General features: G+C 74.2%; 43 protein-coding genes and 1 tRNA gene. 19 read left to right on the top strand and 25 right to left on the bottom strand.

Annotated features, from left to right (window positions below; all coding sequences use genetic code 11):
• Window positions 1–137: 137 nt before the first annotated feature.
• Entirely contained in the window at window positions 138–1,433 is a 1,296-nt protein-coding gene (locus tag EJK16_RS08680) for an FAD-dependent oxidoreductase (RefSeq protein ID WP_240645890.1), read from the bottom strand.
• A gap of 342 nt (window positions 1,434–1,775) precedes the next feature.
• Here EJK16_RS08680 and EJK16_RS08675 point away from each other — a divergent pair, with 342 nt between their 5' ends.
• On the top strand, window positions 1,776–2,138 hold the full coding sequence (locus EJK16_RS08675; RefSeq protein WP_127128377.1) for a DUF488 domain-containing protein: 363 nt from the start codon (window positions 1,776–1,778) through the stop codon (window positions 2,136–2,138).
• A gap of 160 nt (window positions 2,139–2,298) precedes the next feature.
• On the opposite strand, the gene EJK16_RS08670 is transcribed toward EJK16_RS08675, so the two are convergent.
• Window positions 2,299–2,994, bottom strand: a complete 696-nt coding sequence (locus tag EJK16_RS08670) for an ABC transporter ATP-binding protein (protein ID WP_127128375.1) — start codon at window positions 2,992–2,994, stop codon at window positions 2,299–2,301.
• A 268-nt stretch (window positions 2,995–3,262) separates the two neighbouring features.
• On the opposite strand from EJK16_RS08670, the gene EJK16_RS08665 reads away from it, so the two are divergent.
• Window positions 3,263–4,195, top strand: coding sequence for a slipin family protein (locus EJK16_RS08665; RefSeq protein WP_127128373.1), 933 nt, complete (start codon window positions 3,263–3,265; stop codon window positions 4,193–4,195).
• A gap of 109 nt (window positions 4,196–4,304) precedes the next feature.
• On the opposite strand, the gene EJK16_RS08660 is transcribed toward EJK16_RS08665, so the two are convergent.
• The 9 genes from EJK16_RS08660 to EJK16_RS08620 form a co-directional block, all read right to left on the bottom strand.
• Window positions 4,305–5,480, bottom strand: coding sequence for an ABC transporter ATP-binding protein (locus tag EJK16_RS08660; protein ID WP_240645889.1), 1,176 nt, complete (start codon window positions 5,478–5,480; stop codon window positions 4,305–4,307).
• Window positions 5,481–5,644: 164 nt separating this feature from the next.
• Complete coding sequence (locus EJK16_RS08655) at window positions 5,645–6,499, bottom strand: ABC transporter permease (protein WP_240645888.1); 855 nt, start codon at window positions 6,497–6,499, stop codon at window positions 5,645–5,647.
• A gap of 89 nt (window positions 6,500–6,588) precedes the next feature.
• Entirely contained in the window at window positions 6,589–7,446 is an 858-nt protein-coding gene (gene modA / locus EJK16_RS08650) for a molybdate ABC transporter substrate-binding protein (RefSeq protein WP_127128369.1), read from the bottom strand.
• Window positions 7,446–7,856, bottom strand: a complete 411-nt coding sequence (locus EJK16_RS08645; RefSeq protein ID WP_127128367.1) for a molybdopterin-binding protein — start codon at window positions 7,854–7,856, stop codon at window positions 7,446–7,448. Before EJK16_RS08645 ends, modA begins: the two co-directional genes overlap by 1 nt.
• Before the next feature lie 201 nt (window positions 7,857–8,057).
• Window positions 8,058–8,840 (bottom strand): respiratory nitrate reductase subunit gamma, encoded by a 783-nt coding sequence (gene narI, locus EJK16_RS08640; RefSeq protein WP_127128365.1) that lies wholly within the window; start codon window positions 8,838–8,840, stop codon window positions 8,058–8,060.
• Complete coding sequence (narJ, locus tag EJK16_RS08635) at window positions 8,837–9,535, bottom strand: nitrate reductase molybdenum cofactor assembly chaperone (protein WP_127128363.1); 699 nt, start codon at window positions 9,533–9,535, stop codon at window positions 8,837–8,839. Before narJ ends, narI begins: the two co-directional genes overlap by 4 nt.
• Complete coding sequence (narH, locus tag EJK16_RS08630; protein ID WP_240645893.1) at window positions 9,532–11,397, bottom strand: nitrate reductase subunit beta; 1,866 nt, start codon at window positions 11,395–11,397, stop codon at window positions 9,532–9,534. Before narH ends, narJ begins: the two co-directional genes overlap by 4 nt.
• A gap of 54 nt (window positions 11,398–11,451) precedes the next feature.
• The gene (locus EJK16_RS08625; RefSeq protein ID WP_127128361.1) at window positions 11,452–15,231 is read right to left on the bottom strand and encodes a nitrate reductase subunit alpha; all 3,780 of its coding nucleotides are present in this window, start codon (window positions 15,229–15,231) and stop codon (window positions 11,452–11,454) included.
• 94 nt (window positions 15,232–15,325) lie between these two features.
• Entirely contained in the window at window positions 15,326–16,582 is a 1,257-nt protein-coding gene (locus EJK16_RS08620) for a nitrate/nitrite transporter (RefSeq protein WP_240645887.1), read from the bottom strand.
• Window positions 16,583–17,164: 582 nt separating this feature from the next.
• On the opposite strand from EJK16_RS08620, the gene EJK16_RS20155 reads away from it, so the two are divergent.
• A complete protein-coding gene (locus tag EJK16_RS20155; protein ID WP_370275994.1) occupies window positions 17,165–17,800 on the top strand; it encodes a molybdenum cofactor biosynthesis protein B in 636 nt (211 codons plus the stop codon).
• On the opposite strand, the gene EJK16_RS08610 is transcribed toward EJK16_RS20155, so the two are convergent.
• The 4 genes from EJK16_RS08610 to moeB are packed head-to-tail and all read right to left on the bottom strand — an operon-like array spanning window position 17,797 to window position 21,703.
• The gene (locus EJK16_RS08610) at window positions 17,797–18,510 is read right to left on the bottom strand and encodes a molybdenum cofactor guanylyltransferase (protein ID WP_127128357.1); all 714 of its coding nucleotides are present in this window, start codon (window positions 18,508–18,510) and stop codon (window positions 17,797–17,799) included. The genes EJK16_RS20155 and EJK16_RS08610 overlap by 4 nt on opposite strands.
• Before the next feature lie 36 nt (window positions 18,511–18,546).
• Complete coding sequence (gene moaC, locus EJK16_RS08605; protein ID WP_127128355.1) at window positions 18,547–19,050, bottom strand: cyclic pyranopterin monophosphate synthase MoaC; 504 nt, start codon at window positions 19,048–19,050, stop codon at window positions 18,547–18,549.
• Entirely contained in the window at window positions 19,047–20,408 is a 1,362-nt protein-coding gene (gene glp / locus EJK16_RS08600) for a gephyrin-like molybdotransferase Glp (protein WP_127128353.1), read from the bottom strand. Before glp ends, moaC begins: the two co-directional genes overlap by 4 nt.
• A gap of 44 nt (window positions 20,409–20,452) precedes the next feature.
• A complete protein-coding gene (gene moeB / locus EJK16_RS08595) occupies window positions 20,453–21,703 on the bottom strand; it encodes a molybdopterin-synthase adenylyltransferase MoeB (RefSeq protein WP_127128351.1) in 1,251 nt (416 codons plus the stop codon).
• 312 nt (window positions 21,704–22,015) lie between these two features.
• Here moeB and EJK16_RS08590 point away from each other — a divergent pair, with 312 nt between their 5' ends.
• The 6 genes from EJK16_RS08590 (at window position 22,016) to EJK16_RS08565 (ending at window position 28,628) form a co-directional block, all read left to right on the top strand.
• On the top strand, window positions 22,016–22,336 hold the full coding sequence (locus EJK16_RS08590) for a hypothetical protein (protein WP_127128349.1): 321 nt from the start codon (window positions 22,016–22,018) through the stop codon (window positions 22,334–22,336).
• Window positions 22,337–22,770: 434 nt separating this feature from the next.
• A complete protein-coding gene (gene aspA, locus EJK16_RS08585) occupies window positions 22,771–24,261 on the top strand; it encodes an aspartate ammonia-lyase (protein ID WP_240645886.1) in 1,491 nt (496 codons plus the stop codon).
• Window positions 24,258–25,574, top strand: coding sequence for an anaerobic C4-dicarboxylate transporter (locus EJK16_RS08580; protein ID WP_127128347.1), 1,317 nt, complete (start codon window positions 24,258–24,260; stop codon window positions 25,572–25,574). Before aspA ends, EJK16_RS08580 begins: the two co-directional genes overlap by 4 nt.
• Before the next feature lie 122 nt (window positions 25,575–25,696).
• Window positions 25,697–26,215, top strand: coding sequence for a DinB family protein (locus tag EJK16_RS08575; protein ID WP_127128345.1), 519 nt, complete (start codon window positions 25,697–25,699; stop codon window positions 26,213–26,215).
• Between the two features lie 122 nt (window positions 26,216–26,337).
• Window positions 26,338–26,841, top strand: coding sequence for a MarR family winged helix-turn-helix transcriptional regulator (locus tag EJK16_RS08570; protein WP_164737247.1), 504 nt, complete (start codon window positions 26,338–26,340; stop codon window positions 26,839–26,841).
• Complete coding sequence (locus EJK16_RS08565) at window positions 26,838–28,628, top strand: MDR family MFS transporter (protein WP_240645885.1); 1,791 nt, start codon at window positions 26,838–26,840, stop codon at window positions 28,626–28,628. The genes EJK16_RS08570 and EJK16_RS08565 overlap by 4 nt, the downstream gene beginning before the upstream one ends.
• A 147-nt stretch (window positions 28,629–28,775) precedes the next feature.
• Here the strand turns inward: EJK16_RS08565 and EJK16_RS08560 are convergent, their stop codons facing one another.
• Complete coding sequence (locus EJK16_RS08560; protein WP_127128341.1) at window positions 28,776–29,837, bottom strand: alpha/beta hydrolase; 1,062 nt, start codon at window positions 29,835–29,837, stop codon at window positions 28,776–28,778.
• 465 nt (window positions 29,838–30,302) lie between these two features.
• On the opposite strand from EJK16_RS08560, the gene EJK16_RS08555 reads away from it, so the two are divergent.
• Complete coding sequence (locus EJK16_RS08555; protein ID WP_127128339.1) at window positions 30,303–30,827, top strand: glutathione binding-like protein; 525 nt, start codon at window positions 30,303–30,305, stop codon at window positions 30,825–30,827.
• On the opposite strand, the gene upp is transcribed toward EJK16_RS08555, so the two are convergent.
• Window positions 30,812–31,447, bottom strand: coding sequence for a uracil phosphoribosyltransferase (gene upp / locus EJK16_RS08550; protein ID WP_127128337.1), 636 nt, complete (start codon window positions 31,445–31,447; stop codon window positions 30,812–30,814). The genes EJK16_RS08555 and upp overlap by 16 nt on opposite strands.
• Window positions 31,448–31,674: 227 nt before the next feature.
• Here upp and tadA point away from each other — a divergent pair, with 227 nt between their 5' ends.
• Window positions 31,675–32,106 (top strand): tRNA adenosine(34) deaminase TadA, encoded by a 432-nt coding sequence (tadA, locus tag EJK16_RS08545; protein WP_127128385.1) that lies wholly within the window; start codon window positions 31,675–31,677, stop codon window positions 32,104–32,106.
• Between the two features lie 73 nt (window positions 32,107–32,179).
• The gene (locus EJK16_RS08540) at window positions 32,180–32,446 is read left to right on the top strand and encodes an acylphosphatase (protein ID WP_205739674.1); all 267 of its coding nucleotides are present in this window, start codon (window positions 32,180–32,182) and stop codon (window positions 32,444–32,446) included.
• Window positions 32,447–32,599: 153 nt separating this feature from the next.
• Here the strand turns inward: EJK16_RS08540 and EJK16_RS08535 are convergent, their stop codons facing one another.
• Window positions 32,600–33,442, bottom strand: a complete 843-nt coding sequence (locus tag EJK16_RS08535; protein WP_240645884.1) for an NAD-dependent protein deacetylase — start codon at window positions 33,440–33,442, stop codon at window positions 32,600–32,602.
• Window positions 33,443–33,549: 107 nt separating this feature from the next.
• Between EJK16_RS08535 and EJK16_RS08530 the strand changes: the two genes are divergently transcribed.
• A complete protein-coding gene (locus EJK16_RS08530; RefSeq protein ID WP_127128333.1) occupies window positions 33,550–34,689 on the top strand; it encodes an FAD-dependent oxidoreductase in 1,140 nt (379 codons plus the stop codon).
• 91 nt (window positions 34,690–34,780) lie between these two features.
• Here the strand turns inward: EJK16_RS08530 and EJK16_RS08525 are convergent, their stop codons facing one another.
• Complete coding sequence (locus tag EJK16_RS08525) at window positions 34,781–35,362, bottom strand: protoglobin domain-containing protein (RefSeq protein ID WP_127128331.1); 582 nt, start codon at window positions 35,360–35,362, stop codon at window positions 34,781–34,783.
• A gap of 135 nt (window positions 35,363–35,497) precedes the next feature.
• On the opposite strand from EJK16_RS08525, the gene EJK16_RS08520 reads away from it, so the two are divergent.
• Window positions 35,498–35,586: transfer RNA gene (locus EJK16_RS08520), tRNA-Ser, on the top strand.
• Window positions 35,587–35,740: 154 nt separating this feature from the next.
• Window positions 35,741–36,658, top strand: coding sequence for a TIGR03560 family F420-dependent LLM class oxidoreductase (locus EJK16_RS08515; RefSeq protein ID WP_127128329.1), 918 nt, complete (start codon window positions 35,741–35,743; stop codon window positions 36,656–36,658).
• A 13-nt stretch (window positions 36,659–36,671) separates the two neighbouring features.
• Here EJK16_RS08515 and EJK16_RS08510 read toward each other — a convergent pair whose 3' ends face one another.
• On the bottom strand, window positions 36,672–37,556 hold the full coding sequence (locus EJK16_RS08510) for an HAD family hydrolase (protein WP_164737246.1): 885 nt from the start codon (window positions 37,554–37,556) through the stop codon (window positions 36,672–36,674).
• 118 nt (window positions 37,557–37,674) lie between these two features.
• Between EJK16_RS08510 and EJK16_RS08505 the strand changes: the two genes are divergently transcribed.
• Genes EJK16_RS08505 through EJK16_RS08495 form a run of 3 tightly spaced genes read left to right on the top strand, consistent with a single transcriptional unit; the run spans window position 37,675 to window position 40,110 of the window.
• Entirely contained in the window at window positions 37,675–38,637 is a 963-nt protein-coding gene (locus EJK16_RS08505) for a zinc-binding alcohol dehydrogenase (protein WP_127128325.1), read from the top strand.
• 23 nt (window positions 38,638–38,660) lie between these two features.
• Entirely contained in the window at window positions 38,661–39,041 is a 381-nt protein-coding gene (locus tag EJK16_RS08500) for a 6-carboxytetrahydropterin synthase (RefSeq protein ID WP_127128323.1), read from the top strand.
• Between the two features lie 7 nt (window positions 39,042–39,048).
• Window positions 39,049–40,110, top strand: coding sequence for a glycosyltransferase family 4 protein (locus tag EJK16_RS08495; protein WP_240645883.1), 1,062 nt, complete (start codon window positions 39,049–39,051; stop codon window positions 40,108–40,110).
• A gap of 27 nt (window positions 40,111–40,137) precedes the next feature.
• Here EJK16_RS08495 and ribA read toward each other — a convergent pair whose 3' ends face one another.
• Both ribA and EJK16_RS08485 read right to left on the bottom strand, forming a co-directional pair.
• Window positions 40,138–41,505 (bottom strand): GTP cyclohydrolase II, encoded by a 1,368-nt coding sequence (gene ribA / locus EJK16_RS20615; protein WP_127128321.1) that lies wholly within the window; start codon window positions 41,503–41,505, stop codon window positions 40,138–40,140.
• Between the two features lie 546 nt (window positions 41,506–42,051).
• The gene (locus EJK16_RS08485) at window positions 42,052–42,786 is read right to left on the bottom strand and encodes a glutamine amidotransferase (protein WP_127128319.1); all 735 of its coding nucleotides are present in this window, start codon (window positions 42,784–42,786) and stop codon (window positions 42,052–42,054) included.
• 118 nt (window positions 42,787–42,904) lie between these two features.
• Here EJK16_RS08485 and EJK16_RS08480 point away from each other — a divergent pair, with 118 nt between their 5' ends.
• Complete coding sequence (locus tag EJK16_RS08480; RefSeq protein WP_127128317.1) at window positions 42,905–44,248, top strand: uracil-xanthine permease family protein; 1,344 nt, start codon at window positions 42,905–42,907, stop codon at window positions 44,246–44,248.
• A gap of 60 nt (window positions 44,249–44,308) precedes the next feature.
• Here EJK16_RS08480 and EJK16_RS08475 read toward each other — a convergent pair whose 3' ends face one another.
• From EJK16_RS08475 to EJK16_RS20140, 3 genes are all read right to left on the bottom strand, one after another.
• Window positions 44,309–44,932, bottom strand: coding sequence for a LytR C-terminal domain-containing protein (locus EJK16_RS08475; RefSeq protein ID WP_127128315.1), 624 nt, complete (start codon window positions 44,930–44,932; stop codon window positions 44,309–44,311).
• Window positions 44,933–45,043: 111 nt separating this feature from the next.
• A complete protein-coding gene (locus tag EJK16_RS08470; protein WP_127128313.1) occupies window positions 45,044–45,367 on the bottom strand; it encodes a type II toxin-antitoxin system VapB family antitoxin in 324 nt (107 codons plus the stop codon).
• Between the two features lie 112 nt (window positions 45,368–45,479).
• Window positions 45,480–45,797, bottom strand: coding sequence for a C40 family peptidase (locus EJK16_RS20140; RefSeq protein ID WP_240645882.1), 318 nt, complete (start codon window positions 45,795–45,797; stop codon window positions 45,480–45,482).
• Window positions 45,798–46,035: the final 238 nt, after the last annotated feature.

The following is a 46,035-nucleotide window of genomic DNA, read 5'->3' as shown; positions in this document are numbered from 1 at the left end:
CGAACCCGGAAGCTAAGCCCCTCAGCGCCGATGGTACTGCACGGGAGACTGTGTGGGAGAGTAGGACACCGCCGAACACCCATCAACAGAAAGGCCCCCACCACCGGTGGGGGCCTTTCTGCATCCCAGCACCCGAATTACCGGCGCCATGACGGCCCGATGATCGGCCGGCTTTTTGGCGCGTGTGGCGAGGCGGCGTGGCGAATGTCCCTCACGTGCTCGGCGCGGAATCCGATCCCGATCAGTCGGGAGAGAAGTCGTCGGAGGAGGCTCACCCGAAGCGCGGCACGCGCCGCGGTGGGCAACTGTGCGGCGTGTCTTGCCTCCAGCGCCGGCGAGATCATGGCGCGTTGCATGATGCGCTGCATGCGCTGGGTCATCCGGGTTGGGAACTCGCGCCGGCGCTGGACTGCCCGGAGGTCGTCCTCAGTCAGCTGCCCCGCCAGCAGCGGCCCGATGAGCGCATTCGCCGCGGCGACCGCGTCCTGGACGGCCATGTTGATCCCCACTCCGCCGACGGGGGACATGGCATGGGCGGCATCGCCGATGCACAGGAAACCGGGGCGGTGCCATCGCCGCAGGCGGTTCATCCGCACCTCGAGGAAGCCGACGTCGTCCCAGTCGGTGATGCTCTCGACCCGGTCGGCCATGAACGGTAGCCACTGGCGGAGGTCCTGGTGGAGGGCGTCGATCCCGCGAGCCTTGAGCTCGGCGAAGCTTCCCTTCGGCATCGTGTATGCGCCCTGCCAATAGGTGCCGCGGTCTAGCATCGGAAGGATCCGGCCGGGTGTGAGCCGTGCGAAGGATCCAGGCGGGTCGGACGCCGTCTTGGGCAGCCGGTACCAGAGCACGTCCATGGGCGCACCGAGCTCGATGACGGGTAGGCCCGCGGCCCGCCGGAGCACGGAGCTCCGGCCGTCGGCCGCCACCGTGAGCAGGGCTCGGAGCTCGTGGGTGCCCCGGGCGTCCCGATACCGGACGCCACGGACGGCGCCGTCCTGCGTGATGAGCCCGTAGGCCTCCGCGTTACGCAGTAGCCGGAACGACGGGTAGCGCGATGCCTCCCCGGTCACGAAGTCGAGGAAGTCCCACTGGGGGACCATCGTGATGTACGGGTACTTCCCTGGAAGGCCGGTGAAGTCGGCCATCGTCGTAGTCCCGTCGTCGGTCATCACCGCAATGGCGGTGGTCCGTTGCTGGGGAACCCGTGCGAAGCGGTCGATCAGGCCGAGCTCATCGAGCACGGTGAGCGTGGAGGCGTGGACGGTGTCGCCGCGGAAGTCGCGGAAGAAGTCCGCGTGCTTTTCGAGCACGACGACGTCGACGCCGGCCCGGGCGAGCATGAGCCCGAGCATCGCGCCTGCCGGTCCACAGCCCACGATGCAGCAGGTGGTGGTGTCGGGAACGACCGAGTCGTCGGTGCTGGTGCCCACACGGGAAGCCTCTCCAATTCCACGGCCGCCCGCATCCGAGAATTCCACGGCCGCCCGCATCCGAGAATGTCCAGCGCGTCGAGTCCGTCAGTGCCGTGCCCGGTGCCGCCTGTGGCCGGGCAGTCCGATGGTGCGTGGGGGAGGCGCACCCCGGGATCGGCCTGCCGAGTGGGCGGCGCTTGCTGCTGCCGCGTCGCACGGGCACGATCGTCGCAGCGGCAGCGGCAGCGGCAGCGGCAGCGGCAGCGGCAAGCCGCCCCGCGAGTAGTGCGCTTCCCATGTGTTACGGACAGTCGTTGGCCGGTTTCACGTGAAACCGGCCCGGCCCTGAAAGGACGTGACATGGCAATCTCCATCGCTCGCATCTACGACGACCGGCAGGGCGATGCCGACGGCGCCCGGGTTCTCGTGGACCGCCTGTGGCCCCGCGGGCTTGCCAAGGCCGACGTTCATCTTGACCTCTGGCTGAAGGAGGTCGCGCCGTCGGACGAGCTGCGCACCTGGTTCGGCCACGCCCCGGCGCGCTTCGCCGAGTTCGCCAGCCGCTACCGCGCCGAGCTCGAGGCGAACCCCGCGGTCGAGACGCTGCGCCGGCTCGAGCGTGAGCGTGGCTCCCTGACGTTGCTGTACGGCGCCAAGGACACCGAGCACAACCAGGCCGTGGTGCTGGCCGAGTACCTTCGGGGCGCCGGCGTGCCGGGATGAGGAACGGGCAGGATCTCGCTGCACCACCACACCCGCTCGCAGCCTTGCCGCACACGTCCCAGGTCAGGCGAGTTCTGCGGCCCCGACCAGGGAACGCGAACTGCCGCACCGACTGGGTTGGGCGTAGACCCGCGCAGGGCCCTGCGACTTCGGACGCCCCTCAGGCAGCCCGGGACATGGGGGCGGCCTCGAGGACCGTGCCGCGGTCGAGGAGGAGCAGCCGCTCGGCACGGGCGGCGACGGCAGGGTCACGGGTGGCGACGACGACTGTCACCCCGTGCTCGGGCTCGCGCCGCACGCCGTCGATGACCGCAAGGATCGCCTCCCGGCCGGCCTCGTCGAGGCCGCCGGTTGGCTCGTCCGCGAGCAGCACCTGGGGACTTCGCACCATCGCCCGCGCGATGGCCACACGCTGCCGCTCGACGCCGGTCAGCCGTGCCGCGAGTTCACGCGCGTGATCGGCCATTCCCACGGCCACCAGCGCCGCGTGCGCCGCGCCGCGGCGGGCAGGCGCGGCGATGCCGAGCCGCACGAGCGTGAGCTCGACATTCTCCTCCGCGGTGAGTGTGGGGAACAGGCGGGGCGACCCACTGACGACCCCGATGTCACCGGCACGCAACAGGTCCAGGCGCTTGTCCGTGGCCTCGGCCAGGTCCTCCTGACCGAGGAGCACGGAGCCCGACGTGGGCCGGTCCGCCGCGCCGAGGATGCGGACCAGCGCGGACTTGCCCGCGCCGGCCCGTCCCTGGATCGTGACCATCTGGCCGTCACCGATCTCAAGGTCGACCGCCCGCAGCGCGTGGACGGTCTCCCCGCTGTTCCGGAAGATTTTGCTGACGCCGGTGAGGGTGTACATGGCTCACTCCGTCGGGTCGAGGGACCAAGCCGGCGGGACCTGGAGGTGTGGCGCCGGCCGGGGGAAGGTCGGGACACATTCTGCGGGACCCCACGCGCCGGCGCATAGGGGCCGACGCCCAAGACCCGGGCCGCGGTGGAGATCGGGTGCCCGACACCGCGGCGCCGGGGTCGCCGGGCCGTGGTTGCCCCACCGGGGCCGGGCCCCTTAAGGAGGCGTAAAATTGAGGCGATGATCGTCTCAGGCTCGTCCTGCGGAAAGAACCGTCATGAGTGCAGCAGCCGTCATCACCGTCGTCGTCATCGTCGCCGTGATCCTCGTACTCGCGGCGCTGTCCGTGCGGATCGTCAAGCAGTACGAGCGAGGGGTGTTGTTCCGGTTCGGCCGGGTGGTAGGCGTCCGAGCCCCCGGCTTCCGGCTCATCATCCCGATCGTTGACGTCCTGCGGCGGGTCTCGCTCCGGATCATCACGCTGCCGATCCAGTCCCAGGGCATCATCACGCGGGACAACGTCAGCGTCGGCGTCTCTGCGGTGGCCTACTTCCGCGTGGTCGACGCCGTGAAGTCGGTCATCGCGATCGAGAACGTGTACTCCGCGATCGACCAGATCGCCCAGACGACCCTTCGCAAGGTCGTCGGTCAGCACACCCTCGACGAGACGCTCTCGGAGACCGACCGCATCAACCAGGTCATCCGCAAGATCCTCGACGTCACCACGGTGGAGTGGGGCGTGGAGGTGACGCTGGTGGAGCTGAAGGACATCCAGCTGCCCGAGAGCATGAAGCGCGCGATGGCGAAGCAGGCGGAGGCGGAGCGGGAGAAGCGCGCGAAGATCATCAACGCCGAGGGTGAGTCCCTGGCTGCCGCGGCGCTCGGTGACGCGTCGGACACGATGATGGCCCACCCGCTCGCGCTGCAGCTGCGGAACCTGCAGAGCCTGATCGAGATCGGCGTGGACAAGAACACCACGGTCGTGTTCCCGGCTCCCCTGATGAGCACCATCGGCGAGCTCGGCTCCTTCATCGCCCGCGAGGCCGACGCCGCCGTCGCCCATGGCGCGGTAGGTGCGGCCCCAAGCGGCGACGGCGGCGGCGCGGCTCCGGTGGCGCAGCCAGCAGCCGGCGAGCCGGCTCACCACGCAGCATCGAACGGGGCTCCGGACCCCGCCGGTCGTCCGGCCCGCGCCCAGACCGCGGCGTGACGGGACCGTTCCTGCGGCACGGTGTGACCGGGACGCTCCCTGCCCGGGCTGCGCGGTGACCGGGAGCAGTACCCGCCCGTGCCGTGGCGCGTCGCGACCCGCGGCGCGCTCACGCCGGGTAGATCGCCACCTCGGCAGCCTTGACCGAGAAGATGGCCGACGCGCCAGGGGCGAGCCCGAGGGAGGCGACGGATGCCGGCGTGATGTCGGCGGCGAGCAGGTGCCCGCTCGGCACGGTGCCGCGGATCCGCACCAGCTCGCCCTGGTGCTCGAGCGTGGCGACCGTGACGGTCACCGTGTTGCGCGGGCTGCCGCCCGGGGGCGTGAGGTGGACCGCGACGGCCCGGGGGCTGAAGGTGGCGGCCACCGCCGTGCCGGGACGGCAGGCCGGGTCCACGAGGCCGTGGAGCACCAGGGCGCCGTCGGGGGCGGTCGTGTCGGAGGGTGCCACGGCACCCGCGGGGGCGGTCGTGTCGGCGGCGTCCGTGGCGTCCGTGGCGTCGGTGGTGCCCGCGCGCGGCCCGCCGACCGCGGGAGCCACCAGCTCCCCGCCGACCGCGGGAGCCACCAGCTCCCCGCCGGGCGTGAGGGTGCCGCCCACGAGGTTCACGCCGGCCAGGCTCGCCGTGAACGACGAGCGGGGGCGCGTGAGCACGTCGAGCGTCGAGCCGCTCTCGACGACGCGGCCGCCGTCCAGGACGACGACCACGTCGGCGACGGCGAGGACGTCGAGCAGGTCGTGGGTGACCAGCACGGCCGTGCGCCCGGCGTCGCGCAGCACGGCGCGCAGCAGCTGGCGCATGGCCGCGGCGGCGTCGACGTCGAGGGCGGAGAGCGGCTCGTCGAGCAGCACGACCTCGGGGTCGGGCGCGAGAGCGCGTGCCAGGGCCACGCGCTGCGCCTGCCCGCCGGAGAGCTCGTGCGGGCGGCGGCCGGCCAGGTCGGCGGCGCCCACCTGGTCCAGGCGCTCGCGCGCCACCCGCTCCGCCGCGGCCCGCGGGACGCCCGCGGCGCGCGGCCCGAACGCCACGTTGGCCAGGGCGTCCAGGTGCGGGAAGAGCAGCGGCTCCTGCGCAAGCAGCGCGACGCGGCGCGCGTGCGGCGGCACCCACGTGCCGGCGTCGGCCACCGTGCGGCCGTGGATCCGGACCGCGCCCGAGGCGGGTCGCACGAGCCCGGCCACCAGACCCAGGAGGGTGGACTTGCCCGCGCCGTTGGCGCCGAGCACCCCGAGGACCTGGCCGGCGACCAGGTCGAGGTCGAGGCGCACGTCCCGGTCGGGCACCGCGGCATGGACCGATAGGCCCGGTGGGGCTACCGGTGAGGATTCGACGCCTGATGACCGTCGAATCCTCACCGATCCGAGCCCGAAACCCGGCGCTGGCGCGGGATGGGGCGCGGGCGCGGGGCCGGGCGCGGGATGGGGCGCGGGCGCGGGACCGGGCGCGCTCATCGGGCCAGCCCCTGCTCGGCGGCGTCGGCCATGGCCGGCCGCGGCCGGCGTGCGCGCCGCCCGACGACCTCGCCCTGGGTGAGCACCACGATCACCGCGGCCACGGCGATGAGGACCACCGACAGCGCGAGGGCCGCGTCGGGGTCGGTCTCGCGCTGGAGGTAGATCTCCAGCGGCAGGGTTCGGGTGACGCCCTGCAGGGACCCGGCGAAGGTGAGCGTGGCGCCGAACTCGCCCAGCGACCGGGCGAAGGCCAGCGCGGTGCCCGAGCCCAGCGCCGGGAGCAGCAGCGGCAGGGTCACCCGGCGCAGCACGGTGGTGGGCCGCGCCCCGAGGGTGGCGGCGACGTCCTCGTACCGGCGCCCCGCCGTGCGGACCGCCCCCTCGAGGGAGATGACCAGGAACGGGAGCGAGACGAAGGTCTGCGCGACCACGACGGCGGCGGTGGAGAAGGCCAGCTGGACGCCGAGCGTCTCGAGGTGCGCGCCAAGCAGCCCCCGCCGGCCGAGCGTGGTCAGCAGCGCGAGCCCGGAGACGACCGGCGGGAGCACGAGGGGGAGCAGGACAAGCGTGCGCAGCGCGCGGCGTCCCGGTAGGCGCGCGCGGGCCAGCACGAGGGCGAGCGGCACGCCGAGCACCACGCACGCCGCCGTGGCGGCCACCGAGGTGCGCAGGCTCAGCGCGAGGGCGGCCACCGACGCCTCGGAGGAGACCAGCTCCGGGAACCGCGACCACGGCACCCGCAGCAGCATGCCGAGCACCGGCACCGCGACGAGCGCCACCGCGGCGGCGGCCGGCACGAAGACCCAGCGGGGGAAGCCGCCGTCGCCCGCGGACCCCCGCGCTGCCACGGAGGAGGCCCGGCCCCCGGCGCCCGCGGCGACGCCCGGCGCCGGTCCACCGCCGCTCGCCGGGTTCCGCGGCCGCTCCCCCGTGCCGGTCACGGAAGCGTGAAGCCCGCGTCCGAGAGGATGTGGCGGGCGAGCTCGCCGGTGAGGGTCTCGATCCACAGGTCGGCGAGCGCGGGGTTCGCGCTGTCGGCGAGCGCGGCAACGGGGTAGCTGTTGACCACCTGGTCGGCGCCGGGCACCTCGACCACCTCGACGGCGCCGCCCGCGCCGACCGCGTCGGTGGTGTAGACGAGGCCGGCGTCGGCCTGGCCGGAGGTGACCTTGCCGAGCACGTCGGTCACGGCGGACTCCTCGCTCACGGGCCTCAGCGTGACGCCGAGCTTCCCGGCCAGCTCCTGGGAGGCCGCGCCGCACGGGACCTGCGGGGCGCACACGACGAGCGCCTTGCCGTCGAGGCTGGCGTCCAGCCCGGTGATCCCCGCGGGGTTGCCCGGCGGGACGACCAGCGTCAGGACGTTCTCGGCGAAGACGGTCGGCCGGCCAGTGAGGGCGCCGCCCGCGATGGCGTCGTCCATGGTGGACTCGTTCGCGGTGGCCAGGACGTCGGCGGGGGCGCCGGCGAGGACCTGCGTGACCAGGTCCGAGGAGCCGGCGAAGGAGAAGGTGACGGACACCCCCGGGTGCTCCCGCTCGACGGACTCGCCGATCTGCTCGAACACCCCGTGCAGCGACGCCGCCGCGAAGACGGTGAGGTCGCCGCTCGGCCCGGCCGCGGCGGGCGCCGTCGCCGCGGCCGAGGAGGTCCCGGCCGGGGAGGTCTCGGCCCGCGTGTCCGCCGAGCCGGCGCAGGCGGCCAGCGCCAGGGCGGGCAGCAGCAGGGCGGGCAGGGCGGCGGCGCGGGCGCGGCGGGTGCGGGCGGCGCGCGCGCGGCGCGTGGCGAGGTTCATCAGGGCCTCTCGCGCGGTGTCTCGATGATGACGGTCGTGGCCTTGACGACGGCGGTCGCCAAGGACCCGGGCACGAGCCCGAGCTCGCGGGCCGCCTCGCTGCTGATCAGCGAGACCACCCGGTAGGGACCGCACTGCAGGTCCACCTGCGCCATGACGCCGTCGGCGACGACCCGGGTGACCAGCCCGGTGAAGCGGTTGCGCGCCGAGCGGCCCACGCCGTCGGCGCCCGGGCCGCTGACGGCGGTGGCGTGCTCGACGGCACGGCGGGCGAGGTCGGCGCCGTCGACGACCTTGCGGCCGGCGTCGTCCACGCCGGCGCTCAGGCGTCCGTCGTCGACCCAGCGGCGCACGGTGTCATCGCTGACGCCGAGCAGCCCCGCGGCCTCACTGATCCGGTACTGCGGCATGGGACGCAGTATAGACACGCATGTGCGTACCAATAAGTGCCTGGAATCCGAAACTGCGGAGCGCGAGGTGGTGTCGCCCGGGCGCCACCAACCGCGGCCGCCGCGCGCCCGGGCGCCGAAAAACCCCGGGTGCCCGTCTTCCGACGGGCACCCGGGGCAGGTCGTGCCAGTGGCCAGCACCTGGCCGGCGTGGCCGGCCGGTCAGGTGCTGGTGCTGGACGGGCGGTCCCGGCGGGTCTTCGGCGCCACCGACGGCTCCCAGCCGCGGCGCGGCTCCCGCGCCCCCGTGCCGTGGCCGGCGTCGCGTGAGCGGTAGACGATGTACGGCCGGGTCGAGTACTGCACCGGCGCGGAGAACGCGTGCACCAGGCGGGTGAACGGCCACACGGCGAACAGGAGGAACGCCGCGGCGATGTGCAGCTTGAAGGCCAGCGGGACGCCGGCCATGAGCTCCGGCTTCGGGCTGAGGTAGAACAGCGAGCGCAGCCACGGCGAGATGGTCTCGCGGTAGTCGTACCCGTGCTCCCCGCCGAGCAGCTGCGTCTGGACGGTCGCCCAGCTCCCCAGCAGGATCGGCACCGCGAGGAGGACGTACATGAGCTTGTCCACCCGGGTGGTGGCCAGGAACACGGGCCCCGTCACCCGCCGGCGGTAGATGAGCAGCGCGAGGCCCACGATGGTCGCCAGGGCCGCGACCGAGCCCATGTACGTGGCGATGGCGTGGTAGAAGGTGGGGCCGATCCCGACGGCCTCGGTCCAGCTCTTGGGGACGAGCAGGCCCATGAAGTGCCCGAGCGCGACGAAGATGATCCCGAAGTGGAACAGCGGGGAGCCCAGCCGCAGCACGTTCTTCTCGTACAGCTCGGAGGAGCGGGTGGTCCACCCGAACTTGTCGTACCGGTACCGCCAGAACGTCCCGACGACGAAGACCGCCATGGCGACGTACGGGAACACGACCCACAGCAGGGTGCTTGCGGCGCTCACTGCCTCACCTCCGAGCTTGCCGCCCCGGCGGGGGCGAAGGGTTCCAACGGTCCGAGCGCGCTCAGCCCGACCATCTCCGTCGGCGGACCGGCGGTGATCAGCTGGAGCAGCCGGTCCTCGACGTCGGGCGTGGGCCGGGGCAGCACCAGGGACACCGCCTCGACGACGCCGGCGTACGGGCTGCGCATCGCCAGCAGCGCGGAGCGCAGCACCTCGATCCCCTCGCGGTGGGCGGCCAGCAGCGCCGTGCCCAGCTCGGCGTCGCCGGTGGCGGTGAACTCCAGCACGATCGGGAGGAAGTCGGGCAGCTCGTCGCGCCCCACCTCCCAGCCCGCGGCCCGGTAGGCCTCGACGAAGCGGACCAGCGCCGTGCCGCGGCGGCGGGTGTCTCCCGTGGAGAAGTACGAGAGGTACATCGAGCACTTGCGCTTCAGGTCGAACGTGTCGACATAGGTCCGGGCCAGGTCCTGTGGGTCGTGCGCGCGGGCGTGGTCGGTGAACGCCACCAGCCGGTCGCGGACGGGCTCGGGCAGGTTCGCGACGCCGTCGCGCACGGTGGCGAGGCGGGCGAGCTGCTCAGGCGTGGGGTAGTCCAGCAGCACGGAGGCGGCCATGCAGGTCAGCGCGCGCTCGCGGGCGGTGACCGGCACGGGCCGCAGGGTGCCCGGCGAGGCGACGCGCACGAAGCCGCTCATCGCGCGCCGCCGTCCGCGACGTCCGGGCCGGGGCCCTCGCCGGGCCCCGGGCGGCCCTCGCCCGTGTAGAGGATCCCCTCGCCGCTGCCCAGGTCCGCGGCGTTGCTCGTCCCGCCGGCCGACGGGCCCGGGTCCCCGCCCGGGTGGGGGTCGTTCCGGTAGGTGCCCGGCGCGGCGTCGGGGCCGGTCGCCTCGAGCGCGGCGGGGTCCGGCGCGGTGCCGGACCCGGGCGGGAAGAGCCCCTCCGTGCTGCCGCGCCCGTCCCAGTTGAGCAGGTTGACGCGGCTGGGCCCCGACGGCGTGTGCGGCGAGTCGGCGGTCTGGCGCTCCTTGAGCGCGTGGAAGGTCTCCACGCTGGCCGGCGCCGGCTGGCCCGAGGAGGAGCCGAAGGGCCCCGCGCCGCCCATGCCGGGGCCGCCCTCGAAGTCCAGGGAGCAGGCCATCTCCTCGAGCCCGCGCGCGGTCTCGGCGTGCGCTGCGGGGATGACGTACCGGTCCTCGTACTTCGCGATGGCCAGGAGCCGGTACATCTCCTGCACGGCGGCACCGGTCATGCCCACGGCCGCGGCGATCTCCTCGCGGGGCTCCTCGCCGAGGTTGAGGTCGCGCATGTACGAGCGCATGGCGGCCAGGCGGCGCAGCGTCTTCTCCACCGGGGCGGTGTCCCCGGCGCTGAACAGCCCGGCCAGGTACTCGAGCGGGATCCGCATGGTCGAGATCGCGGTGTACAGGGTCTTGTGGTCCTCGCCGTCGTTGCCCGAGGCGGTGACGACGTCGACGACGGGGCTCAGCGGCGGGATGTACCAGACCATCGGCAGGGTGCGGTACTCGGGGTGCAGCGGCAGGGCCACCTCGTACTCGGTGATGAGCCGCCAGATGGGGCTGGCCTGGGCGGCGTCGATCCAGTCCGCCGGGATCCCCTCGCGCTCGGCCGCCTCGATGACGTCGGGGTCGAAGGGGTCGAGGAACACCGAGCGCTGCGAGGCGAGGAGGTCCTTCTCGTCCTCCACTGCGGCGGCCTCGCCCACGCGGTCCGCGTCGTAGAGGACGAGCCCGAGGTAGCGCAGGCGCCCCACGCACGTCTCGGAGCACACGGTCGGGAGGCCGACCTCGATGCGCGGGTAGCACATCGTGCACTTCTCGGCCTTGCCGGTCTTGTGGTTGAAGTAGACCTTCTTGTACGGGCACCCGGTCACGCACATGCGCCAGCCGCGGCACTGCTCCTGGTCCACCAGGACGATGCCGTCCTCGGCGCGCTTGTACATCGCCCCGGAGGGGCAGGAGGCCACGCAGGAGGGGTTGAGGCAGTGCTCGCAGATGCGCGGCAGGTAGAACATGAAGGTGTTCTCGAAGTCCATCTTGACGTGCTCGCTCATCTGCTGGAGCACGGGGTCCTTCACGGCGATCTCCTGGGACCCGCCGAGGTCGTCGTCCCAGTTCGCCGACCACTCGATCGTCGTCGGCTCGCCCGTCAGCAGCGACTTCGGCCGGGCCACCGGGGTGTGGCGCGTGTTGGCCGGCGCCGAGAGCAGCATGTCGTACTCGTAGGTCCACGGCTCGTAGTAGTCGTGGATGGTGGGCATCTTGGGGTTGGAGAAGATGGTCGCCAGCTTCTTCGCGCGCCCGCCCGCGCGGAGCTTGAGGCGGCCCCGCTTCGTGCGCACCCAGCCGCCGGCCCACCGGTCCTGGTCCTCGTAGGTGCGCGGGTAACCCAGCCCGGGCCGGGTCTCGACGTTGTTGAACCAGACGTACTCCATACCCGTCCGGTTCGTCCACGCCTGCTTGCACGTGACCGAGCACGTGTGGCACCCGATGCACTTGTCGAGGTTCATCACCATCGACATCTGCGCCATGACCTTCATATGGTCACGCACCCCCTTCGCTCGTGCCTGGCTGCGGAGCTCGCCGTTCCGTCATCAGTACTGCACCTCCTGGCTGCGGCGGCGGATGACCGTGACCTCGTCGCGCTGGTTACCGGTCGGGCCGATGTAGTTGAACCCGTAGGACAGCTGGGCGTACCCGCCGATGAGGTGGCTGGGCTTGAGCAGCACCCGCGTCAGCGAGTTGTGGATGCCGCCGCGCAGGCCCGACGTCTCCGTCCGGGGCACGTCGATGACCCGGTCGGTGGCGTGGTGCATGTACACCGTGCCCTCCGGCATGCGGTGCGAGACAACCGCGCGGGCCACGACCACGCCGTTGCGGTTGTAGGACTCGATCCACTCGTTGTCCTTGACGCCGATCTTCGCCGCGTCCTGCGGGGACATCCACACGTTCGGCCCGCCGCGGGACAGGGAGAGCATGAAGAGGTTGTCCTGGTACTCCGAGTGGATCGACCACTTCGAGTGCGGCGTCAGGTAGCGCACGGCCACCTCCGCGTACCCGGCCGAGCCGGCGGCGCCGGTGGCCGATGTGTCACCGGGCACGGCGTCGCCGAAGAGGCGGTGCATGTCCAGCGGGGGCCGGAACACCGGCAGGGTCTCCCCGATCTCGCTCATCCAGTCGTGGTCGAGGTAGAAGTGCTGGCGCCCGGTGAGGGTGTGCCAGGGCTTGAGCCGCTCGACGTTGATGACGAAGGCGGAGTAGCGGCGGCCGCCGTGCTCGGAGCCCGACCACTCCGGGGACGTGACGACGGCGGCCGGGCGGGCCTGGGTGTCGGCGAAGGTGATGCGCGTGCCGGCGGCGTCGCGCGAGAGGTCCGCCAGCGCCGTGCCTGTGCGCTTCTCCATGTTCTCGAAGCCCTGCGTGGCCAGGCGCCCGTTCGTGGTGCCGGAGAAGGCGAGGATCATCTCGCAGGCCTTGACGTCCTTGTCCAGCAGCGGCCGGCCCGCGGCGACGCCGGAGCCCGCGCGGCCGTTCTTCTCGCCCAGGGCGTGGATCTCCTCGGTGGGGTCGAAGGCCACCCCCTTGGTCGCCATGCCGACCGTGCCCGGCAGCGGCCCCAGCGCGTTGAACTTCGCGAGCAGGTTCGGGTAGTCGCGCTCGACGACGGTGAGACGGGGCATCGTCACGCCCGGCGTGGGCGGGAGGGCGTCCATGGCGGCGACCGCGCCGTGCGGGGTGGCCAGCTCGTCCGGGCTGTCGTGCAGGAGGGGCGTCGCGACGACGTCGCGGCGCACCCCCAGGTGCACGGCGCCCAGTTCGCCGACCTTGCGGGCCAGGGCCTGGAAGATGGCGTAGTCCGAGCGCGTCTGCCAGGGCGGGTTGATGGCCGGGGTGAAGGCGTGCACGAACGGGTGCATGTCCGTGCTGGACAGGTCGAACTTCTCGTACCAGGTGGCTGCCGGCAGGACGATGTCGGAGAACAGCGTCGTGGAGGTCATCCGGAAGTCGATCGACGTGAGCAGGTCGACCTTGCCCTCCGGGGCCTGGTCCCGCCAGACCATGTCCCGGGGCCGCCGCTCCGGCGGGGACTCGGCCGCCCGCACGGAGGCCTCCGTGCCCAGGAGGTGCTTGAGGAAGTACTCGTTGCCCTTGGAGGAGGAGCCCAGGAGGTTCGAGCGCCACACGGTGAGCACCCTGGGGAAGTTCTCCGGGGCGTCCGGGTCCTCGACGGCGTAGCGCAGCCGCCCGGCCCCGAGCTCGTCGACGATGTGGTCGGGCACCTCCTTGCCCGCCGCGGTCGCCTCGTCGGTCAGGTCCAGCGGGTTGCGGTTGAACGTGGGGAAGCTGGGCATCCAGCCGCGCTTGGTGGACTCCACGAGCGTGTCGGCCGTGGTGCGCCCCGCGAACGTGCCCGTGGCCAGGGGCGAGGCGAGGGCGTCGGCGGGCAGCCCGTCGTAGCGCCACTGGTCGGTGGCGAGGTACCAGAAGGCGGTCGCGATCATCTGCCGGGCTGGGCGGTGCCAGTCCAGGCCGAACGCGTACTGCTGGAAGCCGGTGATGGGGCGGACCTTCTCCTGGCCCACGTAGTGCGCCCACCCGCCGCCGTTGACGCCCTGGCAGCCGGTCATCGTCACGAGGGCCAGGAACGTGCGGTAGATGGTGTCGGAGTGGAACCAGTGGTTCGCCCCGGCGCCCATGACGATCATCGACCGGCCCTTCGAGCGCACCGCGTTGTCGGCGAACTCCCGGCCGATGCGGATCGCGGCCGCGGCGGGCACGCCGGTCAGCTCCTCCTGCCAGGCCGGGGTGCCCGGCGTCGTCGGGTCCTCGTAGCCGGCGGGCCACGCGCCCGGCAGGCCGGGGCGGGCGACGCCGTACTGGGCGAGGAGGAGGTCGTAGACCGTCGTGACGAGCCGGCCCGCGACGCGGCGCACCGGCACGCCGCGGCGCACGACGCCGGAGCCGCCGGTGTGCGCGCCGAGGTCGGACCCGTCGGGCGGGGTGACGTCGAAGCGCGGCAGGTCGATCTCGACCGCCTCGGTGGCGCCGTCCGTGACGTCGAGCAGGCTCAGCGCGGGCGTGACGTCGCCGAGGTCGAGGTTCCACTTCCCGGCGCCCTCGGGCCCGAACCGGTCCCCGAGGGTGCCGTTCGGGACCACCGGGGCGCCGTCGGTGCCCAGGAGGACCGTCTTGAAGGCGGCGTTCGCGGTCTCGGCCATGGCGCGGTGGCCGGGTTCCTCGACGAAGTCCGCGGCGGTGAGGAACTTCCCGGGCACGTGCGCGTCGCCGCGCTCCTCCAGGCTCACGAGGAACGGGGAGTCGGTGTAGCGCGCCATGTACTCCAGGAAGCGGGGGGTGCGCTCGCGGACGTGGAACTCGCTGAGGATGACGTGGCCCATGGCCATGGCGAGCGCGCCGTCCGTGCCGGGGTGCACGGCGAGCCACTCGTCCGCGAACTTCGTGTTGTCGGCGTAGTCCGGGGAGATGGCCACGACCTTCTGCCCGTGGTAGCGCGCCTCCGTCATGAAGTGCGCGTCCGGGGTGCGGGTGACCGGGATGTTCGAGCCCCACATGATCAGGTACCCGGCGTTGAACCAGTCGGCCGACTCCGGCACGTCCGTCTGGTCGCCGAAGACCTGCGGCGACGCCACCGGCAGGTCCGCGTACCAGTCGTAGAAGGAGAGCATCTGCCCGCCCATGAGCGAGTAGAACCGCGAGCCGGCGCCGTAGGAGACCATCGACATCGCGGGGATCACCGAGAAGCCCGCCAGCCGGTCGGGCCCGTACGCCTTGGTGGTGTAGACGTGCGCGGCGGCTATGATCTCCTCGACCTCGTCCCACGTGGCGCGCACCAGGCCGCCCTTGCCGCGGGCCGACTTGTACCGGCGGGAGAGCTCCGGGTCCTCGACGATCGACTCCCACGCGAGCACGGGGTCGCCCAGGCGGGCCCTGGCCTCGCGGAACAGGTTCAGCAGGGTCGCGCGCACGTAGGGATAGCGCACCCGGGTGGGGGAGTAGGTGTACCAGGAGAACGCGGCGCCGCGCGGGCAGCCGCGGGGCTCGTACTCGGGGGAGTTCGGCCCCACCGTGGGGTAGTCGGTCTGCTGCGACTCCCAGGTGATGATCCCGTCCTTGACGTAGACCTTCCACGAGCACGAGCCGGTGCAGTTCACGCCGTGCGTCGAGCGCACGACCTTGTCGTGGCTCCACCGGTCCCGGTAGAACGCGTCCCCCTCCCGCCCGCCCGTGAGGAAGAGCTGGCGCAGGTCCTCTGACGCCTCGCCGCGGCGCAGGAACGTGCCGAGCCGGAGCAGCGCCTCCTCCGGGGCGGCCTCGTGGGCCCGGTGTCCGCGTTCGGGCTTCGTCGACGTCATCGGTGTGTGTCCTTCCGGTGCGGGGGGCGGTGCGGGCGGGCAGCGGCGGGACGGCTCGGTGCCGGCCTCGCGGCGGTGGTCGTGGCGGGGCCCATCAGGCGGCCCGGGCCGCGCGGCGCACGGGCCACCACGTGAACGCCGCGGTCCCGAGCGCGGCGATCGCCAGGAGGACCAGACCCAGGCTGTAGTCGCCGGTCCGCCCGTAGACCAGGCCCATCACCAGCGGGGGGAAGAAGCCACCGAGGCCGCCGGCGGCGCCGACGATCCCGGTGACCGACCCGACCTTGTCGGCCGGCGCCACCTTGGAGACGAGCGCGAAGCAGGCGCCCGACGCGGCGCCGAGCGTGGCGGCCAGCACGAGGAACGCCACCGTGCCCGCGGGGAGCAGCTGCAGCTCGGCCGCGGCCAGGGCGGCCGCGGCGCCGGCGACGACGAAGCAGACCGTGAGCACCGGGATGGGGTGCCACCGGTCCGAGAGCCACCCGCCCACCGGGCGGGCCACCACCGCCAGGACCACGAACCCGGCGGTGCGCAGCGCCGCGTCACCGCGGGTGAGGTCGTACGCGTTGATCAGGTAGGTGGGCAGGTAGACGCTGAACGCGACGAACCCGCCGAAGCCCATGGCGTAGATCAGCGAGAGCTGTCCCGTCGCGGGGATCTTCAGGGTGGCCAGGGTGCGGGCCGCCAACGAGCCGGCCGGCGCCTGGCGGCCCGCGGCGTCGCGGAGCGCCGCCCGCGCTAGGGCGGCATAGGCGGCGAGCAGCACCGCGACCAGGACGAAGGGCGCCGGGCGGCCGAAGGCATCGACGATGTGCACCGTGGTGAACGCGGACACCGCGGTGCCGGCGGTCCCCATGCCGAAGATCCCGAGCGCGGTCCCGCGGCGCTGGGGGGCGAACCAGGCGTTGACGAAGGGGACGCCGACGGCGAAGGCCGTCCCGCCCAGCCCGAGGAAGAACCCGCCGAGGAGCAGCATGGGGAAGCTGTTCGCCACGAGGCCGACGAACAGGGTCGGGACGATGGTCGCGACGGACACCGCGGGGAACATCACGCGGGCCCCGAACCTGTCGGTGAGCGCGCCGATCGGGATGCGGCCCAGGGAACCGACGATGACCGGGACCGCCACGGCCACGGAGACCTGGAACGCCGTGAGGCCGAGCGCCTCGCCGTAGAGGTTGCCGAGCGGGCCGATCAGCGACCACGCCCAGAAGTTCAGGAGGAAGCCCAGCGTCGCGAGGGCGAGCATGCGGGTCTGCGGGCCCTGCGGCGCCTGGGTGCCGGTGGCCTCCGGCGCCGGCCGGCCGGAGGTGCCGGCTCCGCCGTCGCCGCCGGGCGACGGGACGGCGCTCATCGGGTCACCGGCCCGGCCGGGCGGACGCGCGCCGTCGAGGGCCGCGGTACGGGCGCCCGGCTCGGCGCGGTCGGACGCATGAGGCCCGTGAGGGCAGTTCCAGCGGGCATCAACCTGGTCCCCTGCTCGCGATTGGCGTTCGGCCGCGGCGGCGGCCTCGTGAGCGATTATGCACGGGGGTGATCGTTGTTTCTAGCCACGCGTGGTTTTTCGTCGTTTCGAATTACGTCACACGAATGTTTTGTTGAACGTTTTTCTATATCTCGGCCTTCCGTTGCGGCAGTGTCCCGCGCCACCAAGCTGCTCGCGGACCTGCGCAATCGAGGGGCCGGGTCCGCCGTCTTCCGCGTGCTCCGGCCTTCCGGTTGCGCCCCGGCGGCCCGTGCGAGACGCTGAGTCGGTAGTCGTCCGGAATTGCCGGCCCCCGCTTCTGGACGAATGGTGCTGCCATTGCGCGCCGCGGGTTCCCGGGCGGGCGGAATGCCGCGCCGGAAGTGTTCCGCAGGCATTTTCACGGAATTCATCCGGCGGTCACGACGGGACGTCCGGGCCGGTGCCGCCCCTGGCCGCTACCGTGGGGCGGTGACCCGCGAAGCCGTCCCCCCGCCGCCCATCGGGGGCCCGGGCCGCACTGCGCCCGTCGATGCCGTCCCGCACGTCGGCGACTCAGCGCCCGGCGATCCCGTCGACCCCGCCCCGCGCCCCGCCGCCGGCGGCGCGTCGGCGGACGCGGCCGGCGTCCGGGGCGCCGTCATCACCGTCTCCGACCGCTGCTCCCGGGGCGAGGCCGAGGACCGCTCCGGCCCGCTGGCCGCCGCCCTCCTCGCCGAGGTCGGGGTGGCCGCGGCCGTCGTCGTCGTCCCGGACGGCGCGGAGAGCGTGCGCGCGGCCGTCCGCGGCGCCCTCGACGACGGCGCCCGCCTGGTGCTGACCACCGGCGGCACCGGCGTCGGGCCGCGCGACGCCACGCCCGAGGGCACCCGGCCGCTGCTTGCGCGCGAGCTCCCCGGCGTGGCCGAGGCCATCCGCGCCCGCGGCGCCGCGGCGGTGCCCTTTGCGGTGCTCTCCCGCGGCCTTGCCGGGATCGCGGCGGGTGCCGCGGGGGAGGCGCTCGTGGTCAACGTCCCCGGGTCCCCCGGTGCCGTGCGCGACGCCGTCGCCGTCCTGGCCCCGCTCGTGCCCCACGTCCTCGACCAGCTCGGCGGCGGCGCGCACTAGGGCCCGGACCCTCCCGGCCGCTCCGGCGCGTCCAGGGCGGCGAGGTCCGCCCAGGTGTCGACGTCCGCCGACTCCAGGCCCGTGGCGGGGACGGCGGCGAGCGTCAGCGGGGTGGTCAACGCCCGCACGGAGGCGCCGCGGACGTCGGCACCGAGCTCGTCCAGCCGCCGGCGCAGCGACGCGGTGCGGTAGGCGCCGACGAGCCACTGCAGGTGCCCGGAGCCGTCGGCGAGGCAGGCGCCGTCCCCGCCGGACGTGCTCGCGGCGGCCAGCAGCCGCGGCACCGCACCGGCGGCGCGGGGGACGTCGCACGAGAGGACCAGGAGCAGCGGCGCCACGGCCCGCCGCGGCCCGCCAAGCGGCGCGGCGGTGGCGCCGCCGTCGCCGGCCGCACCCGCCGGGCCGCGGTCGCCATCCAGGCGTGCCATCGCGGCCAGGGCCGCCAGCCCCGCGGCGATGCCCGCGACCGGGCCGCCGTGCGGCGGGTCCTCCAGCGTGCGCGCGACGCCGGCGGGGACCTCCACCGACGGCGGGGCGACGACGACGACGCGGCCGGCGCCCGTCGTCGCGGCCAGGGCGTGGTCGAGCAGGCGGCGGCCGGCGAGGAGCACGTCGGGCTTGGAGACCCCGCCGAGGCGGCGGGCGGTCCCGCCGGCCAGCACGATGGCGTCGAAGGCGGGCACGGTGGTGGGTGTCCGGGCCGTCGTCATGGGCTGCTCCCGTCTGGGCGGTGCCGGGCTCGCGGGTCAGCCGACGGGGCGGTGCCAGTCGCCGGAGCGCCCGCCCGACTTGGCGACGACCTTCACGGCGGTGATCTCGGCGGAGCGGTCCACGCCCTTGACCATGTCCACCACCGCAAGCGCCGCCACGGACACGGCCGTGAGGGCCTCCATCTCCACGCCCGTGCGGTCCGCGGTGCGCACCGTGGCGGTGATGAGGACCCGGTCCTCGGCGAGCTCGAGGTCCACGCTCGCGCCGTGCACGCCGATCACGTGCGCCAGCGGCAGCAGGTCGGGGGTCTTCTTCGCCGCGGCGATGCCGGCGATGCGGGCGACGGCGAGCACGTCGCCCTTGGGGACGGTGCCCTCGCGCAGGGCGGTCATGACGGTGCGGCTGCAGCGCACCTCCCCGGTGGCCACCGCCTCCCGCACGGAGGGCTGCTTGGCGGTCACGTCGACCATCCGGGCGTGCCCGGCTTCGTCGAGGTGGGTCAGGCGCAGGCCGGCCGGGGCCGCGGTGGTGTCGTTCATGGCACCATCATGACGCGCACGACGTCCCCCTCCGTCACCGCGTCGACGTCGGCGTCGACCACCGCGAGGGCGTCCGCCCGGCCCAGCGAGGCGACGAGGTGGGAGCCCGAGCCGCCGGCCGTCGCGGGCCGCACCCGCACGACGTCCCCCTCCGTCCCGCCGTCGTCGAGGACCACCGGCATGTACTGGCGCCGGCCCGGCGGCGTGCGCCAGCCGGTGGCCGCCACGGCCTCGTGGGTGCGGCGGGGCGCGGCGTCGGCGAGCAGGGCGCGCAGGCGCTGCAGGGCGGGGTGGACGAAGACCTCGAAGCTGACGAAGACGCTGACCGGGTTACCGGGCAGGCAGAAGATGGGCACGCCGGCGTCGGCCGGCCCGTGGGACGGGCCCGGCGCGGCGCCAAGCTCCCGCCCGGCAGAGGCGCCGGGCGCGGCGCCCGGGTCCGGCGCGGCGGCCGGGTCCGGCATGGTGCGGGCGAGCACGCCGAACCCCTGAGGCTTGCCCGGCTGCATCGCCACCTGCTCGAAGGTCACGTCGCCGAGCGGTGCGAGGACCTCCTTGACGACGTCGTACGCCCCGGCGCTGACGCCGCCGGTGGTGACGACGGCATCGACCCGGCCCAGGTTCTGGGCGAGCCGGCGGCGCAGCGTCTCCGGCTCGTCGTCGACGGCCCCCAGCGGCACTGGCACGGCCCCGGACTCGCGGACCAGGCCGGCGACCAGCGTGGAGTTGGAGTCGGGGATCTGCCCGTACGCGGGCTCCTCACCGGGGGCCACGAGCTCCGCACCGGTCGAGAGCACCCCGACCCGGACCGGCGGGTGCACGAGCAGCGCGCCGTGGCCGGTCGACGCCGCGGCCGAGAGGTCCCGGGCCCGCAGGTGCGTGCCGGCCCGCAGTACCCGGTCTCCCGGACGCAGGTCGTCGCCCCGGCGGCGCACGTGCGCGCCTTCCCGGGCCGCCCGGCGGATCTCGACCGTCTCGGGCAGCGCGCTGCCCTCGCCCGGGCCGGCCACCTGGTCGGTGTGCTCCACGGGGACGACGGCGTCCGCGCCGGGCGGGACGGGGGCGCCCGTCATGATGCGCACCGCGGTCCCGGGCAGCACCTGGGGGCGGTCCCCGGAGCCGGCGGGCAGGTCGGCGACCACGCGGAGCCGCACCGGCGACTCGTCGGCGCCGGCGACGTCCGCGGCGCGCACCGCGTAGCCGTCCATCGCCGAGTTGTCGAAGGGCGGGACGGCCAGGACGGCGGTGACGTCCTGGGCCAGGACGCAGCCCTGGGCCTCGGCCAGGGGCAGGCGGCGCGGCGGCAGCGGCGCGACCGCCGCCAGGATCCGAGCCAGGTGGTCCTCGACGGTGATCATGGCACTCCTTTGGCGCGGCCCGGGGGCCGCTCTCACGGGCTCGGTCAGTAGGTCGGCAGGGACGGGTCGACGTCGGCGACCCACGCCAGCACGCCGCCCTCGATGTTGACGGCGCGGGCGCCGGCGTCGGTCAGGGCGCGCGCTGCCTCGGCGGAGCGCTGCCCGCTGCGGCAGTGCACGAGGAGGTCGCGCCCCACCCCGCCGGGGCGCCCGAGGGCCAGGCGGTGCACGGCGGCCTCGGGATCGGCCAGGACCTCTCCGAGCGGGATGCCCACCGCACCGGGGATGGCGACGATGCCCCGCTCGGTGGGCTCGCGAACGTCCAGCAGCACGAAGTCGTCGGCGCCGCGCTCGCGGGCGGCCAGCCGCTCCGCGAGCGTGCGCGCCGTGATCGCCGGCAGCGGTCCGGACCGCTCCCGGGGTGCGGGCGCCGGCAGGGCGCACAGTGGCGCGCCGAGGGAGCCGGCGGGGCTGCCGGCCGGGTCATAGCCGAGCTCGGCCACGCTGGCGGGCGGGCGCCGCGCGGGGCGCGGCCGCACGGGCAGCTCCGCCCAGCGTGCGGCCAGGGCGTCTAGGACCAGGACACGACCGAGCAGCGCCTCGCCAGTCCCCGTGACGACCTTGACCGCCTCGGTCGCCATGACCGAGCCGACCTGCCCGCACATCGCCCCGAGGACCCCGGCCTGCCCGCACGAGGGTGTGGTCCCGGCCGGGGGCGGCGAGGGGAACAGGTCACGCAGGGTGACGCCCGCGACCCCGCCCGGCGGACGGGACCAGAACAGGGAGACCTGGGCGTCGAACCGCAGGATGGAGCCCCACACCAGCGGGACGCCGAGCTCGGCGCAGACGTCGCTCACCAGGTAGCGGGTGGGGAAGTTGTCGGTGCCGTCCAGGACGATGTCGTAGCCGGCGATGACCTCGCGGGCGTTGCTCGCGTCCAGGCGGAGGTGATGACGCGTCACGGCGACGTCGGGGTTGAGCGCGGCGACCTTCTCGGCGGCGGAGTCGACCTTCGGCCGGCCCACGTCGCCCGTCGTGTGGATGACCTGGCGCTGGAGGTTCGACGCGTCGACGACGTCGTCGTCGACGATGCCGAGGTGGCCCACGCCCGCGGCGGCGAGGTAGAGCAGCGCGGGCGCGCCGAGCCCACCGGCGCCGACGACCAGGACGCGGGCGGCGATCAGCCGCCGCTGACCCAGCTCGCCGAGCTGGCCGAGGAGCAGGTGGCGCGAGTAGCGCTCGACCTGCGCCTTTGTCAGCGGCGGGCCGGGCTCGACCAGGGGCGCTAGCGGCATGACCTCACTGTAGGCGCCCCGACGGGGCCGGGACCGCGGCCCTAGGTCACGGCCCGGGACCGGTCACGCTCGCCAGGCACGCCACTGCGGGAGGGCGATCTCACACCGCTCAAGCTTCGTCTCACCGCTCGCGCGCGATTACCGTCATGTGTAGCGGTTCCTCCGATCAGGGACACCTGCGGCCCACCGGCCCCGGTCCCGCCCGGCACCGCATCCCCGGTGTGACGACGCACCGCCCCACCTGACCATCCGGGTGCCGCGCGGACACTCCTCGGCCGCCGGCAGCGCCCCCGGGCCACTGCAAGGAGCACCATGACCGCCACCGCCACCGCCACCGCCACCGCCACCTCGACCGTCACCGCCGCCGCCGCGCGCACTGACGTTGCCGTCCCGGGAGTCGTCGACCTGATCCGGGCCGACGGTCTGGGGTTCGCCGCGCCCACCGCGACGCCGGCCCCTCACGTACCGGACCTCACCATCGCCGACGGCCTCGGCGCCAACGCGGCGACCGCCGTGGCGGCGGCACCGCTCGCCGAGCTCATCAAGGCCGACGGCCTCGGCGGGGCCACCGCTTACGCCGTCGCCCCGGCGCCCGTGCTGGCGGATGCCCTCCGGGCGGACGGGCTCAACTGAGCGCCTGACGCACGGCCCGGGCCGGCGCACGGCGGATGCTGTGCGCCGGCCCGGCTTGTCCGGGCTCGCGAGCGGCGGAGTGGTCGTTGGCGACGGCCGGAATGAGGGCGCGGCGGGTCGAGCGTGGCCACACCGGGCGCCCCGAGCCACCCACTACGGCGAACTGGGCCGCACGTCCCACGTGCGGTGATTTTCCAGGCCCTACGTTTCTGAATATCGACGGGGCGTCAAGATCCCGTCATCGGAGCCGTGGACCTCCCAGGAGTCGCCGATGTGCCGCCACCACCTGCGCGGACCCAGCCGGCTGTCCCGTGCCGCGACAACGACGTCGAACCGGCCAGGGGGCGGGTGAGTGCCCGCGAACTCGTCGCTCCGCACTCGCGCCCGCCGGGGCCGCAACGGCCCCGCTCCCACCGCTTTCCAGGAGAATTATCGTGAGAACCACTCCGGCCACCACGGCCGCCGCCGCGAGCGACGCGGCCGGCGGCGCCACCCGCACCGAGGAGGACCTTCTCGGCGCCCGCGAGGTCCCCGCCCAGGCGTACTACGGGATCCACACCCTGCGAGCCATGGAGAACTTCCGGCTCAGCCGCGCCACGATCAGCGACACCCCGGAGCTCGTCCGGGCGATGGTCATGGTCAAGAAGGCCTCGGCGCTGGCCAACAAGGAGCTGCGCACCATGCCCGCCGACATGGCCGACGCGATCGTCGCCGCCTGCGACGAGGTCCTCGTCGCGGGGCGCTGCCTCGACCAGTTCCCGGTCGACGTCTTCCAGGGCGGCGCCGGCACCTCGGTGAACATGAACACGAACGAGGTGATCGCCAACCTCGCGCTGGAGCACCTCGGCCTGCCCAAGGGCCGTTACGACGTCGTCAACCCCAACGACCACGTCAACAAGTGCCAGTCCACCAACGACGCCTACCCGACCGGCTTCCGCATCGCGGTCTTCGCCGTCGTCGAGGGCCTGAAGGCCGAGCTCGGCCGCCTCGCCGCGGCCTTCGACGCCAAGGCGACCCAGTTCGAGGACGTCCTCACCATGGGCCGCACCCAGCTCCAGGACGCCGTGCCGATGGCCCTCGGGCAGGAGTTCGCCGCCTTCGCGGTCAACGTCCGCGAGGAGATCGGCCACCTCGCCAAGCAGGGTGCGCTCCTGCTGGAGGTCAACCTCGGGGCGACGGCGATCGGCACCGGCCTGAACACCCCGGACGGGTACTCCGCGGTGGCCGTGGCCAAGCTGGCCGAGGTCACCGGGCTCCCCGTGGTCGGCGCGGAGCACCTCATCGAGGCCACGTCCGACGCCGGCGCGTACGTCTCCCTGCACGCCGCGCTCAAGCGCGTCGCGGTCAAGCTCGGCAAGATCTGCAACGACCTGCGCCTGCTCTCCTCGGGCCCGCGCGCCGGGCTGGGCGAGATCAACCTGCCCGAGCTGCAGGCCGGGTCCTCGATCATGCCCGCCAAGGTCAACCCCGTCCTGCCCGAGGTCGTCAACCAGGTCTGCTTCAAGGTCATCGGCAACGACGTCACGGTGACCATGGCCGCAGAGGCCGGGCAGCTCCAGCTCAACGTCATGGAGCCGGTCATCGCCCAGGCGATCTTCGAGTCCGTCAGCCTGCTGCGCAACGCCGCCGAGAGCCTGCGCGTGCGGTGCGTCGACGGCATCACCGCCAACCCCGAGACCTGCAAGGGCTACGTGCTGAACTCCATCGGCATCATCACCTTCCTCAACGAGATCATCGGCCACCAGGGCGGCGACCTCGTCGGCAAGGAGTGCGCGCGCAGCGGCCGCACCGTCCGCGAGGTCGTCCTCGAGATGGGCCTCGTCGACGAGGCCACGCTCGACGTCGTCCTGTCGACCGAGAACCTCCTGCGCCCGCAGTACAACGGCCGCCGCTACGGCGCGACCGAGGCGGGGGTGACCCGATGATCGTCGTCGAGCTCGCCGTCGTCCTCGCCGCGATCTTCCTCGGCGCGCGCCTGGGCGGCATCGCCATCGGCTTCGCCGGCGGCCTCGGCGTCCTGGTCCTGGCCCTGCTCGGGGTGACCCCGGGCGCCATGCCGCTCGACGTCATCTCCATCATCATGAGCGTCATCACCGCCATCGCGGCGATGCAGGTGGCCGGCGGCATGGAGTACCTGGTCGACCTCGCCGATCGCGTGCTGCGCAAGAACCCCCGGTTCCTGACGTTCCTGGCGCCGATGATCACCTACTTGATGACCCTCATGGCCGGCACCGGGCACACCGCCTTCTCCACCATGCCGGTGATCACCGAGGTGGCGAAGGAGAACGACATCCGGCCCTCCCGGCCGCTGTCCATCGCGGTCGTCGCCTCGCAGATGGCCATCACCGCCTCGCCCATCTCGGCCGCGGTCGTCTTCTTCTCCTCCCTCCTCGAGGAAAAGGCGGGCGTGGACTACCTCCAGCTGCTCGCCGTCGCCATCCCCTCGACCTTCCTGGCCTGCATGGGCACCGCCGCCATCATGATGCTCGTGGACAAGGTCCGCGGCACGGGCGCCCTGCACACCCACCCCGAGTACCTCCGGCGCTGGGCCGACGGCAAGGTCAGCACCACCGGGCGCCTCGAGCGGCAGATCCCGCCGCGCGCCAAGCTCTCGGTGGTCATCTTCCTCATCGGCCTGGTCGCGGTCATGGGCTACGCCACCGCGATCAGCGAGCAGGTGGGCCTCATCGCGGAGCCGGTGATGGCGCGCGACCAGGCGATCATCACGTTCATGCTCGCGATCGCCGCGGTCATCGTCCTGGCGTGCAAGGTGCCGACGGCGGAGATCCTCTCGGCGCCGACCTTCAAGTCGGGCATGAGCGCGGCCATCTGCGTCCTCGGCGTGGCCTGGCTCGGCGCGACCTTCGTCGCCGCGCACGAGGAGGAGATCATGACCGCGGCCGAGGGCGTGCTGACCAGCCAGCCCTGGCTGCTCGCCGTCGTGCTGTTCTTCGCGGCGATGCTGCTGTACTCGCAGGCGGCGACGACGAAGGCGCTCATGCCCACCGCGCTCGCCCTCGGCGTCGCCCCGGTGGCGGCGGTGGCCGCCTTCCCCGCGGTCTCCGCCCTGTTCGTGCTGCCGACCTACCCCACGCTGCTCGCGGCGGTGCAGATGGACGACACGGGGACCACCCGGATCGGGAAGTACGTCTTCAACCACTCCTTCCTGGTCCCCGGGATGGTCAACATCGTCCTGGCGGTGGGGTTCGGCTTCCTCTTCGGGTCCGTCGTGATCTGACGTTCGCCCGCCCGGCGGCGGTGGTGGAGGGAGCCCGCCTCGCCCCCTCCACCGCCGCCGCGGTGTCCCGCCGTACAGTGCGTCCCGGGCGGACGGGCCGCGCACGGACGAAGGGCAGCGCCATGGAGATCGAGCCGGACACCAAGGACTGGACCTGGGTGCTGCGGCGCCGCTGCGACGAGTGCGGCGTCGAGGCGGGCGCCGAGGACCCGAGCACCGTGCCCGCCCTGGTGCGGGACGCCGTCGGGCGCTGGGAGGCGGTGCTGCGCCGGCCCGATGTGGCCGTGCGGCCCGACCCCGCCACCTGGTCGCCGCTGGAGTACGCCGCGCACGTGCGCGACGTCTTCCGGATCTTCGACCAGCGCCTGCGGCTCATGCTCGACGAGGACGAGCCGACGTTCCCCAACTGGGACCAGGACGCCGCGGCCGTGGCGCAGGCGTACGGCGAGCAGGACCCGGCCGTGGTGGGGGAGGAGCTCGCGGCGGCTGGCGCCGCGGTGGCCGGTGCCTTCGCCGCCGTGCCCCGGGACCGCTGGCAGCGGCGCGGCCTGCGCGGCAACGGCGCGGAGTTCACCGTCCTGACGCTGGCGCAGTACTTCGTCCACGACGTCCTCCACCACCTCCACGACGTGCGCGGCTGACCTCGCGCCCGGGCGCGCGGGCCGGGACCAAGGTCCCTCGACCGGCGTCGCCCCGGCGCCTATGAGCAAGCGCACACGCGTTCAGATAGATGCATGGTGCATGTAGGCGTACTGTGCGTTGGGTGCCCGAACTACCCGAAACCCGCCGCGACGCCTCGGCGCGCGTCCTCGACCAGATGTCCAGCCTGAGCCGGCGCTCGCGGACCTTCGCGACGATGGTCGCGCACCGCGCCGACCTCCAGCCGGCGCAGGTCCAGGTGCTCTTCAGCCTCTACCGGGCGACCGAGTGCCGCGTGGCGGCCCTGGCGGACCAGCAGCTGGTGGACCCGTCGGTGGCCAGCCGGCAGATCACCGCCCTCGTGAAGGACGGCCTGCTCGCGCGCCGGCCGGACCCCGCGGACGGCCGCGCCGCCCTGGTCTCCCTCACGGACGCCGGCCTGGCCAAGGTGAAGCAGGTGCGGGCCCTGCACGTCCAGGCCGTCGCGGAGTCCCTGCGGGACTGGCCCGTCGAGCGGATGGACCGCCTGGCGGCCGACCTCGAGGAGCTGGTCGGGGCGGCGGAGCAGGCATACGAAAGATTCACCGGCGCCGAGCCGGCTATGGAACTCGTGAAGGAGCTCGTTTGAGCAAGAAGGACCCGGCGACCAAGAAGGTCTATGCCGGGATGAGTGCCGCGCAGGCGGCGGCCGCGCACCACGAGCACCGGAGCATCCTCAAGGTGCTCACCGGCCTGCTCATGGCGATGTTCGTCGGAAACCTCTCCGGCACGATCGTCGGCAACGCGCTGCCGGTGATCGTCGGCGAGGTCGGCGGCACGCAGCAGCAGTACACCTGGATCATCACCTCGATGATCCTGGCCTCCACGGCGGTCACGCCGATCGCCGGCAAGCTCGCGGACCTCTTCGACAAGAAGAAGCTCCTGATCGCCTCGATGGTGGTCTTCATCGCCGGCTCGGTCCTCGCCGGGCTGTCGACCTCGGCGGGGATGCTCATCGCCGTCCGCGTGCTCCAGGGGCTCGGGATGGGGGCCAACATGGTCCTCACCCAGATCATCATCGCGACGATCATCCCGCCGCGTCAGCGCGGCCGGTACAACGGCTACATGGGTGCCGTCATCGCGGTGGCCACCGTCTCCGGCCCCCTCGCCGGCGGCCTGATCGTCGACACGCCGTGGCTGGGCTGGCGCTGGTGCTTCTGGGCGACCGTGCCGTTCATGCTCGCCGCCATCGCCGTGGTGGTCAAGAACCTCCATATCCCGGGCGCGGGGCGGCCCGGCGCCAAGGTCGACTACCTGGGCGCCATCCTCATCTCGGTGTCCGCGGCCGTGCTGCTCGTCTGGGTCTCCTTCGCGAACCACGAGTTCGCGTGGCTCTCCTGGCAGACCGCCGCGATGCTCGCCGTGGTGGTCGTGACCGCCGTCGCGTTCGTGCTCGTCGAACGGCGGGTGAGCGAGCCGGTGGTCCCGCTGAACATCCTCACCGAGCGCACCACGGCGCTGGCGATCGTCGCCAGCCTCGCGGTGGGCACGGTGATGTTCGGCGCGAACGTCTTCCTCGGCCAGTACTTCCAGATCGGCCGCGGCTACTCGCCGACGGTGGCGGGCTGGCTCGGCCTGCCCCTCATGGTCGGCCTCCTGGTCTCCTCCACCGTCGCCGGCCGCTGGGTGACCGCGAGCGGGAAGTGGAAGCCGTACGTCGTCGGCGGCGTCGGGCTGCTGGCGCTCGGCATGGGGATGATGGCCACGGTCGGCGGCGACACCAACCTCGGCCTGATCAGCCTGTACCTGCTGGTGGCCGGCGTGGGCCTCGGCGCCTCGATGCAGAACCTCGTGCTCGCGGTGCAGAACACCGTGTCCGTGGACGACGTCGGGGCGGCGACCTCGTCGGTGACGTTCTTCCGCACGCTGGGCGGCGCGATCGGCATCCAGGTGCTCGGGGCCGTCTACGCCCAGCGGGTCACCGGACTGACGAACGAGGGGCTCGGCGACCTGGGGGCCGGCTCCGCCGGCGTGGACGCGTCGACGTCGTCCCTGGACCTGTCGCAGGTGCCCCCGGCGGTCGCCGAGGTCGTGCGCGGCGCGTACGGGGACGGGATCGGCCTCGTCTTCGGCGTCGCGGCACTGATCGCGGTCCTCGGCTTCGTCGCCGCGTTCTTCATGCGGGGCACCGAGCTGCGCAACACGTGGGCCGTGCCGGCTGAGAGCCGCGACGCCGTCGCGGAGATCACCGGGTCGCTCGCCGCCGTGGACGCGAGCGGGGTCCCGGGTGCGACGGCGATCGTGCCGGACGCCGTGCCCAGGGCCTCGGCGCCCTCCCCGGACGCCGTGGGGACGCCGGCGCGTGACGCGAGCTCCCCGGAGGCCGACGGCGCGGCCACCCGGCCCGTCGGTGCCCGGCAGCGCGGCAGGGTCTGACGTTCCCGCCTGACGCGCCGAGGCCCCGTTCGTCCGCTCACGCGGTCGGGCGGGGCCTCGCTGGTTTCGGGGGTGCGGCTCGGCCGGCCTCGCCGGTTCCCGGGCGCGGCCGCTCTCGTTTCCGCGCGCGGCGTCCGCCGCGGCCGTTCAGCCCGCCCGGACCTCCTCGTCGAGCCGCGACCCGGCCCACTCGATGGCGCCGCGCGTGTAGTACTCCCGCGCGGTGCTCGGCGCGAGCGCGAGGTCGTGGGTGCCGCCGGGCACCTGCATGATCGTCACGTCCGGGCCGATCATGGGCGCCCGCGCGAGCATCTGCTGAACGTCGAGCACCACGTCGGTGGTGGAGAGCTGGGCCGGCCCGGGGTGCTTGCGGTCTCCCGACCGCGTCGAGCAGCACAGCAGCACCGGGACATCGACGTCCAGGCCCCGGCCGATCTCCGCCTGTGCGCGCCGGACCGCCCGGATGAACCCCGCCCGCACCGGGAAGCCGGCGTGGGGCTTGAGGCCGAGGTCGAAGTCCCACTCCCCGCCGGTGGACGCGTGCAGGTGCCGCCCGTACGCCTCCCCGAGGGCCCCGACCTGCACGCTCGGCAGCCACGCGCCCAGCCGGTCGAGGGCCGCGGTCAGCGGTACCCGTTGGAGCCAGCCGGCGTTGAGGTCCAGCCACGGGGAGTTCAGGACGACGGCGTCGACCGTGCGGGGGTGGCCGGCCGCCCACAGGACCGCCTGCAGGCCGCCGGTGGAGTGCCCGAGCAGCACCACCTGGCGCGCGCCCGCGGCGCGCACGAGGTCCAGCGCGGCCGAGATCTCCTCGTCGTGCACGCGCAGGTCCCGGACGTCGTCGGGGCGGGGGTGGCCGTTCGTGGAACGCCCCGCGCGGCGCATGTCGAGGGCGTAGAAGTCGTACCCGGCGTCGATCCACGCCTGCGCGTGGTCTGCCTGGAAGAAGTAGTCGGTGAACCCCGGCAGGTACAGCACGGCCCGGGCGCGGCCGCCGGCGTCGTCGTGGTGCACCAGCGTGGCGACGTCCGGCGCCGACGGCTCCTCGCCGCCGTCGGTGAGGCGGCCGAGCCGGAGCGTGCGGGCCACCCAGGGCGGGCCCAGGAGGTCCTGGACCACGTCGGGGGAGTCGGGGGCCTGGCCGGGATCGGGCGGGGCCGTGGGAGTGGTCGGGGCGGAGCGGTCCACGTCGGCGTCGGACAGACTCATGGACCGATCATGTCAGGGCGCGTGCGTGCTGCCAACGACCTGGGCCCTGGCCTGTGGCTGGTCCAGATGGTGGTCATCCCCGTCCGCGCGCGCCGCGGCGGCGCCGCCCCGGCTAGCGTCGGTGCCAGCACGAGCACCAGTACCAGCACCAGCACCCGCCTCGGCGGGGACCCACCCAGGAGAGCGACCATGACGGAGCAGCCGGTCCGCAGCCGTACCGACTCGCTCTCGCGCGCCTACGCGCTCCCACAGGCGTACGCGCTCTCACGTGCCTATTCGCTCACGTGTGTCTACGCGCTCCCGCCGGCCCACTCGCTCCCGCGCCGCCGTGCGGGGCAGTCCTGCACGTGCATGCCCGGGGGCGCCGCGCCGGCCGGCCGCTGAGCGCGCGCCCGCCCCGCCTCCGTCCAGGAGGGCACACCAGGCACCCGCCGGGCGTCCCCGGCAGCATCGAGGAGCACCACCATGCCCGTTCCCGTCCGCGACCGCCGCGGCAAAGCCGCCGCCCGACCCGACGCCGGTCCCGCCGTCGCCCGACGCGCAGCCGGTCCGACCGCGACAGGACCGTCCGCCACGGCGTCGCTGCTGCGCGCGGGACTCGCCCGGCTCGCCCCGCTGACCAGCGTCGACCTCCTGCCCGGCCACCTCGAGTGCGCCGTCGTGGAGGCGATCGAGCGTCTCTCGCCCGTCGTCGGGCCGCCGGGGGAGAGCGTGGTCGCCCCCCGCGGGGAGCACCGGGACGTCCTGGAGCGCCTCGACCACCACCTGGAACGTCACCGGTACCTCGTCGGCGACCGGCTCACGATCGCCGACCTGCACCTGTGGTCCGTCCTGGTCCGCGTCAGCGAAGTGCCCGGCGGGGTGACGCTCGTCGAGGATTTGCGCCGCCTGAAGGCGTGGTCGCTGCGGTTGTGCCGCGCGCACCCCGACCTGACCGGTGCCGTCGTCGCCGACGTGCTGGCGGCCCGCCCCGGTCAGACGACGCCGTAGAGGCGGTCGCCCGCGTCGCCCAGCCCGGGGACGATGTACTTGTTCTCGTCGAGCCGCTCGTCCACGGCCGCGGTCACGATCGTCACCTCGCCGCGGTCCCCGATGGCCTCGTCCAGCGTCCGCAGCCCCTCGGGCGCGGCGAGCAGGCAGATCGCGGTGACGTCCCGCGCGCCCTTCTCGAGCAGGTAGTTGATGGCGGCGATGAGGGTGTGGCCGGTGGCGAGCATGGGGTCCAGGACGTAGCACTGGCGCCCCGACAGGTCTTCCGGCAGCCGGTTCGCGTACGTGATCGTCTCGAAGGTCCGCTCGTCGCGCTGCATCCCGAGGAAGCCCACCTCGGCCGTGGGCAGCAGCCGCGTCATCCCCTCGAGCATGCCGAGGCCCGCGCGCAGGATCGGCACCACGATGGGGCGCGGCGCGGCGAGGTGCGTGCCGACGGTGGCGGCGACCGGCGTCGTGATCTCCACCGGCTGCACGCGCACGTCCCGGGTGGCCTCGTAGGCCAGGAGGGTCACGAGCTCGTCGACCAGGAGCCGGAAGGTGGGGGACTCGGTGTCCCGGTCACGGAGGACGGTGAGCTTGTGGGCGATGAGCGGGTGGTCCGCGACGTGCAGGCGCATGGGGTGAATCTATCTTCTGCCGCGACCGGCTGGTGCGTGGCCGGTCGGCCGCCGCTGGCGATGCGCGAGCCCGCGAGGATGCCTGACCCCGCCGCTGGGCCATGATGGGGCGCGTGGACGTCGCCCCCATCCCGGCCCGGCCCGGTAACGCGACGGGTGACGCCGTGGCCGACGGCCGGGCCGCTGCCGACCAGGCCGCCCCCGACCGGTCCGCCGTCGACGCGGCGATGGCCCTGGCCCTGGACCTCGCGCGTGACGCGCTGGGCACCGACGACGTCCCCGTGGGCGCCGTCGTCCTGGGCCCGGCGGGGCAGGTGCTCGGGCGGGGCCGCAACCGGCGCGAGGCCGACGCCGATCCCACGGCCCACGCCGAGCTGCTGGCCCTGCGGGAGGCCGCGGCCGCGCTGGGCACGTGGCGCCTGGAGGGCTGCACCCTGGTCGTCACCCTCGAGCCGTGCACGATGTGCGCGGGTGCCGTGGTCCTCTCCCGGCTCGACCGCGTGGTGCTGGGCGCGTGGGACCCCAAGGCCGGCGCGACCGGGTCCGTGCGGGACGTGGTGCGCGACGCCCGGCTCAACCACCGGGTGGAGGTGGTCGGCGGGGTGCGCGAGGCCGAGTGCGCCGCGCTGCTCCGGGACTTCTTCGCGGGGCGCCGGTAGCCGGGTCGGGGCGACGGCGTCGCGGCTCCAGCTGCGGGCGCGCGGCGGGTCCCGCCCGGGCACACTGGGACACGTGATCCGCCGCCGACTCACCATCCACGGGCTCGTCCAGGGCGTGGGGTACCGGTTCTCGTGCCAGAACGAGGCCGAGCGTCTCGGCGTGCACGGCTGGGTCGGGAACCGCTACGACGGCACGGTCGAGGCGGTCCTCGAGGGCGACGAGGCCGCGGTGGACGCGCTCATCGCCTGGACGCGCCGCGGGCCCCGGCACGCCGACGTGACGCGGGTCGACGTGGTCGAGGAGCGGCCGGAGGGACTCGTCGGCTTCGACACGCGCTGACCAACCGCGCCCGGCGCTCGCCAGCCGCGCTGCCGGCCTCTCAGCGGTGAGGACTTGCCGGTCATAGACCAGCGAACCCTCACCGTTCGCAGCCCGACGGCGGAGCGGGCCGGGTGGGACCGCGCGCCGGCGGAGCGGCCGGCCCGCCCAGGGTCAACCGGCGAGGGCGGCCGCGAGGACGGTCAGCGTCTCGGACGTTCCGGCGTCGACCTTGAGCGTCGCCAGCTCATCTCCGCGCGTGGCACCGCGGTTCACGATCACCACCGGCTTGCCCGTCTTGGCCGCGTGGCGCACGAACCGCAGCCCGCTCATGACGGTCAGCGACGAACCCGCGACGAGCAGCGCGTCGCTGTCGTCGACGATCGCGTACGCAGCGGCCACCCGTGGCTTGGGAACGTTCTCGCCGAAGTAGACGATGTTGGGCTTGAGCATCCCGCCGCAGCGCTCGCAGTCGGCCACCCGGAAGGACTGGGTGCTCTCGATGACGGCGTCGGCATCGGGGGCGATCTCGACGTCGGCCACCGCCCCGACGCTCTCGAGGAACCCGGGGTTGAGCGCCGTGAGGCGACCGTGCAGCTCAGCGCGCGAGATGACCGCGCCGCAGCGCAGGCAGACGACCTCGTTGTAGTGGCCGTGCAGGTCGATCACGTTGCGGGAGCCGGCGGCCTGGTGCAGCCGGTCGACGTTCTGCGTGATGACGCCGAGGACGACGCCCCCGGCCTCCAGGGCTGCCAGGGCACGGTGGCCGGCGTTGGGGTCCCTGCGCCGCATGTGCCCCCAGCCGACGTGGTTGCGCGCCCAGTAGTGGCGGCGGAACCGTTCGTCGCCGACGAACTGCTGGTAGGTCATCGGGTTCCGCGGCGGCGAGTCCGGCCCGCGGTAGTCAGGGATCCCCGAGTCGGTGGAGATCCCCGCACCGGTCAGCACGCTCAGCCGCCTGCCGGCGAGCAACCGGTGGGCGTCGTCGACCGTGCTCTGCTGCGTCGCCTCGACCACGCCCACGAGCGTAACCGGCCCCCGGCGCGCCCGGCGCCCGGTGTGCCGCCCGCCGCGCCAGCCGTCGTCCGCCGTCGCCTGCCCGCCGCCTCTGCCAGGATCGGCTCATGCGTTGCGTGGTGGTGGGTGCAGGAGCATGGGGGCTGCCGGCGGCGGCCGAGCTGGCCGGCCGGGGGCACGACGTCGTGCTCGTGGATCGGTACGGGGTGGGCAACCCGCTCGCCTCGTCCTCCGGGCCGACGCGGCTGTGGCGGCTGACGCACCCGGACGCCGTGCGGGTGCGCCTCGCCCGGCGCAGCCTCGAGGCCATGGAACGCCTCGCGAACCGCGCCTCGGCAGAGGTGTTCCTGCGCCGCGGCCTCCTGTGGCGCGACGACGTGACCGTCCCGGCGGTGCTGGATGCCCTGGGCTCCGAGGGGGTCGCCCACGAGGTCGTCGAGCCCGACGACGTGGCGCGGTTCTTCCCCGGCCTGCGCCCCGATGGCCGCCCCGCCGTGTGGCAGGAGGACGCCGGGCCCGTGCTCGCCGCGGCGTCCCTGCGCGCGCAGGCGGCCCTGTTCGAGGCGGCCGGCGGGGAGCTCGTCATCGGTCCGGACGTCCGCGACGTGCGCACGACGAGCCACGGGGTGACCGTGCGCTGCGCGGACGGCGAGGTCTTCGAGGGCGACGTCGTCGTGCTGGCGCCCGGGCCCGGCGCGGGCCCGCTGCTCACCGGCCTCGGCGTCGACCTGCCGCTGCGCCCGCGCCTGGAGCAGGTGGTGCACGTGGGGGACCCGGCGTCCCCCGGCGCGGCCGACGACTTCCCGTGCCTGTTCGACGGCCCGCGGGAGGGCGAACCGGGTCTGTACTCGATGCCGACGCCCGGCGTGGGCTACAAGTTGGGCCTGGACCGGCCCGTGCGTGACCTCGCCCCGGGGGACACCGACCGCAGCCCGGACCGGCCGCTGGTCGACGAGACGGTCGAGCGGGTCCGGCGCGACCTCACCGCGCTCGTGCCGCGGGCCATCGACGCCCAGGTGTGCTCGTGGACGCTGTCCCCGGACGGCCGGTTCGTCGTCGACCGCCTGCCCGGCGGCGTGGTGGTGGCCTGCGGGGACTCGGGCGAGGGCTTCAAGTTCTCCGCCCTGATGGGGCTGGTGCTCGCCGACCTCGCCGAGGGCGGCACGGCCGACGCCGACGTCGCGACCTTCTCCCTTGCGCGGTTCGCGGAAGGGGCCGAGGTCACCGAGCACGTGCTGGGGCGGTGAGCGTGCGCGCCGAGGGGAGCGGTCGCTGAGGGGAGGGGACGCGGCGCGCGCCCGCGACGACGGTGCGGCGCTGCCAGACGACGGTGCGGCGCTACCAGGTGTCGGGCGCGTACGGCCGGGACCAGAGCGCGACCTGCATGATCACCGACTTGCGCCAGGCCTCGTGCATCGCGTCGACCTCTTCGGCGGGCCGGTCGCCGCGGGCGAGGAAGTCCCGGACCGTGGCAGTGATCGGGTAGATCAGGGCGATGAGGTAGCGCAGCGGCACGTACGGCACGGAGGCGACGCCGTCGGCCGTGTTCTTCTTCGCCGGGGTGTGCCGCTCGGCGATCTCCTCCTGGTAGGCGAGCCACGCCTCGTCGTAGGGCCGGGTGCAGGTGTCCCGGATCCACTGGCCGAACCGGGCGCGGACGCGCTCGAGGTACGGGGTGATCGGCTTGCCGTCGGGCGTGGAGAACTCCGCCAGCAGCTGGGGGTTGGCGCCCACGAAGGCGTACCAGACGTCCAGGATCTCCTCGACCTGGTCGGCGAGCACCTCGCCCGCCCGGCGCAACGCGGCCTCGTCCTCGGGCCCGAACAGCACGGACGCCTTGAGGAGACCCAGCTCCTCGACGCTCACCGGCGACGGCGCGGCATTGCCGTAGCCGTATCCCGGGATGGTGGTCTCACCCATGGCGCGCTCCCCGGTCGGGTCTCCTTGGTGCGGCCGAGGCTACCGGCGCGCCGTGCCCGGTGGAAGGGGCGTGAGGCGTGCCACTGGCGTCCGGTTTGGGGCACCGCCTCTTCCGCGGGTAACATCACTCGGCGAGGTAGCGTGTCCGAGCGGCCTAAGGAGCACGCCTCGAAAGCGTGTGAGGTTAACAGCCTCCGTGGGTTCAAATCCCACCGCTACCGCCACACGATGTCGCGAGACATCCCGGACAGCCCGGGCCCTCGGTCGAGGGCCCGGGCTTTTCTGTCTCCTGTGGTGGTGGTCGTCGACGGCGGGGCCGAGGATGGGCTCGCGAAGCGTCAGCCGTGCGTGTCGGAGCGCTACAGAGCGAGGCGTCCTGTGCAAGTCAGCGTCAGCGTCACGGACTACACCTGGCCCGCGGGCCCGGCCGGGATCCCGGCCGGCCTCCGGCAGGTGGTCGAGGCCGCCGACGAGGCCGGTATCAACACGGTCTGGGTGGCCGACCACCTCATCCAGGCCGACCCCACCGTGCCCGCGGACACGGACATGCTGGAGGCGTTTACCACCCTCGGCTATCTCGCGGCGCGTACCACCCGTGTGCGGCTGGGCACTCTGGTCGCCGCAGCGACCTTCCGCCCGCCGGCCCTGCTCGTCAAGGCGGTCACCACGCTGGACGTGCTGTCCGGCGGCCGGGCGTGGCTCGGCGTCGGCGCCGGCTACCAGGAGGACGAGGCGCGGGCCATGGGGCTGCCGTTGCCGCCGGTGGCTGAGCGCTTCGAACACCTCGAGGACCTCCTGCGCATCGCGCACCACCTGTGGGCCGGGGACACGTCGCCGTTCGTCGGCACGCACCATCGGCTGGAGGCGCCGGCCTCCGCCCCGGCGCCCGCGTCCGTGCCGCACCCGCCGATCCTGGTCGGGGGTACCGGCGAGCGCCGCACCCTGGCGCTGGTGGCCCGCTACGCGGATGCGTGCAACCTCTTCGACATCCCCGACGACGGCGCCACCGTCCGGCACAAGCTGGCCGTCCTGGCCCGGCACTGCGACGCGGCAGGTCGCCCCACCGGGCAGGTCGAGACCACCCTGAGCACGCGGGTCATGCCCGGGCAGCCGCCGGGCGCCTTCACCCGCCACTGCGCCGATCTCGCCGGCCTCGGGATCGACCATGTCGTCGTCCTGGCGGCCGGCGCGTGGACCGGCGACGCGGTGCGGGCGCTCGCCCCCACGGTCGCCGAGCTCGCGGCGGTGAGGACCACGCCGTGGGGCGAGCTGTACGGACCCGGGCGCGGGGAGTGAGGCGCGCCGTCGCTTACACCGGTCCGGGCACCCGTCTGGGCACCCGCTGGGACACCTGACCGGGCACCTGCCGGGCCCGGGCGTCGAGGAGCTCCTCGACGAAGGCCGCGACGGCGTCGTCGCCGTGGTGGCCGATCTGCAGGCGCGCGATCGCCTTGACCGGCTCCCGGGCGTTCTCCATGGCGACCGGCCACCCCACGCGCGCGAGCCACGGGAGGTCGTTCTCGCCGTCGCCGACGCCGGCCGCCTCGCCCGGGTCGATGCCGAGGCGGTCCAGGATGGCGCCGAGGGCCTGCCACTTGTCGGCGCCCGCGGGGCCGAGCTCGAAGACGTAGTCCATCGAGCGCACCGCCCGCGGGAAGGCCGCGCGGATCTCGGCGTCCAGCTCGTCGAGGCGGTCCGCGGCGCCGAAGAGCATCGCCTTGGTGATGCCCGCCAGCGGGAGGTCGACCCTCGGGACCACGCGGGTGACGGCGGTGGGGTTCGCGGCCACGAGGTAGGCGTGGGCGACGCTGCCGTCCATGACCACCATCTCCCGGTCGGTGAACACGAGCGGCTCGACCTCGCGGGCGAGCCCGAACTCGACGAGGGCCTCGACGTCGCGAGTGTCCATCGTCGCGGTGTGCAGGGGCGCGGCCGTGCGCGTGTCGACGGCGACCGCGCCGTTGGAGGCGACGGCGTACCCGTCGATCCCGGCGCGCTGGAGGATGTCGACCGCGGCGTCGACGATGCGGCCGGTGACGATGATCGGCTCGATGCCCGCCGGGCGCAGCGCCGCCAGGGCACGCAGGGACCGCGGGCTCACGTGGTGGTCGCTGCCCGCGAGGGTGCCGTCCACGTCGAACGCGATCGCGCGGATGCCGAGCAGATCGGCGGGCAGATCGGCGGGCAGGTCCATGCTGGGGTACTCCTCGGGTGGCGGCCCTCCACGGTAACCGGCGCGCGGCGTACGGTCGCCCCGGCGGCCTGCCCGCCGTTCTGGTGGCGAGATCCCCCGGGACCGAGAGAATCGGAACATGTGGACCGCCTACTGGACGACGTCGCCGGGCCGGGGAGAGCTCCGGCCCGAGCGCGCCCGTGACCCCGGCCCCGGCGAGGCTCTGGTGCGCACGCTGGCCTCCGGCATCAGCCGGGGGACCGAGCTGCTCGTGCACCGCGGCGACGTCCCCGCCGAGGTCGCCGCCGTGATGCGGGCCCCGTTCCAGGCCGGCGAGCTCCCCGGCCCGGTCAAGTACGGCTACCTCTCGGTCGGCGTCGTCGAGGCCGGGCCGCCCGGGCTGGCCGGCCGGCGCGTGTTCTGCCTGTACCCCCACCAGGACCGCTACGTCGTGCCCGCCGCGGTGCTCACCCCCGTCCCCGACGACGTGCCCACCGACCGTGCCGTCCTCGCGGGCACCGTGGAGACCGGCGTCAACGCCCTGTGGGACGCCGCGCCCCGGCTCGGTGACCGGATCGCCGTCGTGGGCGCGGGGATGGTCGGCGGCGTGGTGGCTGCCCTGCTGCGCGCCTTCCCGCTCGACCGCCTCGAGCTCCTCGACGTCAACCCCGCCCGCGCCGAGCTGGCCGCTGCCCTGGGCGTGACGTGGCGCCACCCGGACGACGCCGCCGACGGGTGCGACGTCGTCATCCACTGCTCGGCCTCCGAGGAGGGCCTGGCCCGCGGCCTCCAGCTCCTGGGCGACGAGGGCGAGCTCGTCGAGATGTCCTGGTACGGCACGCGCGCGCCGCGGGTGCCGCTCGGGGCGGGCTTCCACGCCCGGCGGCTGAGCATTCGGGCCAGCCAGGTCGGCGCCGTCGCGGCCGCCCGCCGGGCCCGGCGCACGACGGCGGACCGACTCGACCTGGCGCTGCGCCGGCTCGGCGACCCGGCCTTCGACGCCCTCCTCACCGGGCGGTCCGCATTCGCCGACCTGCCGGCGACCATGACGGCGCTGGCCGCCGACCCGGACGCGCTGTGCCACGTCGTCGAGTACCCGTGACCCGATCTCCCAGGAGGAGCCCCATGTACAGCCTGACCGTGCGCGACCACATGATGATCGCCCACAGCCTGCCGCACCCCGCGTTCGGGCCCGCGCAGCAGCTCCACGGCGCCACCTTCGTCGTCGAGCTGACCATCCGGCGCGCCGAGCTTGGCCCCGAGGCGATCGTCATCGACATCGGCGAGGCCACCACCCTGCTGGGCGACGCCCTGGCCGACCTGACGTACACCAACCTGGACGACCACCCCGAGCTCGGCGGGACGCTGACGACGACGGAGGCGCTCGCCCGCGTCGTCGCCGACCGGGTGGCGGCCCGCCTGGCTCCGGGGACCTACGCCGGGCTCGACGTCACGCTGCGCGAGCACCCCGACGCCTGGGCGACGTACTCGCGCGACCTGGGCTGAGGACGGCGTGGCCGGCGCGCGGCTGGGGTTCGTCACGTGGGCCAGCCACGTCCCCAGCGGCGGCAACACCTACAACCAGGAGCTCGTCACCGCGCTGCGGGCCGCCGGTGCCGCCGTCGACGTGCACGAGTTGCCGGGGGACTGGCCGGACCCCTCGGCGCGGGACGTGGCCCGCCTCGCCGGCGTGCTCCGCGGGCACGAGGTGTCGCTGGTGGACGGCATCGTGGCCAGCGCCGCCCCGGCCGCCGTGCGGGGCGCGGTCGACGCCGGGTGCGCCGTGGCCGTGCTCGGGCACATGCCCATCGGTGACGAGGTCGGGCCGGGCGCCGCCCGGCGTGCGGAGCGCGGGGCCCGCGAGCGGGACGCGCTCCGCGGCGCCTCCGTGGTGATCTGCACGAGCCACGGCGCGGCCGCCGAGGTCGCCCGCCGCTACTCCCTGGAGGACGTGCGGGTGGCGCTGCCCGGTGTGCGCCCCGCTCCGCAGGCGACCGGGACCCGGCCCCCGGACCCGCCCGGGCTGCTGGCGCTCGCGGCCCTGACGCCCACCAAGGATCAGGTCGCCCTCGTGCGGGCGCTCGCGCGTGTGCAAGGCCTCCCGTGGAGCGCGCGGCTCGTCGGCCCCGAGGGCGACCCGGCCTACGCCCGCCGGGTCCGGGCGCAGATCGAGGAGGCGGGCCTCACGGCGCGGGTGCACCTCACCGGCGCGCAGACGGGCGCGGACCTCGAGGCGCAGTGGGCCGCGACGGACCTCCTGGTGCTGACGTCACGGACCGAGACCTATGGGCTGGTGGTCACCGAGGCGCTGTCCCGCGGGATCCCCGCGATCGTCCCCGCCGGCACCGGCGCGGTGGAGGCGCTGCAGGCTGGGTCGGCGGGTGGTCCCGGCGAGCGGGCGCAGGGCCGAGCCGTGGCAGCCCGCGACACCGGCGCGCTCGCCGGCGCCCTGCGGGAGTGGCTGACCGACGCGGGGCTGCGCGAGGCATGGCGCGCCGCGGCCCGCGAGCGGCGCGGCCGGCTGCCGGGGTGGGACGTCACCGCGGAGCAGGTCCTGGCGCACCTCGCCGGCTAGGCCGGCCGGTGGGCGCCGGCCGCCCCGTCAGGCTCGTGCGGAGAGGTCGAACTCCGTGCAGATGTCGGCGCCGAGCACGAAGCGCCGCACGGGCGCGGACAGCGCACCCGCGAGCCGGTCGGAGCCGGTGAAGCGGATCCCGGGGACGCCGTCGCCGATGAGCAGCGGCGCGGTGGTGAGGAACAGGCGGTCCAGGAGCCCCGCGGCGAGGAACGCGGAGACCGTCCGCCCGCCGCCCTCGACCAGCACCCGCGCCAGGCCGCGGCGGTGCAGGGCACCCAGCACGGCGTCGGGCGCGAAGCCGGCCTGGCCGCGCGGCAGGTGCAGCACCTCCACGTGCGGCGGCAGGGACGCGGGCACGACGGCCTCCGGCGCGACGCACCACAACGTGGGGCTCTCGGGCTCGGCCAGCACGCGGCTGCCGGCCGGGATCCGGGCGCTCGGGTCCAGGACGACCCGCACCGGCGAGGTGCCCGGTACGGCCCGCACCGTCAGGCGCGGGTCGTCCGCCACGACCGTCGAGGCCCCCACGACGACGGCGTCGACCAGGGCCCGTAGCCGGTGCAGGTGCTCGCGGTCCTCCCCGCCCGTGACGAACTCGGCGTCACCGGTGCGCGCGGCGATGAACCCGTCGGCGCTCTGCCCGAGCTGGCCGATCGTCACGGGTCCGGTGGCGACGAGGGAGCCGTAGCGGTCGAGGAGCACGGAGTCCAGGCCGGCGGCGGCGCTGCGGGGCACCCGTCCCTCGGTGAGCTCGTGCCACACGTCCGGCACGGCGCCGACGCTGTCGTGGCCCATGCGCACCCGCTTGGTGGTGAGGTAGTAGGCGTTCTCGGGCCGGTCGTTCACCGGCAGGGGCTGGCGGGAGACCACCTCGATGCCGAGCTCCTCGAGCTTGACGGCCTTGTCCGGGTTGGAGGACATCAGGCGGATCCGTCCCAGCCCGAGGTGACAGAGGATCTCGGCCGCGTCGTCGTACTCGCGCGCGTCGGCGGGGTAGCCGAGGCGCAGGTTGGCGTCGACGGTGTCCACGCCGGCGTCCTGCAGCGCGTACGCCTCCAGCTTGGCGAGCAGGCCGATGCCGCGGCCCTCGTGCCCGCGCATGTAGATGAGCACGCCGCGCCCCTCGAGGCTGATCTCGTGCAGGGCGGCCTGCAGCTGCTCGCCGCAGTCGCATCGCCTCGAGCCCAGCGCGTCACCGGTCAGGCACTCCGAGTGCACGCGGACGAGCGGGGCGAGGTCGTCGAGACCCTCGCCGGTGACGTCACCCATCACGAGGGCGACGTGGCCCAGTCCCCCCGCGCCGTCGTAGCCGTGCATCGCGAACGTCCCGTGCTCCGTCGCAAGGGTGGTGGAGACGACGCGCCGTGCGCCGACCCGTGTCGTGTCGGTCATCCGCACACTGTGACATGGCGGGCGCCCGCAGTCATGGCGATCCGGGCATGTCGGGGCATTTTCCACCCCTTAACCTGCGGCCACTGTCCGGTTCCCCGTGCACCGACGCCGCTGGGTCGTGGCCCCGGGCCGGGGCGGCGGTCTGTTCGGTGATGTCGCCCGCCGGTTGGGCCCGGTCGGGAGGACACCTGTGAGGTTGTCCCACGAACGGGGCTGGTGAGACTGCTGAGGCACCGCCGCGGGCCGGATGTGTCACACCGGTCCCAGTCGTGGGGCACTCGGGGCGCCGGTGCGCGTCACGGCGGGAGCTGCCGGCGCGCGTCGCGGCGGGAGCCCCCGGTGCGCACGCACCGGGGGCTCCCACGAAGGCGGGCACAACGCTGTGCCCTCGGCGATCAGGCGGCCCCCGGTTGGCGCTCCGCCAGCGGGCGGTTCGTCCCGCGTCCGGGGGTGCTCATGGCGGAGGATCATGCCCGCCCCGCCGGCGCGAGGTGAGTGCATCCCACGTCCTGAGATGCCGCGGCCGCGCGTGGCGCCCGCGGCAGGTCAGTCGCGGGCGTAGCGCTCGACGAAGGAGCGCAGCAACCGCGTCGGCAGGTGCACCTGGGCCGCGGCGACCTCGCGCTCCACGGCCTCCTGCTCTCCTGGCGGGAAGTAGCCGGCGTCCCGGTAGATCGCGATGCGCTCCAGGATGCCTGCCACGTCGAGCTCGGGGTGGAACTGGGTGCCGTAGAGGTTGGTCTTGATCCGGAACATCTGCACCGGGCAGGTGGACGAGGAGGCCAGCAGCACGGCCTGCTCGGGCAGCCGGCTGATGGCCTCCTTGTGCCCCACGTAGGCCTCGAAGGAGCGCGGCAGCCCCGCCAGGAGCGGGTCCTGGGCGCCGTCCTCGGTCACCGCGATGGTCACGGCGCTGATGGGCTCGGCGTACGTGCCGTCGATGGTCGCGCCCTGGTGGCGCCCCAGCGTCCCGACGCCGTAGCAGGCGCCGAGGAACGGGAAGTCCGCCGCGACGACGACGTCGAGGACCCCCGCGAGCTCGGCCTCCACCCGCCGCTGGGTGTCGCTCTTGTGCTCGGCCGGGATGGACCCGGTGAAGGGGCTCCCGCCCACGAAGATGCCCGAGTAGTCGGCGAGCGCGAGGGGCGGCAGCGGGGTCGACTCGAGCCGGATCCGCACCAGCTCGTCCTCGGTGAGGCCGCCGTAGCGCAGGAACGCGGCGTACTCGGCGTCGGCGGCGGCGTCCTCGGGTCGCGTGGCAAGGAGCAGGAACGGCTTCACGGGCAGAGCGTATCGGCGCCGGGTGCGATCGGGCGCGGGCGCGATCGCTACGCTTGGGCCCCGAGCCATGCCCCCCGACGATGTGGGCGCGGGATCGGACGATCTTCGGGAGGGCGCCATGGGCGCAGCAGGCAAGGGATTTGGTCGGTGGACGGTCCATGGTGACGGGCGGCGCATCGGGCCCGGCGAGGTCGTGGCGCCGGAGGAGCGGCTGAGCTGGCCGATCACCATCGGCATCGGCGCGCAGCACGTGGTCGCCATGTTCGGGGCGACCTTCCTGGTCCCGCTGATCACGGGGTTCCCGCCGGCGACGACGCTGTTCTTCTCCGCCGTCGGCACGGTGCTGTTCCTGGTCATCACCGGCGGGCGCCTCCCCAGCTACCTGGGCTCCAGCTTCGCGCTCATCGCGCCGATCACCGCGGCGACGGCGTCGCACGGCATGTCGTCCGCGCTGGGCGGGATCATGGCCGTCGGCGCGCTCCTCGCGGTCGTCGGCCTCGTGGTCCACTTCGCCGGCTCCCGCTGGATCGACGTCATCATGCCGCCGACCGTGACCGGCGCGATCGTCGCGCTCATCGGGTTCAACCTCGCCCCGTCCGCCTGGACGAACGTCCAGAAGGCGCCGCTGACCGCCATGGTGACGATCGCCGCGATCGTCCTGTGCACCGTGCTCTTCCGCGGGATCCTCGGGCGGCTGTCCATCCTCCTCGGCGTCGTCGCCGGGTACGTCACCGCGACGATCCGCGGGGAGGTCAGCTACGCCAAGGTCGGCGAGGCCGCCTGGCTGGGGCTGCCCGACTTCACGGCGCCGACCTTCGACCCCAGCACGCTCGGGCTGTTCCTGCCGGTGGTGTTCGTGCTGGTCGCGGAGAACGTCGGGCACGTGAAGTCGGTGGCGGCGATGACCGGACGGAACCTCGACGACGTCACCGGCCGTGCCCTGTTCGCCGACGGCCTGTCCACCCTGCTCGCCGGCGCCGGCGGCGGGTCGGGCACCACCACCTACGCCGAGAACATCGGCGTCATGGCGGCCACCCGGGTGTACTCCACCGCCGCCTACCTCGTCGCGGCCGTCGTGGCGTTCCTGCTGAGCATGTCCCCGAAGTTCGGCGAGGCCATCGCCACCGTCCCGCCCGGCGTGCTGGGCGGGGCCGCGACGGTGCTCTACGGCATGATCGGGATGCTGGGCGTGCGGATCTGGGTGCAGAACCGCGTGGACTTCTCCGACCCGGTCAACCTCAACACGGCCGCCATCGCCCTGATCATCGGCGTCGCCAACTTCAGCTGGGTGATCGGCGGCGCGAAGTTTGAGGGCATCGCGCTGGGCTCGGCGGCCGCGATCATCGTCTACCACGTCATGCGCCAGCTCTCCCGGGCCCGCGGCACCGGCCAGGAGGCCGCCAGCCCCGCCTCGGTGCCCGGCGGCGCGGAGCTCGAGCGTGGGACGCTGCGCACGCAGTAGGGACTGCACGGCGACGGCGACGGCCGGCCGCGGCGGCCGCCGGGCCCGCTTTCGCGGCGGCTACGCGGCGGCGCCGTCGCCGGCCGGGGCGTCGACGGGCGTGCAGCCCTCCGGCGAGGCCAGCGGCGCGGCGGGGTCGAGCGCGGCGATCTCGTCCGCGGAGAGCATCGCCTCGTAGGTCGCGCCGAGGACGACGTCGACGGTCTCGTCGGTCCGGCTGGTGTCGAGGCTGACCACCGCCGAGGGGAAGAGGCGGGCGACCGTGTACCCGGACGTCACGCCGAGCGGCCCGACCACGACCTGGACGACGCCGGAGTAGGCGCCCTGCGGCCAGTTCGCCTGCTGGTTGACCACCACGCCCACCTGCGTGAGCGAGTCGGCGGAGCTGGCTGCCAGGCCGTTGCGGTCGGTGCCGTTGTACACGTTCGCCGTGATCTCGGAGAAGGCCACGGGGGTGGCATCGGCCGGCACGCAGGGGATCGCCAGGTTCGCGTCGGACGGCTCGGCGGTGCTGAACTCCCGCGCGAACGGGGCGGGGAGGAGACCGGTCCACATGGCGGTGCTCACGAGCCCGACGACCGCCAGCACGGTGATCAGGCCGCCGAAGACGAGGGTCTGGCGCTGCTGCAGGTGGCGGCGCCGGGCGGCGCGGCGCTGGTCGGCGTCGTTGGGGGTGGCTGTCACACCAAGCACCGTAGTGGAGCCGACCCCGCCGACCGGGTTGCCTCGCGAGGCCGCATGACTTCACAAGCCCGGCTCGCGTGGCGAGCCCGAGGGACCTTCCTCCCCGGCGGGTCAGCCCTGCGGGACCGGCTGCCCCGCGTCGTCGAGCTCGAGGATGCGCGCGTGCAGGATGAGGCGTTGGTGGAGCGCCGCGCGCAGGGCGCGGTGGAGGCCGTCCTCGAGATAGAGGGTGCCGCGCCAGGACACGACGTGGGCGAAGAGGTCGCCGTAGAACGTCGAGTCGGAGGAGAGCAGCGAACGCAGGTCGAGCTGGCTCTTGGTCGTGACGAGCTGGTCGAGCCGCACCTGCCGGGGCGGGATCACGGCCCAGTCCCGCGGGCTGGCGAGGCCGTGCTCGGGGTACGGGCGCTCATCGCCCACGGCCTTGAACATCATCAGACGATCCTAGGCGCACGCCCGTCCCGCATCGCAGGAGGCGCGGCGTACCCGCGCCGGACGGCGGCCCATCCCCGGCCGGGGACGGGCCGCCGTCCGGCGGCAGAGCCGCTCAGGACACCCGGATGAAGACCGGGTTGGCGAGGTAGATCGGGCCCTCCTGCAGCGCCTTGCCCGGGCTGCGGGCGGCGATGTGGTTGCCGCCGCCGGTGTAGATGCCGACGTGGCCGGGGCCCCAGACGAGGTCGCCGGGCCTGGCGTCGGCCGCGGAGACGACGGTGCCGGCGCCGCGCTGCGCGCCGGAGGTGCGGGGCAGGGAGATGCCGACCTGCGCGAAGACGTACTGGGTGAAGCCGGAGCAGTCGAAGCCGCCGGGGCCGCTGCCGCCGCTCACGTACGGGGTCCCGACGAACTGGCGCGCGACGTTCACGATCGCGCTCGCCGAGGGGGACGCGGGCGGGGCCGCTGCGGGCGGCGGCTCGGCGGGCGCGGAGGCGGGGGAGGCCGCGACGTTCGCCCGGGCGACGCTCGCCCGGGCGACGGGGGCGCGCGCGGCGCTGCGGGAGACCGCCGGGGCGGCCCGGTCGGCCGTCGCGCCGGCGGGGGGGCAATCCAGGCATCACACCAACCACCCCGACGAGACAGGGCACCCGGCATGTACCAAAACA

Source organism: Georgenia sp. SYP-B2076, assembly GCF_003991205.1.
Lineage (GTDB): Bacteria > Actinomycetota > Actinomycetes > Actinomycetales > Actinomycetaceae > Georgenia.
Note: the sequence above shows the minus strand (reverse complement) of the source record. Positions and strands in the feature narration are given on the sequence as shown.

What these genes read in the sequence shown, in the direction of transcription:
- EJK16_RS08620 (WP_240645887.1), bottom strand. Translation starts at nt 16,582, where the DNA reads ATGAGCGCCGTCCCGTCGCCCGGCGGCGACGGCGGAGCCGGCACCTCC.
- EJK16_RS08560 (WP_127128341.1), bottom strand. Translation starts at nt 29,837, where the DNA reads ATGAGTCTGTCCGACGCCGACGTGGACCGCTCCGCCCCGACCACTCCC.
- EJK16_RS08610 (WP_127128357.1), bottom strand. Translation starts at nt 18,510, where the DNA reads ATGACGACGGCCCGGACACCCACCACCGTGCCCGCCTTCGACGCCATC.
- ribA (WP_127128321.1), bottom strand. Translation starts at nt 41,505, where the DNA reads ATGACCGACACGACACGGGTCGGCGCACGGCGCGTCGTCTCCACCACC.
- EJK16_RS08665 (WP_127128373.1), top strand. Translation starts at nt 3,263, where the DNA reads ATGAGTGCAGCAGCCGTCATCACCGTCGTCGTCATCGTCGCCGTGATC.
- narH (WP_240645893.1), bottom strand. Translation starts at nt 11,397, where the DNA reads ATGAAGGTCATGGCGCAGATGTCGATGGTGATGAACCTCGACAAGTGC.
- EJK16_RS08525 (WP_127128331.1), bottom strand. Translation starts at nt 35,362, where the DNA reads ATGGGTGAGACCACCATCCCGGGATACGGCTACGGCAATGCCGCGCCG.
- narJ (WP_127128363.1), bottom strand. Translation starts at nt 9,535, where the DNA reads ATGAGCGGCTTCGTGCGCGTCGCCTCGCCGGGCACCCTGCGGCCCGTG.
- EJK16_RS08575 (WP_127128345.1), top strand. Translation starts at nt 25,697, where the DNA reads ATGGAGATCGAGCCGGACACCAAGGACTGGACCTGGGTGCTGCGGCGC.
- EJK16_RS08645 (WP_127128367.1), bottom strand. Translation starts at nt 7,856, where the DNA reads ATGCCGCAGTACCGGATCAGTGAGGCCGCGGGGCTGCTCGGCGTCAGC.
- upp (WP_127128337.1), bottom strand. Translation starts at nt 31,447, where the DNA reads ATGCGCCTGCACGTCGCGGACCACCCGCTCATCGCCCACAAGCTCACC.
- glp (WP_127128353.1), bottom strand. Translation starts at nt 20,408, where the DNA reads ATGATCACCGTCGAGGACCACCTGGCTCGGATCCTGGCGGCGGTCGCG.
- tadA (WP_127128385.1), top strand. Translation starts at nt 31,675, where the DNA reads ATGGCCCTGGCCCTGGACCTCGCGCGTGACGCGCTGGGCACCGACGAC.
- moaC (WP_127128355.1), bottom strand. Translation starts at nt 19,050, where the DNA reads ATGAACGACACCACCGCGGCCCCGGCCGGCCTGCGCCTGACCCACCTC.
- EJK16_RS08580 (WP_127128347.1), top strand. Translation starts at nt 24,258, where the DNA reads ATGATCGTCGTCGAGCTCGCCGTCGTCCTCGCCGCGATCTTCCTCGGC.
- EJK16_RS08470 (WP_127128313.1), bottom strand. Translation starts at nt 45,367, where the DNA reads ATGATGTTCAAGGCCGTGGGCGATGAGCGCCCGTACCCCGAGCACGGC.
- EJK16_RS08500 (WP_127128323.1), top strand. Translation starts at nt 38,661, where the DNA reads ATGTACAGCCTGACCGTGCGCGACCACATGATGATCGCCCACAGCCTG.
- moeB (WP_127128351.1), bottom strand. Translation starts at nt 21,703, where the DNA reads ATGCCGCTAGCGCCCCTGGTCGAGCCCGGCCCGCCGCTGACAAAGGCG.
- EJK16_RS08505 (WP_127128325.1), top strand. Translation starts at nt 37,675, where the DNA reads ATGTGGACCGCCTACTGGACGACGTCGCCGGGCCGGGGAGAGCTCCGG.
- EJK16_RS08675 (WP_127128377.1), top strand. Translation starts at nt 1,776, where the DNA reads ATGGCAATCTCCATCGCTCGCATCTACGACGACCGGCAGGGCGATGCC.
- modA (WP_127128369.1), bottom strand. Translation starts at nt 7,446, where the DNA reads ATGAACCTCGCCACGCGCCGCGCGCGCGCCGCCCGCACCCGCCGCGCC.
- EJK16_RS08555 (WP_127128339.1), top strand. Translation starts at nt 30,303, where the DNA reads ATGCCCGTTCCCGTCCGCGACCGCCGCGGCAAAGCCGCCGCCCGACCC.
- EJK16_RS08670 (WP_127128375.1), bottom strand. Translation starts at nt 2,994, where the DNA reads ATGTACACCCTCACCGGCGTCAGCAAAATCTTCCGGAACAGCGGGGAG.
- EJK16_RS08625 (WP_127128361.1), bottom strand. Translation starts at nt 15,231, where the DNA reads ATGACGTCGACGAAGCCCGAACGCGGACACCGGGCCCACGAGGCCGCC.
- EJK16_RS08480 (WP_127128317.1), top strand. Translation starts at nt 42,905, where the DNA reads ATGGGCGCAGCAGGCAAGGGATTTGGTCGGTGGACGGTCCATGGTGAC.
- EJK16_RS08590 (WP_127128349.1), top strand. Translation starts at nt 22,016, where the DNA reads ATGACCGCCACCGCCACCGCCACCGCCACCGCCACCTCGACCGTCACC.
- EJK16_RS08530 (WP_127128333.1), top strand. Translation starts at nt 33,550, where the DNA reads ATGCGTTGCGTGGTGGTGGGTGCAGGAGCATGGGGGCTGCCGGCGGCG.
- EJK16_RS08510 (WP_164737246.1), bottom strand. Translation starts at nt 37,556, where the DNA reads ATGGACCTGCCCGCCGATCTGCCCGCCGATCTGCTCGGCATCCGCGCG.